The sequence below is a fragment of the Achromobacter sp. 2789STDY5608615 genome (assembly GCF_001298995.1).
Classification (GTDB): Bacteria; Pseudomonadota; Gammaproteobacteria; order Burkholderiales; family Burkholderiaceae_B; genus Achromobacter; species Achromobacter insuavis.
In genome coordinates this window covers 170,099-223,544 of record NZ_CYTY01000003.1, presented here as the reverse complement: position 1 = coordinate 223,544, position 53,446 = coordinate 170,099, and the positions used below count along the sequence as shown (strand labels likewise).

The 53,446-nt window shown below is 65.7% G+C and carries 67 protein-coding genes (1 of these 67 only partly in view); 43 read left to right on the top strand and 24 right to left on the bottom strand.

Annotated features, from left to right (window positions below; genetic code table 11):
* Together AOZ49_RS04075 and AOZ49_RS04070 are read left to right on the top strand one after the other, a co-directional pair.
* On the top strand, positions 1–167 hold the 3' end of the coding sequence (locus AOZ49_RS04075; protein ID WP_054474418.1) for a DUF2946 family protein. Its footprint begins 232 nt before the window's first position; the window shows 167 of its 399 coding nt (coding positions 233–399); its start codon lies off the left edge, out of view; the stop codon is at positions 165–167.
* An 88-nt stretch (positions 168–255) separates the two neighbouring features.
* Entirely contained in the window at positions 256–2,391 is a 2,136-nt protein-coding gene (locus AOZ49_RS04070; protein WP_054474417.1) for a TonB-dependent copper receptor, read from the top strand.
* Here AOZ49_RS04070 and AOZ49_RS04065 read toward each other — a convergent pair.
* Positions 2,381–3,295 (bottom strand): LysR substrate-binding domain-containing protein, encoded by a 915-nt coding sequence (locus AOZ49_RS04065; protein WP_054474416.1) that lies wholly within the window; start codon positions 3,293–3,295, stop codon positions 2,381–2,383. The genes AOZ49_RS04070 and AOZ49_RS04065 overlap by 11 nt on opposite strands.
* A gap of 108 nt (positions 3,296–3,403) precedes the next feature.
* On the opposite strand from AOZ49_RS04065, the gene metC reads away from it, so the two are divergent.
* The 6 genes from metC (at position 3,404) to AOZ49_RS04035 (ending at position 9,512) form a co-directional block, all read left to right on the top strand.
* The gene (gene metC, locus AOZ49_RS04060; RefSeq protein WP_054430467.1) at positions 3,404–4,552 is read left to right on the top strand and encodes a cystathionine beta-lyase; all 1,149 of its coding nucleotides are present in this window, start codon (positions 3,404–3,406) and stop codon (positions 4,550–4,552) included.
* Positions 4,553–4,705: 153 nt separating this feature from the next.
* Positions 4,706–5,845, top strand: coding sequence for an amino acid ABC transporter substrate-binding protein (locus AOZ49_RS04055; RefSeq protein WP_082380307.1), 1,140 nt, complete (start codon positions 4,706–4,708; stop codon positions 5,843–5,845).
* Positions 5,846–5,864: 19 nt separating this feature from the next.
* Entirely contained in the window at positions 5,865–7,013 is a 1,149-nt protein-coding gene (locus tag AOZ49_RS04050) for an amino acid ABC transporter permease (RefSeq protein ID WP_054474415.1), read from the top strand.
* A complete protein-coding gene (locus tag AOZ49_RS04045; protein WP_054474414.1) occupies positions 7,010–8,107 on the top strand; it encodes an amino acid ABC transporter permease in 1,098 nt (365 codons plus the stop codon). Before AOZ49_RS04050 ends, AOZ49_RS04045 begins: the two co-directional genes overlap by 4 nt.
* On the top strand, positions 8,104–8,859 hold the full coding sequence (locus AOZ49_RS04040; RefSeq protein ID WP_054474413.1) for an amino acid ABC transporter ATP-binding protein: 756 nt from the start codon (positions 8,104–8,106) through the stop codon (positions 8,857–8,859). Before AOZ49_RS04045 ends, AOZ49_RS04040 begins: the two co-directional genes overlap by 4 nt.
* A gap of 113 nt (positions 8,860–8,972) precedes the next feature.
* Positions 8,973–9,512, top strand: a complete 540-nt coding sequence (locus AOZ49_RS04035; RefSeq protein ID WP_054430462.1) for a sigma-70 family RNA polymerase sigma factor — start codon at positions 8,973–8,975, stop codon at positions 9,510–9,512.
* A 42-nt stretch (positions 9,513–9,554) separates the two neighbouring features.
* Here AOZ49_RS04035 and AOZ49_RS04030 read toward each other — a convergent pair whose 3' ends face one another.
* The 22 genes from AOZ49_RS04030 to AOZ49_RS03930 form a co-directional block, all read right to left on the bottom strand.
* Positions 9,555–11,969 carry a TonB-dependent receptor gene (locus AOZ49_RS04030; RefSeq protein WP_231690236.1) on the bottom strand — a complete coding sequence of 805 codons (2,415 nt, stop codon included), beginning with the start codon at positions 11,967–11,969 and terminating at the stop codon, positions 9,555–9,557.
* 117 nt (positions 11,970–12,086) lie between these two features.
* A complete protein-coding gene (locus AOZ49_RS04025; protein WP_255353675.1) occupies positions 12,087–13,031 on the bottom strand; it encodes a FecR domain-containing protein in 945 nt (314 codons plus the stop codon).
* Positions 13,032–13,176: 145 nt separating this feature from the next.
* Entirely contained in the window at positions 13,177–13,551 is a 375-nt protein-coding gene (locus tag AOZ49_RS04020) for a hypothetical protein (protein ID WP_054474411.1), read from the bottom strand.
* Between the two features lie 301 nt (positions 13,552–13,852).
* Positions 13,853–14,068 carry a hypothetical protein gene (locus tag AOZ49_RS04015; protein WP_054474410.1) on the bottom strand — a complete coding sequence of 72 codons (216 nt, stop codon included), beginning with the start codon at positions 14,066–14,068 and terminating at the stop codon, positions 13,853–13,855.
* 235 nt (positions 14,069–14,303) lie between these two features.
* Positions 14,304–14,915 (bottom strand): gp16 family protein, encoded by a 612-nt coding sequence (locus tag AOZ49_RS04010; protein WP_082380306.1) that lies wholly within the window; start codon positions 14,913–14,915, stop codon positions 14,304–14,306.
* A 6-nt stretch (positions 14,916–14,921) separates the two neighbouring features.
* Positions 14,922–15,392: a hypothetical protein gene (locus tag AOZ49_RS04005; protein ID WP_054474409.1), complete on the bottom strand. Its 471-nt coding sequence runs from the start codon at positions 15,390–15,392 to the stop codon at positions 14,922–14,924.
* Positions 15,393–15,464: 72 nt separating this feature from the next.
* Positions 15,465–16,145 (bottom strand): DUF7168 domain-containing protein, encoded by a 681-nt coding sequence (locus AOZ49_RS04000; RefSeq protein WP_054474408.1) that lies wholly within the window; start codon positions 16,143–16,145, stop codon positions 15,465–15,467.
* On the bottom strand, positions 16,138–16,533 hold the full coding sequence (locus AOZ49_RS32885; RefSeq protein ID WP_054474407.1) for a hypothetical protein: 396 nt from the start codon (positions 16,531–16,533) through the stop codon (positions 16,138–16,140). The genes AOZ49_RS04000 and AOZ49_RS32885 overlap by 8 nt, the downstream gene beginning before the upstream one ends.
* Before the next feature lie 42 nt (positions 16,534–16,575).
* The gene (locus AOZ49_RS03990; RefSeq protein ID WP_054474406.1) at positions 16,576–16,968 is read right to left on the bottom strand and encodes a Mor transcription activator family protein; all 393 of its coding nucleotides are present in this window, start codon (positions 16,966–16,968) and stop codon (positions 16,576–16,578) included.
* Positions 16,969–17,136: 168 nt separating this feature from the next.
* Positions 17,137–17,352 (bottom strand): hypothetical protein, encoded by a 216-nt coding sequence (locus AOZ49_RS03985; RefSeq protein WP_156333346.1) that lies wholly within the window; start codon positions 17,350–17,352, stop codon positions 17,137–17,139.
* A gap of 2 nt (positions 17,353–17,354) precedes the next feature.
* A complete protein-coding gene (locus tag AOZ49_RS03980) occupies positions 17,355–17,987 on the bottom strand; it encodes a DUF3164 family protein (protein WP_054474404.1) in 633 nt (210 codons plus the stop codon).
* Positions 17,984–18,172 (bottom strand): hypothetical protein, encoded by a 189-nt coding sequence (locus AOZ49_RS03975; RefSeq protein ID WP_054474403.1) that lies wholly within the window; start codon positions 18,170–18,172, stop codon positions 17,984–17,986. The genes AOZ49_RS03980 and AOZ49_RS03975 overlap by 4 nt, the downstream gene beginning before the upstream one ends.
* Positions 18,169–18,543: a hypothetical protein gene (locus AOZ49_RS03970; protein WP_054474402.1), complete on the bottom strand. Its 375-nt coding sequence runs from the start codon at positions 18,541–18,543 to the stop codon at positions 18,169–18,171. Before AOZ49_RS03970 ends, AOZ49_RS03975 begins: the two co-directional genes overlap by 4 nt.
* A 1-nt stretch (position 18,544) precedes the next feature.
* The gene (locus tag AOZ49_RS03965) at positions 18,545–18,826 is read right to left on the bottom strand and encodes a hypothetical protein (protein ID WP_054474401.1); all 282 of its coding nucleotides are present in this window, start codon (positions 18,824–18,826) and stop codon (positions 18,545–18,547) included.
* On the bottom strand, positions 18,816–19,118 hold the full coding sequence (locus AOZ49_RS03960; RefSeq protein ID WP_054474400.1) for a hypothetical protein: 303 nt from the start codon (positions 19,116–19,118) through the stop codon (positions 18,816–18,818). Before AOZ49_RS03960 ends, AOZ49_RS03965 begins: the two co-directional genes overlap by 11 nt.
* Positions 19,109–20,296, bottom strand: a complete 1,188-nt coding sequence (locus AOZ49_RS03955; RefSeq protein ID WP_054474399.1) for an ExeA family protein — start codon at positions 20,294–20,296, stop codon at positions 19,109–19,111. The genes AOZ49_RS03960 and AOZ49_RS03955 overlap by 10 nt, the downstream gene beginning before the upstream one ends.
* Positions 20,297–20,304: 8 nt before the next feature.
* Positions 20,305–21,990 (bottom strand): DDE-type integrase/transposase/recombinase, encoded by a 1,686-nt coding sequence (locus AOZ49_RS03950; RefSeq protein WP_231690235.1) that lies wholly within the window; start codon positions 21,988–21,990, stop codon positions 20,305–20,307.
* Positions 21,991–22,121: 131 nt separating this feature from the next.
* The gene (locus tag AOZ49_RS03945; protein ID WP_054474397.1) at positions 22,122–23,003 is read right to left on the bottom strand and encodes a hypothetical protein; all 882 of its coding nucleotides are present in this window, start codon (positions 23,001–23,003) and stop codon (positions 22,122–22,124) included.
* Between the two features lie 5 nt (positions 23,004–23,008).
* Entirely contained in the window at positions 23,009–23,209 is a 201-nt protein-coding gene (locus AOZ49_RS03940; RefSeq protein ID WP_054474396.1) for a hypothetical protein, read from the bottom strand.
* Positions 23,210–23,235: 26 nt separating this feature from the next.
* The gene (locus AOZ49_RS03935; protein ID WP_054474395.1) at positions 23,236–23,541 is read right to left on the bottom strand and encodes a helix-turn-helix domain-containing protein; all 306 of its coding nucleotides are present in this window, start codon (positions 23,539–23,541) and stop codon (positions 23,236–23,238) included.
* Positions 23,538–23,744: a hypothetical protein gene (locus AOZ49_RS32335; protein WP_156355582.1), complete on the bottom strand. Its 207-nt coding sequence runs from the start codon at positions 23,742–23,744 to the stop codon at positions 23,538–23,540. The genes AOZ49_RS03935 and AOZ49_RS32335 overlap by 4 nt, the downstream gene beginning before the upstream one ends.
* Positions 23,741–23,992, bottom strand: a complete 252-nt coding sequence (locus tag AOZ49_RS03930; RefSeq protein WP_054474394.1) for a helix-turn-helix domain-containing protein — start codon at positions 23,990–23,992, stop codon at positions 23,741–23,743. Before AOZ49_RS03930 ends, AOZ49_RS32335 begins: the two co-directional genes overlap by 4 nt.
* 96 nt (positions 23,993–24,088) lie before the next feature.
* Between AOZ49_RS03930 and AOZ49_RS31610 the strand changes: the two genes are divergently transcribed.
* From AOZ49_RS31610 to AOZ49_RS03770, 33 genes are all read left to right on the top strand, one after another.
* Complete coding sequence (locus tag AOZ49_RS31610; protein WP_156355581.1) at positions 24,089–24,553, top strand: helix-turn-helix domain-containing protein; 465 nt, start codon at positions 24,089–24,091, stop codon at positions 24,551–24,553.
* Between the two features lie 151 nt (positions 24,554–24,704).
* On the top strand, positions 24,705–25,103 hold the full coding sequence (locus tag AOZ49_RS32330; RefSeq protein WP_156355580.1) for a hypothetical protein: 399 nt from the start codon (positions 24,705–24,707) through the stop codon (positions 25,101–25,103).
* Positions 25,104–25,765: 662 nt separating this feature from the next.
* On the top strand, positions 25,766–26,137 hold the full coding sequence (locus tag AOZ49_RS03920; protein WP_231690234.1) for a putative holin: 372 nt from the start codon (positions 25,766–25,768) through the stop codon (positions 26,135–26,137).
* Positions 26,137–26,769, top strand: coding sequence for a transglycosylase SLT domain-containing protein (locus tag AOZ49_RS03915; protein ID WP_054474392.1), 633 nt, complete (start codon positions 26,137–26,139; stop codon positions 26,767–26,769). Before AOZ49_RS03920 ends, AOZ49_RS03915 begins: the two co-directional genes overlap by 1 nt.
* Complete coding sequence (locus tag AOZ49_RS03910) at positions 26,766–27,200, top strand: hypothetical protein (RefSeq protein WP_156355579.1); 435 nt, start codon at positions 26,766–26,768, stop codon at positions 27,198–27,200. The genes AOZ49_RS03915 and AOZ49_RS03910 overlap by 4 nt, the downstream gene beginning before the upstream one ends.
* A 111-nt stretch (positions 27,201–27,311) precedes the next feature.
* Positions 27,312–27,704, top strand: coding sequence for a hypothetical protein (locus tag AOZ49_RS03905; protein ID WP_054474390.1), 393 nt, complete (start codon positions 27,312–27,314; stop codon positions 27,702–27,704).
* A complete protein-coding gene (locus AOZ49_RS03900; protein ID WP_033454018.1) occupies positions 27,694–28,002 on the top strand; it encodes a hypothetical protein in 309 nt (102 codons plus the stop codon). Before AOZ49_RS03905 ends, AOZ49_RS03900 begins: the two co-directional genes overlap by 11 nt.
* Before the next feature lie 3 nt (positions 28,003–28,005).
* A complete protein-coding gene (locus AOZ49_RS03895) occupies positions 28,006–28,584 on the top strand; it encodes a DUF3486 family protein (protein ID WP_054474389.1) in 579 nt (192 codons plus the stop codon).
* A complete protein-coding gene (locus tag AOZ49_RS03890; protein WP_054474388.1) occupies positions 28,581–28,859 on the top strand; it encodes a hypothetical protein in 279 nt (92 codons plus the stop codon). Before AOZ49_RS03895 ends, AOZ49_RS03890 begins: the two co-directional genes overlap by 4 nt.
* On the top strand, positions 28,859–30,661 hold the full coding sequence (locus AOZ49_RS03885) for a hypothetical protein (protein ID WP_197286695.1): 1,803 nt from the start codon (positions 28,859–28,861) through the stop codon (positions 30,659–30,661). Before AOZ49_RS03890 ends, AOZ49_RS03885 begins: the two co-directional genes overlap by 1 nt.
* Positions 30,662–30,681: 20 nt before the next feature.
* On the top strand, positions 30,682–32,307 hold the full coding sequence (locus tag AOZ49_RS03880; protein WP_054474387.1) for a DUF935 domain-containing protein: 1,626 nt from the start codon (positions 30,682–30,684) through the stop codon (positions 32,305–32,307).
* 18 nt (positions 32,308–32,325) lie between these two features.
* The gene (locus tag AOZ49_RS03875; RefSeq protein WP_054474386.1) at positions 32,326–33,600 is read left to right on the top strand and encodes a phage head morphogenesis protein; all 1,275 of its coding nucleotides are present in this window, start codon (positions 32,326–32,328) and stop codon (positions 33,598–33,600) included.
* A gap of 111 nt (positions 33,601–33,711) precedes the next feature.
* Positions 33,712–34,815 (top strand): phage protease, encoded by a 1,104-nt coding sequence (locus AOZ49_RS03870; protein WP_054474385.1) that lies wholly within the window; start codon positions 33,712–33,714, stop codon positions 34,813–34,815.
* A 38-nt stretch (positions 34,816–34,853) separates the two neighbouring features.
* On the top strand, positions 34,854–35,267 hold the full coding sequence (locus AOZ49_RS03865) for a hypothetical protein (protein ID WP_054474384.1): 414 nt from the start codon (positions 34,854–34,856) through the stop codon (positions 35,265–35,267).
* A gap of 36 nt (positions 35,268–35,303) precedes the next feature.
* The gene (locus AOZ49_RS03860) at positions 35,304–36,194 is read left to right on the top strand and encodes a Mu-like prophage major head subunit gpT family protein (RefSeq protein ID WP_054474383.1); all 891 of its coding nucleotides are present in this window, start codon (positions 35,304–35,306) and stop codon (positions 36,192–36,194) included.
* A gap of 56 nt (positions 36,195–36,250) precedes the next feature.
* Positions 36,251–36,514 (top strand): HI1506-related protein, encoded by a 264-nt coding sequence (locus AOZ49_RS03855; protein WP_054474382.1) that lies wholly within the window; start codon positions 36,251–36,253, stop codon positions 36,512–36,514.
* A gap of 144 nt (positions 36,515–36,658) precedes the next feature.
* The gene (locus tag AOZ49_RS03850; RefSeq protein ID WP_054474381.1) at positions 36,659–37,165 is read left to right on the top strand and encodes a gp436 family protein; all 507 of its coding nucleotides are present in this window, start codon (positions 36,659–36,661) and stop codon (positions 37,163–37,165) included.
* Positions 37,165–37,755: a phage virion morphogenesis protein gene (locus AOZ49_RS03845; protein WP_054474380.1), complete on the top strand. Its 591-nt coding sequence runs from the start codon at positions 37,165–37,167 to the stop codon at positions 37,753–37,755. The genes AOZ49_RS03850 and AOZ49_RS03845 overlap by 1 nt, the downstream gene beginning before the upstream one ends.
* The gene (locus AOZ49_RS03840; RefSeq protein WP_156333341.1) at positions 37,745–38,368 is read left to right on the top strand and encodes a hypothetical protein; all 624 of its coding nucleotides are present in this window, start codon (positions 37,745–37,747) and stop codon (positions 38,366–38,368) included. The genes AOZ49_RS03845 and AOZ49_RS03840 overlap by 11 nt, the downstream gene beginning before the upstream one ends.
* A 16-nt stretch (positions 38,369–38,384) precedes the next feature.
* Positions 38,385–38,630, top strand: a complete 246-nt coding sequence (locus AOZ49_RS03835; RefSeq protein WP_054474378.1) for a DUF2635 domain-containing protein — start codon at positions 38,385–38,387, stop codon at positions 38,628–38,630.
* Positions 38,631–38,647: 17 nt separating this feature from the next.
* On the top strand, positions 38,648–40,120 hold the full coding sequence (locus AOZ49_RS03830; protein WP_054474377.1) for a phage tail sheath subtilisin-like domain-containing protein: 1,473 nt from the start codon (positions 38,648–38,650) through the stop codon (positions 40,118–40,120).
* A gap of 12 nt (positions 40,121–40,132) precedes the next feature.
* Complete coding sequence (locus AOZ49_RS03825) at positions 40,133–40,486, top strand: phage tail tube protein (RefSeq protein ID WP_054474376.1); 354 nt, start codon at positions 40,133–40,135, stop codon at positions 40,484–40,486.
* A 32-nt stretch (positions 40,487–40,518) separates the two neighbouring features.
* A complete protein-coding gene (locus AOZ49_RS03820; protein WP_054474375.1) occupies positions 40,519–40,818 on the top strand; it encodes a hypothetical protein in 300 nt (99 codons plus the stop codon).
* 139 nt (positions 40,819–40,957) lie between these two features.
* Positions 40,958–43,135 carry a phage tail tape measure protein gene (locus AOZ49_RS03815; RefSeq protein WP_054474374.1) on the top strand — a complete coding sequence of 726 codons (2,178 nt, stop codon included), beginning with the start codon at positions 40,958–40,960 and terminating at the stop codon, positions 43,133–43,135.
* A gap of 1 nt (position 43,136) precedes the next feature.
* Positions 43,137–44,387, top strand: coding sequence for a DNA circularization protein (locus AOZ49_RS03810; RefSeq protein ID WP_054474373.1), 1,251 nt, complete (start codon positions 43,137–43,139; stop codon positions 44,385–44,387).
* On the top strand, positions 44,387–45,514 hold the full coding sequence (locus AOZ49_RS03805) for a phage baseplate assembly protein (protein WP_054474372.1): 1,128 nt from the start codon (positions 44,387–44,389) through the stop codon (positions 45,512–45,514). Before AOZ49_RS03810 ends, AOZ49_RS03805 begins: the two co-directional genes overlap by 1 nt.
* Positions 45,511–46,056, top strand: coding sequence for a phage baseplate assembly protein V (locus AOZ49_RS03800; RefSeq protein WP_054474371.1), 546 nt, complete (start codon positions 45,511–45,513; stop codon positions 46,054–46,056). Before AOZ49_RS03805 ends, AOZ49_RS03800 begins: the two co-directional genes overlap by 4 nt.
* A gap of 53 nt (positions 46,057–46,109) precedes the next feature.
* On the top strand, positions 46,110–46,592 hold the full coding sequence (locus tag AOZ49_RS03795; protein ID WP_054474370.1) for a phage GP46 family protein: 483 nt from the start codon (positions 46,110–46,112) through the stop codon (positions 46,590–46,592).
* A 1-nt stretch (position 46,593) separates the two neighbouring features.
* Complete coding sequence (locus AOZ49_RS03790; protein WP_054474369.1) at positions 46,594–47,646, top strand: baseplate J/gp47 family protein; 1,053 nt, start codon at positions 46,594–46,596, stop codon at positions 47,644–47,646.
* Entirely contained in the window at positions 47,643–48,236 is a 594-nt protein-coding gene (locus tag AOZ49_RS03785) for a YmfQ family protein (protein WP_156333340.1), read from the top strand. The genes AOZ49_RS03790 and AOZ49_RS03785 overlap by 4 nt, the downstream gene beginning before the upstream one ends.
* A gap of 21 nt (positions 48,237–48,257) precedes the next feature.
* The gene (locus tag AOZ49_RS03780; RefSeq protein WP_054474367.1) at positions 48,258–49,130 is read left to right on the top strand and encodes a hypothetical protein; all 873 of its coding nucleotides are present in this window, start codon (positions 48,258–48,260) and stop codon (positions 49,128–49,130) included.
* Positions 49,131–49,924: 794 nt separating this feature from the next.
* A complete protein-coding gene (locus AOZ49_RS03775; RefSeq protein WP_054474366.1) occupies positions 49,925–50,296 on the top strand; it encodes a hypothetical protein in 372 nt (123 codons plus the stop codon).
* Between the two features lie 134 nt (positions 50,297–50,430).
* Positions 50,431–51,222 (top strand): DNA adenine methylase, encoded by a 792-nt coding sequence (locus AOZ49_RS03770; protein WP_054474365.1) that lies wholly within the window; start codon positions 50,431–50,433, stop codon positions 51,220–51,222.
* On the opposite strand, the gene AOZ49_RS33815 is transcribed toward AOZ49_RS03770, so the two are convergent.
* On the bottom strand, positions 51,182–52,204 hold the full coding sequence (locus AOZ49_RS33815; RefSeq protein ID WP_082380301.1) for a tyrosine-type recombinase/integrase: 1,023 nt from the start codon (positions 52,202–52,204) through the stop codon (positions 51,182–51,184). The two genes, AOZ49_RS03770 and AOZ49_RS33815, sit on opposite strands and share 41 nt — an antisense overlap.
* A gap of 210 nt (positions 52,205–52,414) precedes the next feature.
* Here AOZ49_RS33815 and AOZ49_RS03760 point away from each other — a divergent pair, with 210 nt between their 5' ends.
* Both AOZ49_RS03760 and AOZ49_RS03755 read left to right on the top strand, forming a co-directional pair.
* Positions 52,415–52,918 (top strand): sigma-70 family RNA polymerase sigma factor, encoded by a 504-nt coding sequence (locus tag AOZ49_RS03760; protein ID WP_054474457.1) that lies wholly within the window; start codon positions 52,415–52,417, stop codon positions 52,916–52,918.
* Positions 52,905–53,446 (top strand): FecR domain-containing protein (locus AOZ49_RS03755; protein ID WP_156355585.1); only part of this gene is annotated, 542 nt, incomplete at its 3' end. The genes AOZ49_RS03760 and AOZ49_RS03755, both read left to right, overlap by 14 nt.

Below are 53,446 nucleotides of genomic sequence, written 5' to 3'. Positions count from 1 at the left end.
CCGGCTGTGCCATGCTCGGCGCCGCCGCGTTGTTAGGGCTGCCGCCGCTGGCCTGGCGCCTGCCCCTGGTGCGGCAGGCGCTGCCGGCGCCCACCGTCGACATCCACTTCTCCAGCGCGCAGGCGCGATTGCCACGGCAGTCGCGCGCGCCGCCCGTCCTGGCCTGAACCCCACCCGTTTCCGTTGTTGCTGGCGCGCCTTGCTTGCGGCCCGCGCGGTCGCGCGCGTCCAGCCCGTTCAGATCCAGAGACTCTCATGCACAAGAACAAGGACATCCTGCGGGCGACCTGCCTGGCCACCGCCCTGGCCGCGTCGTTCCCCGCCTGGCCGCAGGCCACCGGCGCCGACGCCATCACCACCACCGATCCGGTGGTGATCACCGGCGTCGCCCCGAGCGCGCCGCTGACCTTCACGACCGACCCGAAGATCCCGCGCCAGCCGCTGCCGGCCAGCGATGGCACCGACTACCTCAAGACCATTCCCGGCTTTTCGGCCATCCGCAACGGCGGCACCAACGGCGATCCGGTGCTGCGCGGCATGTTCGGCTCGCGCCTGAACATCCTGACCAACGGCACCTCGATGCCCGGCGCCTGCCCGGCGCGCATGGACGCGCCCAGCTCGTACATCTCGCCCGAGAACTTCGACAAGCTGACCGTCATCAAGGGCCCGCAGACGGTGCTGTGGGGACCAGGCGCGTCCGCCGGCACCATCCGCTTCGACCGCGACACGCCGCGTTTCACCGAGCCTGGCGTGCGCTTCGACGGCAGCCTCGTGGGCGGATCAAACGGCCGCAACGACCAGGCCGCCGACCTGACCGTGGGCAACGACAAGGTCTACACCCGCATCACCGCCAACCATTCGCACGCCCAGGACTACAAGGACGGCGACGGCAACAAGGTGCCGTCGCGCTGGGACAAGTGGAACGCCGACCTGGCGCTGGGTTTCACGCCCGACGCCGACACGCTGTACGAGCTGACCGCCGGCACCGGCGATGGCAACGCGCGCTACGCCGGGCGCGGCATGGACGGCTCGCAGTTCAAGCGCGAGAGCTTCGGCCTGCGCTTCGAGAAGCGCAACCTGGGCGGCGTGCTGGACAAGCTGGAGGCGCAGCTCTACTACAACTACGCCGATCACGTGATGGACAACTACACGCTGCGCAAGCCGGACATGACCAGCTCGATGCCGATGGCGATGGCGGCGGACGTGGACCGCGCCACCTGGGGCGGCCGCATCGCCGGCACCTGGAACCTGGCGCCGGACCTGAGCCTGGTGACCGGGCTGGATTTCCAGCAAAGCCGGCACCGCTCGCGCAGCGGCACGGACACGGTCTCGTACCGCTCGCAGAGCTGGGTCAAGGATGCCAGCTTCGCCAATACCGGCCTGTTCGGCGAACTGACCTGGCACGCCACGCAGGACAGCCGGATCATCGGCGGCGCGCGGGTGGACTGGGCCTCGGCCAAGGACTTCCGGCGCGACAATGGCTCGATGATGATGCCGATGCCCAACCCCACGGCCGGCGAACGCCGCAACGAGACGCTGCCCAGCGGGTTCCTGCGCTACGAGCGGGACCTGGCGGACCTGCCGGCCACGGTGTACGTCGGCCTGGGCCACGCGGAACGCTTCCCGGACTACTGGGAGCTGTTCTCGCCGAAGCAGGGGCCCGACGGCTCGATCAACGCGTTCCGCGGCGTCAAGCCCGAGAAGACGACGCAGATCGATTTCGGCGCGCAGTACAAGACCGAGACCCTGGATGCGTGGCTGTCCGGCTACGCCGGCTATGTCGACGACTTCATCCTGTTCGACTACGCCAAGAGCCACATGGGTGGCATGGGTGGCATGGGTGGCATGGGCGGCATGCATGGCGGCCATGGCGGGCACGGCGGGCACGGCGGACACGGCGGCTCGACGCAGGCCGCCAACATCGACGCCCGCATCGCCGGCGGCGAGCTGGGGCTGTCCTACCAGGCGGCGCCGCGCTGGAAGCTGGGCGCGACGCTGGCCTACGCCTGGGGCCAGAACCGCAGCGACGGCCGCGCCTTGCCGCAGATGCCGCCGCTGGAAGCCAAGCTCAGCGCGGCCTATGACGACGGCACCTGGTCGGCCGGCGCGCTGTGGCGGCTGGTGGCGGCGCAGCGCCGCTATGCCCTGAACCAGGGCAACGTGGTCGGCAAGGACTTCGGCCCCAGCGCCGGCTTCGGCGTGTTCTCGCTGAACGGCGGCTACGCGGTCAGCAAGCAGGTCAAGCTGTCGCTGGGCGTGGACAACCTGTTCAACAAGACCTACGCCGAGCACCTGAACCTGGCGGGCGACGCCGGCTTCGGCTTTGCCGCCAACACGGCCTTCAACGAACCCGGGCGCACCTTCTGGGCGCGCCTGAGCTTCAAGTATTGAGCGCCGTCCGGATCCGCTTGAGATCCCGTTCCAGCTCGATGCGCATCGCTTTCAGCAACGCCCGCGCGTTTTCCGAAAGCGGTGTGCCGGGCCGGAACACCAGCAGGCAGGCAAAGCCGATGTCCAGTTCCAGCGGCTTGATGGTCAGCCCGCGCGCCAGGTAGTCCAGCGCCATGACCGGATGCACCAGGCCGATGCCGACGCCATGCAGGGCGAACTCGCAGACGGAATTGGAATAGGGCGTCTCCAGCACCGGCCGCAATGCCAGGCCCTGGTCGTGCAGCGCCGTCTCCAGGCGCCGGCGGCTGGCGTCCTCGGGGTTGAGCGCGATGAAGGCGTGCTCGGTCAGGTCGCGCAGCGTGATGCGTGGCCGCGCCGCCAGCGGATGGCGGCTGTGCATGGCGATCACGCCCGGCAGCCGCAGGAATTCCGAGTGTTCCAGGCCCGCCACCGACAGCTCGTCGGCCATCAGGCCGAAGTCGAGTTGCCCGGCCGTGACCTGCTGCAGCACCTCGCGCGAACTCATGATCTGGAACGACATCTGGATGCGGCGGTCCTGCAGGCCGAAGGCGGCAATGGCGCGCGGCATGAAGCCGGTGCCCAGCGCCGGCAGCGAACCGACCGCCAGGCGCCCGACGCCGAACGATTTCAGGCTGCGGATGCGGTGCTCGATCAACTCGAAACCGGCGAAGCAACGGTCCACTTCCTCCATCAGCGCGCCGGCCTCCTGGGTCGGCACCAGCCGGCCGCGCACGCGCTCGAACAGGCGCAGTTCCGACGAGGTTTCCAGCTTGCGGATGGCCTGGCTCACCGCCGGCTGCGAAATGCCCAGCAGGGTGGCGGCCTTGCTGGTGGTGCCGGCCTGCATCACGGCCCGGAAGACCTGGATCTCGCGCATGTCCATCTATAAGTCCCGCTTATTGACTAAGTTTTTTCGATTGTTGAGGCAATGGGGAGAAAGGCAGACACTGGCGCTGTTCCCGATCACTCCTAAGCTCAGCAAATAGATTAGATGAAAGCTATCAATCAGACTAATAGAGATTTCGCCAGTCTCTCGCCCTCGGTGCAGCGCGCCTCCACCGTGGTGTTCGACTCGCTGGACGCCTTCGTCAACCGCAAGCACCGCCAGCCCGACGGCTTCAGCTACGGCGTCACCGGCACGCCCACCGCGCGCCTGCTGGAAGACCGCATCGCCGCGCTGGAAGGCGGCCGCCACTGCGTCATCACGCCGTCCGGGGCGGCGGCGCTGATGACGGTGGTGATGGGCTTCGTGCGCGGCGGCGACCACCTGCTGCTGTCGGCGGCCTGCTATGGCGCGCTCAAGACTTTCGGCGAGAAATGGCTGGCGCACATGGGCGTGGACGTGGAGCTGTACGACCCGTCCATCGGCGCCGGCATCGAGGCGCTGATCCGCCCGGCCACCCGCATGATCTGCATCGAGGCGCCCGGCACCGTCACCATGGAAATGGCCGACGTGCCCGCCATCGCCGCCGCCGCTCGGCGCCACGGCGTGCTGACCATGATGGACAACACCTGGGCCAGCCCGCTGGGCTTCCAGCCGCTGGCGCACGGCGTCGATTTCAGCGTCGAGGCCGCCACCAAGTTCTTCGGCGGCCACTCCGACGTGCTGATGGGCAGCATCAGCATGAACGACGCCGGCCACTACGCCGTGCTGCGCGAGACCCAGAGCATCCTGGGCCAGCAGGTCAGCCCGGACGATTGCTTTCTGGTGCTGCGCGGCCTGGAGACGCTGGCGCTGCGGCTGCGCGCGCAGAGCGACGCGACGCTGCGCGTGGCCGAGTGGCTGCAAAGCCAGCCGCAGGTCGAGCGCCTGCTGTACCCGCCGCTGCCGTCGGACCCGGGCCACGCCCTGTGGCGGCGCGACTTCCGCACCAACGGCTGCCTGTTCTCGATGGTGCTGGCGCCGGCGCCCGAGGCGGCCTTCAACGGTTTCTTCGATTCGTTGCGCCATTTCGCCATCGGCGCCAGCTGGGGCGGGGTGCACAGCCTGGCGGCCTATTACCCGGCGGGGCTGCAGGCCGGCCGCGCCTTTCCGGCCACCGACCGGCCCATCGTGCGGCTGTCGATCGGCCTGGAGGACGTGGACACGCTCAAGGATGATTTGCGCACCGCGCTGGCGGCCTATCAGGCGCAACGCTGAGCGCGCGGCCGGGCGGGGCCGGGCGCGAGCCCGGCGCCCGGCCCACCCGGACGGCGCTTTGCGCCGAATCCAGTTCAACACACCGGCCGGCCGCGCATGGCCGACCGGCACGAAGCGCCCCGAGGCGCTCACCACATAGCAAGGGGAATTGCCATGTTCAGCTTCAAGCAGACTTACCGTTGTCTCGCCCTGGCCATCGCGGCCTGCGTCCCGGCCGCCGTGCCGGCCCAGGCCGCCGCCCAGTCCGCGGCGCAACCCGAGGCACAAACCGCGACACAAACCGCGACACAAACGCCCGCCGCCGGCGCCTCGCCGGTGGCGGCGGCCGTCACCCAGACCAACAGCCCCACGGTGGACCAGATCCGCGCCCGCGGCTATGTCATCTGCGGCTCCGGCCACGGCACCACCGGCTTCTCGGCGCCCGACAAGGACGGCAACTGGAAGGGCCTGGACGTCGACACCTGCCGCGCCATCGCCATCGCGGTGCTGGGCGACGCCAGCAAGACGCGCTTCGTGCCGCTGACCGGCCAGCAGCGCCTGACGGCCCTGCAGACCGGCCAGATCGACGTATTGCCGCGCACCACCTCGTGGACCCTGCGGCGCGACGCCAACGGCATCAACTTCACCTATCCGAACTACTACGAGTACGACGCCTTCATGGTACGCAAGGACCTGGGCATCACGCAGACCAAGGACATGAACGGCGCCACCATCTGCGTGCAGACCGGCTCCACCAACGAGGTCACGGTGGCCGACCTGTCGCGCAAGTTCAAGCTGGGCCTGAAAACCGTGCTGTTCGACAACGTCGCGGCTTCGCGCCAGGCGTTCTTCTCGGGCCGCTGCGACGGCCTGATCACCGACGCCTCGGCGCTGGCGGCGGTGCGCGCGACCCAGGCGCAGAACCCCGACGACTACGTGATCTTCCCGGCCAGCGGCCACAGCGAGGCGCTGACGCCGTCGGTGCGCCATGGCGACGACCGCTGGTTCGACATCGTCAAATGGGTCATCCAGGTGCCGATCGCCGCCGAGGACATGGGCATCACCCAGGCCAACGTCGACGACATGCTCAAGTCCGACGATCCGCGCATCGCCCGCTTCCTGGGCACCGAGCCGGGCAACGGCAAGGCGCTGGGGCTGGACGAGCGCTGGGCCTACAACATCGTCAAGCAGCTGGGCAACTACGGCGAGATCTTCGAGCGCAACGTCGGCAAGAACAGTCCGATGAAGCTCGAGCGCGGCATGAACCGCCTGTATCGCGACGGCGGCCTGATGTACCCGTACGTTTTCAACTGAGCGGCGGGCGAGTCTCATCATGTTCAAGCGACTCTGGTTCGACGGCCGGGCCCGGGCCGTCCTGGCGCAGCTGCTGATCGCCGGCGCCTTCGTCGGCGCGGTGGGCTGGCTGGCCTGGAACGCCCACGCCAACCTGACCCAGCGCGGCATCGCCATGGGCTTCGACTACCTCGGCGAGGCGGCCCGTTTCCCCATCGCCGAAAGCCTGCTGGCCTACCAGCCCACCGACAGCTACGGCCGCGCCTTCCTGGTGGGGCTGGTCAACACGCTGTACATCTCGGCGCTGGTGATCGCGGCCTCGACGCTGCTGGGCTTCGGCCTGGCGCTGGCGCGCCGCAGCCGCCATCCGCTGGTGACGGGCGTGGCCACGGTCTACCTGGAAGCCGTGCGCAACACGCCGCTGGTGGTGCAACTGCTGTTCTGGTACAGCCTGGTGACGATCAACCTGCCGCCGGCGCGGCAGGCGCTGCAGCCGCTGCCGGGCGTGTTCCTGTCGGTGCGCGGGCTGTTCTTTCCCAGCCTGTCGCTGCAGGGCGACACGCGGCCGCTGTGGTGGGCGCTGGGCGCGGCGGCGTTGCTGCTTTGGGGCGCGTGGCGCCTGGCGCGACGGTCGGTCGCTTCGCGCGTGCCATGGCGCGGCCTGGGCCTGCTCGCGGCGGTCGCGCTGGTGGCGGCCGCGGCGGGGTGGGGCGGGGCCTCGCTGCATACCGACGTGCCGGCGCTGCGCGGCCTGAACTTCGCCGGCGGCAGCGCCTTCACGCCGGAATTCACCGCCTTGCTGGTCGGGCTGACGATCTATTCGGCCGCGTTCTCCGGCGAGATCATCCGCGGCGGCATCGACGCGGTGCCCGCCGGCCAGTGGGAAGCGGCCCATTCGCTGGGCCTGAAACCCGGCGCCGCGCTGCGCTGGATCGTGGTGCCGCAGGCGCTGCGCGTGATCATCCCGCCGATGACCAGCCAGTACCTGTCCATCATCAAGAACACCACGCTGGCGCTGGCGGTGGGCTACCCGGACCTGTCCTTCGTCATCACCACCACCATCAACCAGACCGGCCAGGCCATCGAGGGCGTGGCGGTGCTGATGGCGGTGTACCTGAGCATCAGCCTGAGCGTGTCGCTGTTCATGAATCTGTACAACCGCCGCATCCTGAGGACGCAACGCGCATGAGCCTGTCCCATCCTTCCTCCCTGCCGCCGCAGGCCCTGCGGCCGCCGCGCGAGCGCCGCGACAGCGTCTGGCACCGCCTGTTCGGCAGCGCCGTCAGCGCGGTCGCCAGCGTGGCCACGCTGGCGCTGGTCCTGGCCGCGGCCGGCAAGCTGCTGAACTGGGCGGTGCTGGACGCCGTCTGGCCGGGCGCCACGGGCGCTGTCTGCCGCCAGGCCAGCGGCGCCTGCTGGGCCTTCCTGGGCGAAAAGATGCGCCAGATCCTGTTCGGCATCTATCCGCCCGGCGAGCAATGGCGGCCCACCGTGGTCTGCCTGTTCATCCTGGCGATGACGGTGTTTTCGCTCAGCCCGCGCCAATGGCGCGCGCGCACGGCGGTCCTCTGGATCGCCGGCCTGGCGGCCGGGCTGATGCTGATGCAGGGCGGCGTGTTCGGCCTGGCGCGGGTGCCCACCTCGTCATGGGGCGGCCTGCCCATCACGCTGCTGCTGGCGGTGTGCGCGCTGGGCGCCGGCCTGCCGCTGGGCGTGCTGCTGGCGCTGGGGCGCCGCGGCAGCCTGCCGACGGCGCGCTTCATCAGCATCGGCGTGATCGAGCTGATCCGGGGACTGCCGCTGGTCAGCCTGCTGTTCATGGCCTCGATCGTGTTGCCCATCATGCTGCCGGCCGGCATGACCATCGACAGCCTGCTGCGCGCCGGCATCGCGCTGACGGTGTTCTCGGCCGCCTACCTGGCCGAGGTGATCCGCGGCGGCCTGCAGGCGATCCCGCCCGGGCAGGCCGAGGCCTCGCGCGCGCTGGGCCTGTCGTGGTGGCAGATGACGCGGCTGGTGGTGCTGCCGCAAGCCCTGCGCAAGGTGATCGCGCCGCTCACCAATACCGCCATCGTGATGATCAAGAACACCAGCCTGGTGCTGATCGTGGGCCTGTTCGACCTGCTCAGCTCGGGGCGCGCGGCGCTGACCGACCCGGCCTGGCCCACGCCTTACGTCGAGACCTATCTCTTCATCGCATCGATCTATTTCTGCATCTGCTTCGGCCTGTCGCGCTACTCGATGTGGCTGGAGCACCGCTACAAAAAAGGGGAACTCCGATGACCACGCCTTCCGCCGCCACGCCGCCCGCCATCGCCATCGCCGGCATGCACAAGTGGTATGGCGACTTCCATGTGCTGCAGGACATCAACCTGCAGGTCCGCGCAGGCGAGCGCCTGGTGATCTGCGGGCCGTCCGGCTCGGGCAAGTCCACCATGATCCGCTGCATCAACCGGCTCGAACGCCACCAGCAGGGCTCCATCGTGGTCAACGGCGTCGAGCTGAGCGACGACCTGCGCGCCGTGGACGGCGTGCGCACCGACGCCGGCATGGTGTTCCAGCACTTCAACCTGTTCCCGCACCTGACGGCGCTGGAGAACTGCATCCTGGCGCCGACCCAGGTGCGGCGCATGCCGCGCGCGCAGGCGGTGGAGCTGGCCATGCGCTACCTGGAGCGGGTGCGCATTCCCGACCAGGCCGGCAAGTATCCCGGCCAGTTGTCGGGCGGCCAGCAGCAGCGCGTGGCCATTGCCCGTTCGCTCTGCATGCAGCCGCGCATCATGCTGTTCGACGAGCCGACCTCGGCGCTGGATCCGGAGATGGTCAAGGAAGTGCTGGACACCATGACCTCGCTGGCCGAGGACGGCATGACGATGCTGTGCGTGACGCACGAGATGGGCTTTGCCCGCAACGTCGCCGACCGGGTGGTGTTCATGGACGGCGGACGCATCATCGAGATGGGCGAGCCCGGCGCGTTCTTCGACAACCCCAGGCATGAACGCACCCGGGCGTTCCTGGAGCGCATCCTGCATTGAGGGCAGGGCGGCGCGAAAGATCGGGGCGGGGCGGCGATTTAGCGAGGTTTCAATTTATAATGAAACTCGTTCGTAATTGAAAATCACGCGGCCCGCGAGGCGGCGTACCCGCCATGGCCACTCAGGACCTGGATTACTCCGCCCCGATCGCCGTCGACGCCGTTGCCCGCACGCAGCTGCAACGCTTCTATGTCGACCACCATCCCTGGCTGCTGGGCTGGCTGCGGCGCCGCGTCGGCAACAGCAGCGACGCCGCCGACCTGTCGCACGACACCTTCCTGTGCCTGCTGGGCGAGGGCCGGCGCGACGCCATCCGCGAAGCCCGGCCGTTCCTGGCCACCATCGCCCGCCGCCTGATCGCGCGCCGGCGCCACAAGGCGGCGCTGGAAGCCGCCTACCTCGAAGCGCTGGCCTGCCTGCCGGTCCCGACCGCGCCGTCGCCGGAAAGCGTGGCGCTGGCGGTGGAAACGCTGCAGCAGCTCGACCAGGCGCTGGAAGGCCTGCCGCAAGCGGCGCGCAGCGCTTTCATCATGGCGCACATCGAGGAACTGACCTACGCGCAGATCGCCGAGCGCCTGCGCATCTCGCCCAGCACCGTCAAGAAATACCTGATCCGCGCCAACGCCCACTGCCTGTTCGCGCTGGCGGCGTGAGGGCCGGGCCGGACCGCCGGCGGGCGGCCCGGAGCGTCGTCGTCAAAACTCCGTCGCCACCGACAGCCACAGCGTGCGCGGCATGCCGCTGATCAGGTAGCCGGTCGGATTGGCCTCCCAATAGTGCTTGTCGAGCAGGTTGGTCACGGTCGCGCGCAGCGTCACGTCCTTGCCCGCCACGCGGGTCTTGTAGCGGCCGCCGAAGTCGTAGCGCGTCCAAGCCGGCACGCGCTGGCTGTTGTCGGCGCTGAGATAGGCCTGGCTGGTGTGGATGGCCCGGCCCATCAGGGTCAGCCCCGGCGCGAACGGCGTATCCCATTCCAGCGTCAGGTTGGCCTGCAGCTCGGGCGCGCCGACGGCGTGGCGGCCGTCATTCAAGCCGCCCTGGGTCTTGCGCTGTTTCGCATCCAGCCAGGTGACGCCGCCCAGCAGGCGCACGCCGCGCGCCAGTTCGCCAAAGCCGTTCAGCTCGACGCCCTGGTTGCGCTGCTCGCCATTCAGGCTGTAGACCTTGGACACCGGATCGACGATGCCGCCCGGCACGCGGATCTGGAACAGCGCCAGCGACGCCCCGAAGGCGCCGAAGTCGAGCTTGCTGCCGATCTCGTACTGCTTGGACTTGTAGGGCGCGAACACCTGGTCGGCGTTGGCGGCGTCGGCCGGCGGCGAGGCGCCGGCCGTCAGCGCCTCGATGTAGCTGGCGTACAGCGAGACCTGTTCCGTCGGCCGCACCACCAGCGCGGCCGAGGGCGTCGTGGCGCTCTGGTCGTAGCGGTTGGTGGCGTCGCCGGCCGGCGAGTACGAACGCGTGTTGACGTTCTGGCGGCGCGCGCCCAGGGTCAGTTGCACCAGGCCGTCCTTGACCGACAGGGTATCGGCCACGGCCACGCTTTGCAGGATGCTCAGGCTGGTCCTGGTTTCCGGCGAGTAGGCGATCGGCGCGCCCGGATCGGCCAGGCGCGCGGGGTGATAGATGTTGGTGGCGTAGTCCGCGTAGCGCGTCTGGCCCTGCCAGGTGCGCGATTCCAGCCGGTTGCCGCTCAGCACCAGCTGGTGCGTGACGGGGCCGGTCTCGATGCGACCGCGGATGCCGATCTCGCCCGAAGTGGCCTCGGTCTTGCCTTTCTGGTGGGTCGAGGTGGACAGCGCGTCGCCGTTGTCGCCGACGATGGTGGCGCCCGGCGCCTCGCGCTTGTTGTAGTCGAAGCGGTTGGCCCCGAACGCGCCGAACAGCGAGACCCGGTCGCTCAGGTCGTACTCGGCGCGCACCAGCCCGGTCAGGCTCTGCGCGCTGGACGTGTCGAAGCGCTGCGCCAGGTTGATCTTGGGATCGGGCGCGCCCGGCACCTTGACGCCCGGAGCGACCGTGTAGCCGCGCGCGGCGGCGCGCATCCAGTCGTCCTGGTAGACGATGTCGGCCGACAGCCGCAGCCGGTCGCCGCGATAGTCCAGGCCCAGCGAGCCCGAACCGTTCTGCGTCGACTGGCCGTCGATGCGCGGCTGGCCGCCGCGGAACGCGCCGTTCACGCGCAGGCCGTACTGGTTCTGGTCGCCGAAGCGGCGCCCCAGGTCCAGGTGGCCGCCCCAGCGCGAGTCGGACGCGTATTCCGTGGTGAAGCGCGTCAGCGGCGCGTCGTCGGCGCGCTTGGTCACGATGTTGACGCTGCCGCCCACGCTGCCCCACGGCAGCATGCCGTTGAGGAAGGCGCCGGCGCCGCGCAGCACTTCGATGCGCTCCACCGGGTCGGGGTTGATGCGATAGGCCGGCACCAGGCCATACAGGCCGTTGAGCGCGATCTCGTCGTTGTCGACGCGAAAGCCGCGGATGGTCAGCGCGTCATAGCGGTTGCCGCTGCCGATCGAGGCGCGCACCGACGAATCGCTGGTGGTCAGCACGTCGGCGATGCTGCCGGCCTGCTGGTCCTGGATGGTCTGGGCGGTGTAGCTGGCGATGCTGAAGGGCGTGTCCATGTAGTCGGTGTTGCCCAGCAGGCCGAGGTGCCCGCCGCGCGCCACCTGGCCGCCGGCGTAGGCCTCGGGCAGCTCGTAGACCGAACGGGCGGTGACGGTCACGGGCGCCAGCGCGGTGACGGGCGCGTCGACGGCGGGCGTCAGCACGTAGCCCTGGTTGGCGCGCTGCACGGCCTGCAGGCCGGTGCCGGCCAGCAATGCCTCGAACGCCTGCGCCGGGCGGTAGGCGCCCTTGAGGCCGGCGGTGGTCTTGCCCTGGACCTGGTCGGCCGTGAAGGTCAGCGCGATGCCGGCGGTGCTGGCCAGGCTGCGCAGGGCCGGCGCCAGCGGGCCGGCCGGAATGTCGTAGGACGCCGCCGCCTGCTGTGCCGGCCGGGAAGCCGTGGCGCCCGGCGCCGCGCCCTGGGCTGCCGCCGCGGCGCTGGCGCCCAGCATCAGCGTGGCGATGAATGTGCGGGTCAGCCCGCGCGGAGGGTTCGCTGCCATGTGATCTCTCGGATGAAGTGCTGAAGGAATGAATTGACGTCAGCAGGTAGGAGCAGCGGGCAGCCGGATCGGGCACGCGAAACGGGCGTCGAGATGAAACAGTGTGTATCTTGAAACTCAGCCGGCCCTGGGAACCACCGTGACCCAGTAGCGCGTGACCTGGCGGATGGCCACCGGCAGCGAGTTCGGCAGCAGGGCCAGGATGTGGTCGGTATCGGCGATCGGGAACACGCCCGAAAAGCGCAGGTCCGCCACCGCCGGATCGCAGCGCAGGATGCCGGGCCGAAAGCGCGACAGATTGACGATGAAGTCGCCCAGGCGTTCGTCGTCGGCGATCAGTTGTCCGCGCGTCCAGGCCAGGGCCTGCGCCGGCAGCGGCTCGGCGCGGGACGGCGCCCATTGCGTCAGGTAGGCCGATTCGCCGGCCGCGACGCGCAGCGCGAGGTCGGGCTGGCGCAGGGGCCGCAGTTCGACCGCGCCTTCCTCGACGCCGACCATGGTCCGGTCCGGATCGAGCCGCACGCTGAAGCGGGTGCCCAGCGGCCGCACCGAGCCCTGCGGCGTCCGGACGCTGAAAGGGCGCGGGTCGCCATGCGCGGTCGCCACGAAAATCTCGCCGGCGCGCAACGCGATGGCGCGTTGCGATGCGTCGAACTCGATATCCAGGGCGGTGCCGGTGCCCAGCAGCAGCCGGGAGCCGTCGTCCAGCGTGACCCAGCGCAATTCACCGGTGGCGGTGCGCAGGTCGGCGACCCAGGCGCGCCCGGTCGGCGTGCGGCTGGCCGCCAGGCCCGCCGCGCCGGCGCCGGCAGCCAGCCACAACGGCGCGAACACCAGTTTGCGGCGCGACGGCTTGCGCAGGCCGGCCAACGCGCGCGCGGCCGGCGCCTGTTCCAGGGCCTGGAAGCGGCCGAGCACCGCCTCGACGTGCAGCCAGGCGCGCTCGTGGTCCGGATGCGCGGCGCGCCATTGCCGCCAGCGCTCGCGTTGCGGGCCGTCCAGCTCGCCGGCCATCGCCTGGGTCAGCCAGGTGGCGGCCGCGGTGGCGACCGACTCGGGAATCGGCTCGCCCTGCGCGCGGGGGATCCGTCCGGGTGCGGCGGCGGAGGCTGAAGAGAAGAGAGATATTCAGAACGTCTGGGCGAGATAAATGTGGGACATCCCGATCCAACATGCGACATTCTGGTCCGCCTTTTGTAAGGCCTTTTCAAATATCCGAATGGACGTAGCGCTGTAAAACTGCCAGCACTGCATCGGGCGATAAGGCGAGCGGAAGGGTTGTGGACGAACCGGTTCTTGTGTCGATGATGACCGCGAGCGAGGTGGCACTGGCGGTCTTCTGAAGTGGATCTCGCACAGACTTGACGTATCGCCCCAGCGCCGACCGCTTGATCGGAATGCCCTCCGCCACCAAAGCATCGGTCATTTGAGTAATGGTGAGCCGGGGCTGCAGATTGATCATGCGATCAACCTTTTCCTGTTGCTCGGCAGTCAACCGAGTGAGGATCGACGAAACCGCTGACATCTTGACGGCTCTCCTGTTAACGGCGGGGAGGGTCCCGCCCTGCGCGACGAGAATCATGATAGTAGCTCTGACACGTCGGCGCCTAGCAGAGATCAGCATAACGGACGCTGGATTGGCGCCAAGGCTACGGACTTGAGGCCGGCATCCAGCAACGCGGGACCGCTGATGCAGACTGGAACATACACACGGAAAGACCGTCGGCCATGTTGAAGTGTGAGCCACACTCCACAATCAACCTTCTTCTGCTGGGTGATCGTCCAGACCCTAGCATTGGGCATCAAGCGAGCCACCTGGGCACCTAGCGCGACTTTCCGCATGTTCTCGGTGAACGTCATACGCATCTTCGTTGCTGCGTCCATCATTTTCCCCTGGCGCCCTGGGCTTGAAGCCGGGCGGCCGTAGTGGCATCGCTCGGCTTCGAGTCGATTTGGATGGTTGTCGTCGAAACTACGACACAGACAACTGCCAGAAACCAGCCCCAACCCGGGGCGCGCTTGTAGATCAAAAAGGCGGCCATACCGAATAGGCTACCCAGATACGTCAGGGCCAGAGCCCACCGAATGGTTTCACTCATCGGATTGCTCCTTGAACCTAATTCGCTTCGGCTCGGGCCGCGCGTTGCTTCTCGACCCACCGCCGCTTCCTTGCGACGATTGTGGGATGGGCCTGGTAGCACGCCTTGCACCAGGAATGGGGTGTTCCTTTCGAGAGAAAGAAGAAATCGCCATCAGCGGGCCAGAATTCCTTGCATTGCGCACATTGGATCTCCGTCCCCAACTCGGTTCGAATGGTCGCGCGCCGTACCCTGTTCATGGTGTTCCCGCCTCCGCCTTCAAGGCTGCTTGCAGGGCCTCAAAGGCCTCAAGCATGGGTTCGAACGTATTGCGTGTGAAGGCCAGGTTGAGCTTGGCCTGCAGCTTGCCGAGAACCGCGGGCTCGAGCCGCTGATCGCGCACCTGATCGACGAGATGCCGAACATGCTTAGGCAAGAGGCGCATCGCCCATTTCTTCATGGTCTCGATGGTGCGCTCGGCCTGACGCCCATCTATCCATTGCAGCGCTTCAACACCCGTGATCCGTTTGACGTATGCCGCCAAGGCCTCCTCGGACGGATTGCTCACCGCGCCCAGATCGCGTAACAGCAGCCACAGGGCACGGATCTTCTTGCTGGTCGCCTCGGTGTCCATCGGGCGGCTTGGCCGAGGCTTGAGGCGCACCTTGAAGCCGAATCGCTTGAAGTGATCCAGGGCCAGCTGCAGCTCTTCGGCGCTCATCGACGAGCAGGAGTCCTTCTTGCCGCCCGTGACCGCCAGCAAGGCCGCGCGATAGGTTTCCTTGTCCAGCTTCAGTTCCCGCTGAGCCATGTGCACAAGGCGAATTAGGCGTTGGCGCTCTTGAGCGCGCGCAGTTGTCGTCGCCATGACGGATCAGCCCTCTTTCATTGCCGTGAACGTGACACCATCGCGCCGCGCGCTGCGGCTTCCCGCGCACCAGGTCAGCCATTTTTCCAGCGCATCGCCAGCTTCCCGCTGGGAACCTGCCTCCGGGACGCCCGGCACCAGCAGAAGACCTTCGCCCTTGCCACGCCCATGCCGCGCGAAAACCTCCAGTTGGCTCCGCAGCGCGTACTTCGGCCCGCGGGCAATGACGATCGGCCCGCTGCCGTCGACCTGGTCGCCAGGCTCCTGATCGCCGACCTCGATGACACCGCTCGCCCAGCACCACGCTACTTGCGGCGTCATATCGTAGTACTCCTTGCCGCCACAACGCGGGCAGCAGCGGTCATACATCTGGATTTCCGAGGTGGAGCGGCGGGGTCTGGGCCGTTCGATACGCTCGGACTCCAAATGGACGTTGCGGCAGCGCGTGCACTTCGCTCGGCGGTCATCTTGTTTCATGGGAACTCTCTCTGGCAGGAAGGTTTCAGGTGTGGACGTTGGTGATCTCGACATTGCCTCTGCGCGGCAGTGCTACTCCAGCAGGAGCGGCGCTCCACTGGCGCCAACGCCTGGATGCAGTTGGACGCCGGCGCCTGCGCGGTGGCCTGCGACCTGGTCGGCCCAGCCACGAGCGCCGGCGTCACGGCTTCGCGGGGTGAACTTGCCCAGGCTCGGGTGATTCAGCTGCATGTGAGCCTCGATCGCAGTCTTCTGGTCTGCCGAGGGTTCCATCCGGGGAACGAGAGAAGCGACGGCCGCGACCCAACCCTGGCAGAAGGCATCGGCACGGGCCGTCTTGTTCTTAAGGCCGCAGCGCTTCAACGTGGCCTTGATATGGTCGGTGCGCGCCCGCGCCATCAGCCGCAGCAGCACCTGCAGGGTGTACTGTGCCACCTCGACACTGGGCGAGCAGCCGACCAGCAGCCACACCGCTCCACCGGAAAGGATTCCGCCGCTTGCGAGGATGAGCTCGCAGCCGAAAGCATCGGCCACAAGGCCGGCAAGGTGGGCTTCGTGCCTGCTCGGCGTGCGTGCGGTGGCCTTAACCGAGCACTCACGAGCGCCGATCGCCTGAGCTTCCAGTTGCGATACTCCGTGCTCACGCATCAGCGCTTGCGCCTGACGCAGCGCTGCCGCCGCCTCGGCCGGTTCGCTGGACTTCGCCAGCGCCAAGCACTTCTCGATCTTGCGAAGGATGTCGTCTTTATCCATGCTGGAGATCCTCGGCCAGGTTTCGAAGCGCCGGCACGACCGGAACGGCATAGATCGGCGTGTGGCCTGTGAAAACGCAGTCCTGGCTCTCGCCATCCGGGAAAACCTGCTTGAGCATGGTGACCGCATCCAACCGCGTAAATGCGATGCTCATGCGATCCGGCAGCAGCCGGCCGATGTTGACAATGCTGGCACGCAAGATATCCACCTTCAGCTTGTCGTCCACAGCCGTCAGGTGGTCGATGCGCTCGACATCGGCGACGATGGAGTCGATTTCAGCAAGGCAAGCCGCCTTGCTCAGCGGGCTGCCCGGTGTCTTGTAGGCATCCAGCACTGTGCGGATGCGTTGAATGGGATTCATGGCTTTCGTCATGGTGTTCTCGTTCATGAGGGGGGGGCTCTCTACGGTTGCGGAAATGGACCGCTGGCGCTACGCACCGTCGGTTTCGGAGGAGTCCATTCCAGGAAGCTGGGGTTGGGTGCGGCGACGAGACTCGGCCAGCATGACGCGGTACCGCTGGTAGACATACACGTAGCTCACACCCAGGTGGGCGGCGATCTCCGAGGCATTCCCGCGGCGAAGGTGCTGCCAGATGTAGGTGTCATGCTCCAGCCGGACATAGCCACGATCCTTGGGGAAGTACAGGCTCTGGCCGCTGTAATGACGGTGCACCAGGTCGACCAGCTCATCGCCGAGTGTGGCCGCGTCCTCGGCCGTGAGCTGAAGGCGCTCGACCAGGAAGATGCCGAACAGCTCGGCCATCTCCTGCAGGGTCTTGTGGCGGCGTCGCACGGACGGCGTATCGTCGGGGGGCATGGTCATTTCTGGCTCCTGGCGCTTACCGGAGCGCCCTACAAGGGCAAGGCGCTCAAGAAAGCGTGCATGTCGAAAAAATCCGGGGTCGATCTAAGCCCGCCCGGCCAGGCTGGGACGTCCCGCGCATTTAGCCGTGCGCGGCCCCCTTATCGCTTGGGGTGTGGAGCGGCGGGGTCATACATCGATCGGACCGATGCGGGTGCGCGTGTCGTACTTGCCGGCATCCCAATCGGGAACGCAGTCGGCGCAGCAGCTGCAGACTCCCTTGCCGAGGTTGCGATCCACACGCAACCAATGGCACAGCTTGCCGTGGTCCGAGCACTGCCGGCCTTCGGTGCATTCGCAGCCAACGCACAGCGACTTCGTGTCGTAGTTCGGGTAGCTCGGCATGATCAAACCGCCGCGATGTCCAGGCAGATCGGCGTGTACTCGTCCGAACCCTCGCGCCGCTCGTAGAACCGCACATAGGGTTTGCTGTTGGCCACGCTCACGCTGTCGCTGATCGCGGCCATGGCGCGCTGCCAGCGCTCATCCTTGATGGGAAGACGACGCAGGGCCAGCACACGAGCCGTGTTGATCTGGCCGGCCTTGTCCACGCGGAATGCGTCGTTCACCAGCACCTTGATCTCGTCGCGCGAGCTTTCCGACCAGGACGTGATGCATTCGTCGATCAGGGCCTTGGCCGCATGCAGGCGCTCGTCGAACACGAGGCGATCCTGGATCTGCAGCCGGACCATGTAGCGTCCGCTGAACGAGGTCAGCGTCAGGTTCCCCTTGACGCTACGCGACTTCACGCCGTACTGCTCGACGCTCGTCTCGACAAAGGCCTCGATATCGCGAAACGCGCGGATCTTGAAATCCGCCAGCAACGTGCTGATGATCTTGGCCTGGTCAATGAGCGTCTCGATGGTCTGGTCGCGCAGCTTGTCGATATCGGATACCAGGGCTTCGGGGACATACGAGCCGTCCGCCTTGAGGCGAAATCCCGGCGGAATGTCGGGGCGATTGGCGGTGGTGCTGGTCATGATGCTTCCTTCATGTTGAGCGAGGCGATGGAGTCGGCGATCTCGGCCGCGGCCTCGTCCACGAGGGCCGAGATCTGCACGATGGCGTCGTGCTTGCTGATCGTGCTGGCCGGCGCCTGGTGGCGGCGCAACACGGCCTTGATACGGATGAGCGCCACAACGGCGACATCGTCAGATTTGCTCATGGGGTCTCCTGAAAGGCGGCGAACGCCTCGATCCTGGAAAAAATGGCCGCGCACAACAGCCCGATCGCGCTGGCAGCGGTCTCATCGTCACGCGCACTCACGCCCTGCAGGTGATGGATGACGGCGTGGGACACCTCGTGGGGAACGATCTCGCGCAGGTTGCTGCCCGAGAGCGGCACAGCGACCGTCCCAATCACGCGGGCCCCCAGTGCCGCGGCCTGGAAATAGCCGTGAACGACCTTGCGATCACTGCGCCTGCGGCCCCCGCGATACTCCGCGTCCACGTCGGCCACACTCGGCAGCAGTCGCACGCGCAGCCGCATGCCTGCGACCGACACCTGAAAGACCATCAAGGCGCGAGCGCGGGCCATGTCAGTGCCTCGTTGCCGGCTTGTCGCTCAGCGCGAATCGCGTACGCTCAACCGCAGCAGCGATGTGTTTGCGCAGCGCGTCATCGTCGTTGCCGAGTTGGGCGCTCATGATGTCGCTGAGAAGCTGGCTCAGCTCGGCGAAGGAGCAGCGCAACGAGCAGTGCTCGAAGAACAGGTTGACCAGGTCCTTGTTGGCGCCGTGCAGCGCGTTGCGCAGCTGGTCGACCGAATCAAATGCGGCCGGGTTCGCGAGGGACGGGCCCGCCATGAATTCAACCGTCATGGCGCACCTCGTCTTGGTGGATCGCCAGGCGCACGCCCTGAAACAGCGCGGTGATGCGCCCGTCGGCCTGGCGCGTGGAGGCCTCGCACATCCCCCGCAGGTACTCGGCGGGCATCCCGCACAGGTCGAGCAGAAGGATGGGTGCGCCACCGTCGCCGGGGATCAGCTCCTCGCTGATCACGCGCAGGCCAAGCGCCCGCAGCGCCCGGCCCGCGGCGTTGGCCACCGCAATCTGCGCGATGCGCGCCGGGGTATAAACCCGCGGCGCCGTGGTGTTGGCGATCAGTTCCATTTCGTCTCCATGACGATGTCGGCGCTAACCGCCGGAGCGCCGTTCTCGGCGGCCAGGTTCATGGCGGCGGTCAGCAGGTTGTGCACCGCCAAGGGGTAGAGGAACGAGCGCTCGGTGTGCCCACGCGGCACCGGCGGCGACAGGCGCTCGCGCAGCGCCTGCAGGCCATCGGCGGTCACGATCTTGGAGAGGTCCACGCTGAAGCGCTTGAGCCGAAAGCGCAGGTAGTCCTCCAGGTACTCGCCCAGCGGCGGCAGCGTGATGATCTCGCAACGCTGGACCACTTCGCGCACCGAGGGATCGCGAGGATCGAGCTTCTCGGCGAGCTCATTTTGTCCGAGCAGGATCACGCTGAGCAGGCGCGAGAAACCATCCTCGAGCTCGACAAAGCGTTTCAGGTGGCGCAACGTGGCCTTGGGCATGGCGTGCGCCTCTTCGATCAGCACCGCGTGACGCACGCCGGCGCGGTGGCTCTCTTTCAGGCGGTTCTCCAGCTGGCGGTACCGCGCATCACTGCTCGCGCGCAGCGGTTCATGCGGGGCGATGGTGGCCATGATCGCGTCCAGGATCGCGCTGGCCTTGAGCGTCTTGCCCTTGGTGTCGTCGGCCTCCATGCCGACAACGTAGGGGCGGATGATCTGGATGGGCATGTCCGCGCGCTGCACGCGCTCCTGCAGGTCACGACGCAGCGTGGTTTTGCCCGAGCCCGACTCGCCTACCACCGCGACAAAGCCGCCGCGTTTGCAGGCATCCAGCAGCTGGGCACGCGTGTAGCGCAGCTGCTCGTTGGCATAGAACTCGTCGCTGCTGGCGACTTCGTCGAAGGGGTTGCCCGGCAGCTTGAAGTGGCGCAGGGTCTGAGGCTGTAGAATCTGCTTGCGAATCGACATGTGTTCGTCCTCGTTCATGGGGGAATGCTGTTGTTCGGGCGCCACCGCACTGACCTGCGGTGGCGTTTCTTTTTCAAAGGCCACGGCAAGCTGTTCCTCGGTGGCGCCGTGGACCTTCAAAAACTGGATCGTGGCCTCGCGCAGCTGGTGCTGCCGCACCCGAGGCCATAGAGCGTGGTTCACAAGTTGGGCGACCGTCGCCGGGCTGAGTTCGACCGCGATCGCAAGCTGGCTTTGCGACACACCGAGCGCCGGCAAGATCCGTTTGAGTTTCAGCTGCTGTCTCATCTGCTTTCCTAGGCGGCGCGCACGATGTGCACGATGGACGGTTGGATAGGAGCCGGCGCCATGGCGGCGCGCAACGCTTGCGCTGCTGCGTCAATGGCGTCGACCGGAACGCCCTCGGGGTACAGGGCCTGCAGGCGTGTGTAGTGTTCAGGCGACCAGTCGGAAAACGCGGGCTTGAGCTGCTTGGCGGCCTGGATGTGCGAAAGCGGCGGCAGGTGCACCGTCGGTGCGACCAGGTCGTGATCCCGGCCGCGGCGCGGCAGTGTGGCGGGCACATGCTCGAGCGCCTGGTCGATGTGGGCGAGGGGGTCAATCTGCCCGCCGAAGGCGACGGTGCCGGCCTTGCGTGCCGCCTTGGCTTCGGTCTCGGTGGAGGTGCCTGTCGCCATCAGTTCCAAGGCCTTGGCGTTGGTCTGCGCGGGCGTGTCGGCGTGACGGGCATAGCTCTCGCCGATCACGGGCGCATCGGCGACCATACCGAATTGGTCATAGGTGACACGTTGCACGACCTGGTAGGCCTCGTGGCCCTCGTCGTCGCTCATCACGACCTGGACGGTGTCCTGAGCCCAGGGGTTCTCGCAGACCAGCAGCTTCTCGCCAACGCAGACGCCAGGCACCGACGACACGTCGTAGTCGGAACCGCGGTAGCTGACGCGCAAGTGCGTGGAAACCACGCGCGACTCCGGCGCGCTGAGCGCGAGTGACCGCAGGAGCTCTGCTGCTGGCGGGGTCACCAACTGATCGGGCGTGATATGCAGCCAGGCGGAGTCGCGGGTTCGCCCCGTGCGCGTGTGGATCCGGGTGCCGTTGAAGTACCGGCGCCAACGTGCCACCAGCGCATTGATCTTCTCCAGGCTGTCGACCTTGTCTGACGGCAGCAGCCGCAGGGTGGATTCGAAATCGCGCTCGGTGATGTCCTGGCCCTTTTCGACCTGGCCCTTCGCGCGCGGGTTCTTCGGCTTGTTGATCTGGACGTGGATCCGCAACGCCTTGCACAGGTTCTTGAATATCGCGCTGGTGTTGGCCGATCCCGGGTCGAGCATCACCATGAGTGGAACGCCGAACATGGCCTCACCCTCTCGGCGATGCATGGCGTCGATGAGGACGTCAACCAGGTTGGTGGCGTTCTCACCGCCCGTGACGTACGTGGAATAGTTCCAACCGCTGGTGTGGTCGGTCACCACGTAGCGCCACAGCGACTCGTTGATGACCTTGATGACGTTGGCCGGCTTGTTCTTATAGAAGTCGGTGTGGTCCATGATGCGCAGACCGCTATCGCCCTTCGATGCGCGTGGCAGGTAGAACAGGACGCAACGCGATGCATCGATCTGCCATACATGGTTCGGGTGCAGGCTGCGCAGGCTCATTGCCGGCGCCGGCGCGAGCAGTTGCTCCGGGTGCAGACGATAGTTTCGCAGGGCCTTGCGGATGGTGGAGATCGACAGGGGCGAGACCTCGCCCGTCGCCGGGTTGATGCGCAGCGCTTCGATCATGTTGTTGGCGCGCAGCACCTCCACCGCGGCCTCGACGCTCTTGAGCATCTTGCCGTTCTTGCGCATGTGCTCGAGCAGCACGGCGGCGATCATCTGTGCTTCCTGCACCGGCAGTGCCGTCTTGCCGGCGTCCGACCGGCGCTTGCGGGTCGGTTTGGTGACCAGGTCGCCGAGCAGGCGATACAGCCTGGCCTGAGACATCTGTAGCCGCGCAGCCGCGCCAGCCAGGATCTCGCCCTTACGCCCGTGCGGCGCAACGCGCCAGGCACGCGCAACGTCGGCCAGCTCTTCCGCGATGACTGCGTTGGCGGGGGGCTCCCATCGCTCGCTCCTTACTCGTCCTGCGCCCAGGCCGGCAACTCGTCGCCGTCACCCTGGGGCAGGTTGAATTCGGTGAACAGGTCGCCGATCTGTTGCTGGACCGCACGCAGGCTGGCGGCCAGAAGTCGCGTGCGCTGCGCATCGCCCTTGCCGTTCTCGACATACGCTGCGCACAGTTTCTCCAGGCCTTCGCGCAGCTTGCCGCCAATGACCGCCTCCAGGCCCACCAACTCGGCCTCGACTTCGGTGTGCAGGCCGACCAGCTGCGCGTCGGGCTTCTCAGCCTTGATCCGGCGATTGGCAGCATCACGCTCTTTCTTGAGCGTGTCGATCTGGTCATTTTTCTCCGAGAGCAGTTTGTCGTTGGCCTCGGCTTCGGCGCGCGCTTCACGCAGTGTCTTGCGTAGGTCGGACACCGACATCGTGGCGACGTCGTCGAGCGTAATGCCGGCGACCGTGCCGCCCTCGTTCAGTTCGGCGACCTGGTCATCGTCGAGGACCAGGAGCTCAATGAGTTTCGACTTGTTACCGGCCGCCTCGATCAAATGCGTCGACGTCGACGCATTTGAGAACTTCAGCGCCGCCTGGCTCATGCGCTGCGCGAGGCGGGGTTCGAGGCCGAGGCGGGACAAGAAATCGCGCCAATCCCCGTGCGGCACGTGTTCACGAACCACCAGCAGCGCGCGGCCAGCGGCGAGCATTTCGTCGGCGCTACGTGCCAGGTGGGTGCGAATGACGTGTTCGTAGCGCGGCAGATCGAACGGCAAGCCGTCACCGAACTGCTTGAGGATCAAGGCCGAGCGCTCGGCGGCCTGGACCAGCGCTGCCTCGACATCGGCGGCGGGTTTGGCGGTGTCAGGTGCGGCGACGGGGGAATTCTTCGGACGAGCCATCGTGACTATCCTTTTGGTTGGCATTCGTGAATGGGGTCGACGTCGACCAGCTCCATGCGCAATGCGTGGGGCTGGCCGGCGTACTTGAGCAACTCGGCGAACACGTTGCGGGCCACCGCGAATGCCACGTCGGCTTCGGCCGTCGGGATGCGGTTCACGCGGACGCGATACTCCGACCTGCCCGCGATATAGATATCGACGGTCATGTGGTGATCGACAGGCGGGGCCTGGGTCACAGCTGGGCCCCAGCGGCGATGCGCTGGTTGGTTTCGGCGATGCGGGCGGTCATCCGCGCGCACTCTTCGGCATGGGCCTGGGCGATCTGCAGCAACGCGATGCCAGGTGCGTACAGACCGTTGTCGAACTTCACCGCGAAGTCCTCGGCCATGAGCGTGGCAAGCGCGCGCGTGACGTTCGTAGGGGATTCGCCCGTCATCGCGGCCAATTCCTGGTTGGAGATGCCATTCAGGCGCCGGCCACGCAGCGCCTTCATGATGCGCAAAGCACGCTGTGCGCTGTTGATGGTTTCCTTGCTCATGCCTGAATCTCCATGCGACCTGGCAGCCAGTGGCGACCCGTGCACGGACGCTTTTCGGCTGCCATGGCAATTGCTTCCAGCGCGGCGGCCAGGGCACGCAGCTGTTCTGGCGTGCGCTCGACGATGACGAAGGGGCCGCCGTCGAGTACTGCCAGCGGTTCATTGCGGTATGTGCGCGTGAGCGTGGCCTTGATCGTGCTCATGCCGCCACCCTGCGGGGAGCGGCGCTCTTGAGGCGGCGGTTGACCCCCTTGGGCTGGCTATGGCTCGGCCAGAGGACAGATACGGGTTGGCCGACCAGGTCGGCGATCGCGCGCTCAATGCGTGCAGACCGCGTGCGGCCGGAGATGACTTCGAAGACCGTCGTGGGTGCGACCTTCAATTTGGCGGCCAGCGCAGTGGGCGTGGTGCCCTTCATGCGAATCGAGGCCTTGATCAATTCAGGATGCATGGCGTCTGCTATCCTCGCGGGGTGTGGTTTTAAGGGTCGGGAACCAGGTAGGTTCTTGAGGGTTAATTATGGTGCGGATATCCGCACCATGTCAACATGAAATTAAGTGTGGATATTCACCCCATCGCGTCCAGACTGAAAGAAGAACGAGAGCGCCTAGGCCTGACGCAGCCGGTGTTTGCGGAAGCGGCTGCCGCTAAGAAGCGCACGCTGATCGATTGGGAAAAGGGCGTCTCCTCACCAACCGCTGTGCAGCTAGCCGCCCTGGCCGCAATTGGAGTGGACGTTGCTTACGTGCTAACCGGCTCTCGTTCGTTCAAGCCGGAACCGGCCATCACTCCAGAACAACGCATACTGGTTGCCGACTACGCGGCCTGTTCGCCGAGCGATCAGGCTGCTTTGCGCCGAACCGCTGCAGCGATGGCAATAGGTATGGCTGCTGGGGCAGCAGCCCATGGGAAATCTGGTCAGGTTTTCCATGGCGAAGTTGGCCAGGCCGTCTCAGGGAATATCACCAACAAGAAGGGTGTCACGTTCAATGTGGGAGGAAAGAAAAAATGACCTCCGTTGGCCAGCTCGCTGGGCACAACATCGTTAACCGCAAAGCGAAGTTCACAGTCGAGCGCGGAGGAGTGCTCGTGTTACTTCAACCCATCTTTTTAAAAAGCGTGAGGGTTGCAATGTTGAGGTCAGCCTTTGGGGGGAACGGGTGATGGGCGAGATGCAGAATTTCCACGGACATGTCGGCCAGGTGGCGGGCGGCGACATATTCAACGCCGGCCCCAGTCCCGACTCCCTTTGGCATGAAAGTTCGCCCGTGTTGCGTCATGAGCTCCGCAGGTGCAAGGCAAAGTTGTTTGATGCTCGTCGCCGTCATTTCTTCAACTGGCCACTAGGCCTGACGCTGTGTGCGTTATGCAGTGGTGTCTGGTTTTTACTCTCAGGAAATTTTGCCCACCCGAACGCGACTTTTTGGCTTATGGGGTGGGCTGCAGTTCTCCTAGTCGCTGCATACTGGCTGGACCGCAACCGTCGTCGCACTGCGATGCAGATAGCGTTCTACAAGCAAAGGATTGAGATCATTGACCTGATTCTTCAGGATAGGATCTGACGTGAAGGCCGATAACGGTCTCAAATGGCGCAGCAATAGCAAACAGTCAATCAGAAGCGATGTAAAAAAATGAGCCAGGCCCCCACTCGCATGTCACGACTCATAAGCATATTGATCGGTTGCGGTACTCTGGCGTTAAGTACTGCCTGCTCCAAACAAGAAGAGCGAAAACCTGCTCCACCCTTGCAAGCCCCCCAGTCGTTAGAGGACGCATCGAAAAGAATGGTGGGTACCTGGACCTACACGGAACCGGTCAGCGACGACTATCCATGGTGGGTAAAGTGGACGATTCGACCAGATGGCACCACCGTGCAGTGCGGAGCCCGTCCCTCCGATAACGATTGGGGAGCCTGCACGGAGGGGAAAGAATCCAGGTTCGTAACCGACAAGTATGCAGACACTGGAAAGCGCTGGTTCGGCGTCAGAGATGGAGCCATGGTTGCGATCTATATACCCGAGAGCGATACGATGGAGATTCGAATTGCACGGAATCCCTGGGTTGGAATTATGAAGCGTGGTGACAAGAATCCATTCAGCCAATAGGCATCACAGGCTTGAATATCGGATAGCAGTAAATCCATTTAATAGCGCTTCAGGCAAGCGGGCGGCACGATGCAGGTTCATTCTGCTCGCCGCCCTTTTTCTTGCTCTGGAGTGCTGCCTTGATCCGAATCGTAAATTCCACCATTCCCCTGCGGCGGCGCCTGCCGCGCCTGACCACCTGGCTCATCGTCGCCGCATTGCTGATCGTCGTGATCGGCATCGTTTCCCCCCAGCAAGTTCCCGTCGCGATCTATAAGCTGAGCCTGATCAGTCTGGCGGCCGTCGGCTCCTACTGGATCGACCGCGCCCTGTTCCCGTACGCACGTCCCGATGGCTACCTGGTGCGTGATTGGCGCTGCGGCTCCTGCGTCGGCACGCATCGCGTGGACCACCCGATCGCGGACGGCTACGAAATCCCCTTCATGGTCTCGACGATCCGCCGCACGGCGATCGCGGCCGCGGTCATTCTGGCTGTCGCGCTGGGGCTGTGATGGGCCAGCAGCTCATCCGTCTCGGCCGACACCTGGTCGTGCTGCTCGTGGCCAGCTGCACCGCGCTGCCGGCGCCAGCGGCCGACGTGCCGCGTGCAGCCCAGCAGTACCGGTCGGAGCTCATGCGCAACGCCCGTGTCGTTTGGGGCATGGACGCACCGGTCTCGACGTTCGCCGCACAGATCCATCAGGAGAGCGCCTGGCGCCCCGGCGCCGTCTCTGCCGTGGGCGCCCAAGGCATGGCCCAGTTCATGCCGGCGACCTCCAGCTGGATCGCTGGGCTTTACCCGGCGCTGGCGCAGAACGCTCCCTTCAATCCATCCTGGGCGCTGCGCGCCCTGGTGACCTACGACCGCTATCTCTACGAGCGTATCCGCGCGCGTGATGACTGCGAGCGCATGGCGATGACATTGTCGGCCTACAACGGCGGGCTGGGCTGGATCTCGCGTGACCAGAAACGAGCATCGAGTTCGGGGCTTGATCCGCTCATCTGGTGGGGATCGGTCGAGACGGTCAATGCGGGCCGATCGGCGGCCAACTGGCGCGAGAACCGGGCCTATCCCGACCGCATCATCCACCACCATCAGCCGACCTATGTTGCGGCATCCTGGGGGCCTGGCGTATGCCCGTGAATCTGAACATCGTGGGCTGGGCGATCGCGCTAGGCGCGCTCGCCGCCGGCCTGGGCTATTGGCGCGGCGAGGCCAATGGGCACGAGCGTGGCGTTCTCGAAACCCAGGCTGCGCACGATGCCAGCCAGGTCGACTCGCTCGCCAAGGGCCTCGATGCGCTACGCGCCGACGTCTCGGGCAGCACGGCGATGAACAAGGAACTGCGCACGGCAATGACCGGCCTGGAGCAGCAGAACAAGACGTCGAATACGGAGCTCAAGAATGCGATTGCGAAATCTCGCCCGGCTGGTGCTGTGCAGTGCCGTTTCGATGCTGACAGCATGCGGATCCTCGGCGCCGCGGCAGACCGAGCCGATGCCATGGCGGCCGGCGGTCTTGCTGCCAGCGGAACTGGCCGCGCGGTGTCAACCGGTCGTGCGCCCGATCGATGACTCGGACGCCGCGGCCGCGGTCGCCTTGGAGGCGATGTACGGCCTGTACGGCACCTGCGCAGGCAAGCACGTGGACACCGTGGACTACATCAACAAGCCGGGGAAGGATCGGTGAAGATCGAATTGGAAGTTTGGCAGCTCATCACGCTGCTGCTGGGATTTTTCGGGGCCTGCGCAGGCGCTGGGAGGCTGTTGCTCACGCAGATGCTGCGTCACATTGATCTGCGCTTCCGTGCCCAGGAAGATGCGCGATCGGCCAACCACGAGCAGGTTCAGCATCGACTGGACAAACTCGAGGAGTCAGCCAAGCTGGAGGCCGGCGAGTGGCAGCGTGTCGAACGCGAGTTCCTGCAGATGCAGCGTGACATGGCTCTGCAGTACGTTCGACGTGAGGACTACATCCGTGGTCAAAGCGTGGTCGAGGCGAAGCTGGATGGCTTGGCAGTGAAGATCGAGAACCTGCAGCTGCGGGGAGTATTGGATGGAAAGAAAAATGCAAATTGACCTGGCCCGCTCGCGCCGCGAATCGCTGCGCTGGCTGATTCTGTTGACCCTGAACAACGCACGCCCCATCGGCGCCTTCGAGGGCCCGATCCTGTCGGTTGCCCAATCGGAGTACCCGGATGCCACGCCGCTGGAATTGCGCCGCGAGCTCGACTACCTGTCGGACCGCGACCTGGTCAAACTGGAGAAGCGCCCGGACGGCAAGTGGTTCGCGGATCTCACGCGCTACGGCACCGACGTGGCCGAATACACGATCGACTGTGAGCCTGGCATCGCCCGGCCCGTCAAATACTGGTGACCCATGGCTGGCAAGAGCAGCATTCATCGCCTGCCCGAGGAGATCAAGGCCTACATCGAGGCGCAGCTGGCCACCGGCTGCCACACGCTCGATAGCCTGATCGAGGATCTGCGCGAGCGATTCCCGGTCGAAGCCAACGCCGGCAGCTTGCCCAGTCGCAGCGCCATCGGCCGGTACGGTCAGAAGCTCGAGCGCCGGCTGGCCGCCATTCGTGCAAGCACGGAAGCGGCCAAGCTCATACGAGCGCACGCCGGCGACGAGATCGATGCGCGCAGCGAGGCGTTGACGGCCCTGGTCCAGACCGAGCTCTTCGAAGCCATCATCGAACTGCAAGAAGCTGACGATGAGACGGACTCGGGCAAGCGAGTGGAGCTCCTGAGCAAAGCGGCCAAGAACATCGCCACGTTGGCACGCAGCTCGGTCAACCTGAAGAAGTTCCAGGCCGAGGCCGAGGAGCGTGCGCGGCGCGCGCTGCTCGCCCAGCAGGATGCCAAGCTGCAGGAGGTCGCCAAGGCCCAGGGCATGAGCGCCGAGCAGGTCGACTTCTGGCGCCGTGACTTCCTGGGTATCAACGCACCGTGAGCATCCTCTCTCAGATCCCGAGTACCGAGCTCGGCACGCGCTTCACGCACTACGGGTGGTTCTGCGGCGTCGTTCCCGTCTATCTCGGCAACCTCGAAGGCGAGGCCCCGTTGGTGGCCGAGCGCAACGGCATCCCCGAGTGGGTGCTGAGCCTGGCCACAGCGCTGTTCAGAACGTTCGTCCAGGTCGCAGCAACCGTCGCGCCCGACCGAGATATCCAGATCCCGCTGGTGGTGACGGGCCCGATCATCCCTCTGCCTGGTGGTGATCGTTGATGGCCGCCGTCATCAAGCCCCTGGCCTCAACCCTGCGCGTCCTGGAATGGGAAGACCTGCCCGCCAGCGTGCGTTCGATCTCGGACAACTTCAATCCGCTGGCCGACGGCATTCTGATGCTGCACCAGCGCCAGGTCGCCGCTCTCAAGGCGTCAATCATCGCCATCCCGAAGGGCCGGCGCACGGGCATCACCTTTGGCACGATGCTGAACAAGACGCTGGTGGCCGCGGCGCGCAAGTCCGCCGGCGGCGACAACGTCTATTACATCGGCGACACCAAGGAAAAGGGCCTGGAGGCGATCGGCTACTGCGCCAAGTTTGCACGGGTGATCGCGCGAGCCCAGGGCGAAGGCGTCACGGGCGTCGAGGAGTTCCTCTTCGAAGACCAGGACGAGGGCGGTAAGACCAAGCACATCACCGCGTATCGCATCCGGTTCGCCAGCGGCTTTCAGGTGTGCGCCCTGTCCAGTCGGCCAGCGAACATCCGCGGCCTGCAGGGGCACGTCGTCATCGACGAGGCGGCCTTCCACCCGGATGTGCAGGGCGTGCTGGATGCGGCCACCGCACTTCTGATCTGGGGTGGTCAGATCACCATCATCAGTTCGCATAACGGCAAGAACAACCCCTTCGCCCAGTTGTGCCGGGACATCGAAGCCGGCCGCTATGGCGCAGATGCAGCTGTGGTGACGGTCACGTTCGATGACGCGGTCACCAACGGCCTGTACGAGCGGGTGTGCTTCATGAATGGCACGCCGGCCACGGCCGAGGGCAAGAAAGAGTGGTACAGCAAGATCCGCAATGCCTATGGGGTGCGCAAGGCGGCCATGCGCGAGGAGCTCGATGCCATCCCGCGCGACGGCAGCGGCGTCAGCCTGCCTGGCGTCTGGATCGAGAACGCCATGGCCGAGGAGCGGCCGGTCGTGCGCCTGGCGCTTGACGATGACTTCGTGCGCAAGAGCGAGGCGGAACGCCGCTCATTCGTCGAGGACTGGATTCGCCGCCAGGTTGAACCTGCCCTGGCGCTGCTCGATCCGAAACTGCAAAGCGTTTTCGCCCAGGACTTCGCGCGCCACCGCGACTTCTCGGTGTTCGGTGTTGGGCAGATCGAGGCGAACCTGCGCCGGCGCGTGGTGTTCATCGTCGAGATGCACAAGGTGCCGACGCGCCAACAAGAACAGGTCATCTGGTACATCATCGAGCACATGCCGCGCCGTTGTGGCGGCGCCATGGATGCAACCGGTTCGGGCGAGACCCTGGCCGAATACACGGCCGACAAGTTCGGGCACGACCACGTCCACCAGATCAAGCTGAACCGCGCCTGGTACGGCGCCTGGATGTCCAAGCTGATCCAGGGCTTTGAAGACGGGATGATTGACCTGCCGCGTGACGCGAACGTGGCGGCCGACCTTCGCGCGATCGAGGATGTCGAGGGCATACCGATGGTGGTGAAGCTGCGGCGCAAGGATTTGAAGGACCCGGAGCTGACCCGCCACGGTGACTCGGCGGTGATGCTGGCGCTGCTGTGGTTCGCGTCGATGAACCTGGCCGCGCCCATCGACTACACGCCGGTACCGCGCCAAACGAGCCGTTGGGATGCGTTGCCCGGCGAGCACGACGATGACACGCCGTGGGCCGGCGACGGCGCGTGGCGTGAGGCACTTCAAATTTCCGGCCTTTTGGGGCGTTTTTTGGGGTGGGTGGCTACGCTGACCCCAATCGCACGTCTGAGGGCCTTTATAAACACGTGTAAACGGCTTGCCGGGGCTTCGCTCCACCGGGGAACCGTCGCAGGTTTGGGTTGAGACCCGAAAGAGAGAGATTCATGGCTCAAATCGTTGATCAATTCGGCCGCCCGATCACCAACATGCACCTGGAGGAGCCGCAGACGGCTCGGCTGGGACACCTGCAATCGGAATGGGAGAACCATCCCACGCGCGGTTTGACCCCGCCGCGGCTCGCGCAGATTCTGCAGCAGGCCGAGACGGGCGACATCACGGCGCAGCACGAGATGTTCGCCGACATGGAGGAAAAAGACGCGCACCTCTTCAGCGTCATGCAGACGCGCCGCCTGACCGTCAGCCAGCTCGACTGGTCGATCGAGCCGCCAGCGAACCCCACCAGTGCGGAACTGGACGAAGCGGCCTTCGTGACCGAGGTGCTGCAGAGCCTGGAAATGGAGGACATTCTCTTTGACATGACCGATGCAGTCGGTCACGGGTTTTCGCCGATCGAGCTCGGATGGGACACGATCGAGAAGATGCGCATGCCGGTCACGGCAACATTTCGCCCGCAAGGGTGGTTTCGTACGCCGATCGCCCCGGGCCTTGATCGCAACGAGCTGCGCCTGCGCGACAACAGCGCCGATGGAGAATCGCTCTGGCCGTTTGGCTGGATCATGCACACGCACCGCTCGCGCAGCGGCTACATCGCCCGCACGGGCCTGTTTCGGGTGCTCGCCTGGCCGTGGCTCTTCAAGAACTTTGCCGTGCGCGACCTGGCTGAGTTCCTGGAGATCTACGGGCTGCCGCTGCGTCTGGGCACGTACAACCCCAATACCTCCGACGACAAGGCACGGGCGACGCTCTTGCGCGCTGTGATCGGCATTGGCCACGATGCGGCCGCCATCGTGCCTGAGGGCATGAAGATCGAGTTCAAGGAAGCGGCCAAGGGCGAGTCCACGCCGTTTGACAGCATGATTGGCCTGATGGAACGCAGCACCAGCAAGGCGGTGCTGGGTGGCACGCTCACCAGCGGCGAAGGCGAGCACGGGACGCAGGCCCTGGGCAAGGTGCACAACGAACTGCGCCACGACCTGAAGAAATCCGACGCGCGCCAGCTCGCCACTACGCTGACGCGCCAGCTGGTGTACCCAATTCTGGCAGTCAACCGGGGCCGCACGTCGTTGCACCGGTGCCCGCGCCTGGTGCTCGACACGCAGCAGCCCGAAGACATCAAGTTGCTCGCCGATTCGCTACCCAAGCTGGTGAACATGGGCATGCGGATCAAAGCGGACTGGGCGCACAGCAAGCTCAAGATCCCGATGGCCGAAGAAAAGGATGCGATCCTGCAGCCCGCTGCGCCGTCGTTTGGCAACGGCAATGGCGATGGCGCGGGCGGGCTCGCGGGGTTGGCTGCTGGCGGTCGACGCCGGCCCGCTCCTGCGCAGCTGGCGCGGTTGAAGGCCGCGCCGGGAGATCTGACCAACACGGCGGCCGACGCGATCGACAGCCTGGTCGATGCCATGCTCGATGAGTGGCAGGCCAAGCCTGACCCGATCCAGAAGGCGATCCAGGAAGCGCTGGAGATCAGCACGTCGTTCGAGGACTTCCAGGTGGCCGTCGAGCAGCGCCTGGCAGCAATGGACGCCACGGCGCTGGCGGACCTGCTCAGCCGCGGCACGCTGGCGGCTCGCCTCTGGGGCAACCTGACAAATGGGGGTCGTACTTGAATGGCGGACGCACCTGACATGGCCGCCATCGAGCTGGAGCCGCTGCCGCCGCGTGAGGCTGTCGAGTTCTTTCGCCAGAAAGGCTACCGGATGGCGTTCTCCTGGCAGGACATGCCTGCCCAGGAACACGCCGCCGCGTTCACGGTGGCCAAGGCGATGCGGCTGGATGTGCTGAAAGACATCCGCGGCGCCACCGACCGCGCGATCGCCGAGGGCACCACGTTTCAGGACTTTCGGCGCACGCTCGGCCCGCAGTTGCAGGACAAGGGTTGGTGGGGCAAGCGCGAGATGGTCGATCCGGTCACCGGCGAGACGGTCAATGCGCAGCTCGGCAGCGATGCCAGGCTGCGCAAAATCTTTGACACCAACGTTTCCACCGCGTATTCCGAGGGGCAGTCCGAGCGGATCCAGCGCAACATCGAGCTGTTTCCCTACCTGCAGTACTTGCGCAGCTCAAGCGAGCACCCTCGCTTGTCGCACGCGGCTTTTGCTGGCCGGATCATGCGTGCAGACGATCCCTGGTGGCAATCGCACATGCCGGTCAAGGAATGGGGCTGCAAGTGCGGTGTGCTGCAGCTGACCGCGCGCCAGGTTAGCCAGATGGGCCTTGAGGTCAGCGAGGCACCGCCCGAGCGGTATGTCGAGTACACGAACACCCGCACGGGCGAAACCATGGATGTGCCGGTGGGCGTGCATTCTGCCTTCAACTACCGGCCGGGCCTGCGCCGCGAGAGCCTGGCCCGGGCACTGATGGACAAGGCCGATGCGGCCGAGCCACGCACGGCGGCGCGCATCCTGGCCGACGGCGCCGACCAGGTCGCGCCACTGGTGCAGGCCGAGTTCAACGACTTCGTCGGCCGCTACACCGGCGGCGAGCGCCGCACGGTTGGTCAGCGTCGCGTGGTCGGTGCATTCTCCAGCGACCAGGTCGACGCGCTGCAGGACGCCGGCCAGCTGCGCGGCGCGAGCGCCCGCGGCACGATTCACATTGACATGACACAGCTGCGAAGCATGCTGGGCGATGGTCAACATGCTGCCGGCCAAGCCACGGACGCCGGCGCCGCGCTTGTCGCGCAGCTGCCGACGCTGTTGCGCCAGGTCGGTGAGGCATGGCTGGACGGCGATCATGCGGTGCTGCTATGCACTTCCCCCTCCGATTCGCAACGCGTGGTGAAGGTTGTGGTGGACCTTTCCGGCCAGGCGCATGGCAAGGCCGGGGGCAATGGCGTGGTCTCGATGGAAGTGATCGACCCGGCAACGTTTGACCGCACGGGCCTATCCAAGCTGCAATAGGTGACGGCGCTGGGCGAGGTGCTGCTGCGCCGGCGGCAGCTGGTGGGCACCCGAAAACGCGGTAAACCCGTTTAATAGAGCGTTCCAAGGCATGGCGTCAGACTGGCGCCCATGCCTAAATCCACCGCCCCACTCCTGGCCGCGTTCGCCGTGCAGATCAAACGCACGGGTGACGATGATGCCGTCCCTGAGCTGCATCTGCTGCCTGATGGCGAATTCAAGCCGCAGGCGGCCGAGGATGCGCGCGAGATGCCCAAGTCGGGCACGTACCGCATGAACGCCCAGATCGCCGAGCGGGTCATCGCTCTGGCGCGGGCGAGCGTCAACGATCTGCCGATCGACTATGAGCACCAGACGCAGCAAGCGGCCAACAACGGTCAGCCCGCGCCGGCGGCCGGGTGGATGGCCGGCGCCAAGTTCGTCTTCCGCCCTGGCGAAGGCCTCTTTGCCCAGGGGGTGCAGTGGACTGCGCGCGCCAAGCAGATGCTGGACGACGACGAATACCGCTACCAGAGCGCCACATTCCTCTATCACCCCGAAACCGGTGACGTGCTGGCCATCGTTGGCGCTGCGCTCACCAACCGTCCTGCCCTGGACGGGTTGACCAGCGCTCAGCTGGCCGCGCTCAGCGCGCAGTTCGCGCGCCAATTCCTTCCCCCCACCTCCGAGGACGACATGAACCCTCTGCTCAAAGCCCTGCTCGAAGGCCTCGGCCTGCCCGAGACCGCCACCACCGAACAAGGCGTATCCGCCCTGGCCGCGCTGAAGTCCCAGGCCGCGCAGGCTGGCCAGATCGCTGGCCTGAACGCCCAGATCGCGACGCTCAAGTCGACGCCGCCCGATCCGACCAAGTTCGTGTCGGTGGAAGCCGTTGCTTCCTTGAACACCGAACTGGCGGCCCTGCGCGCGCAAGCCGTTCAGGGCGAGCTCGATCAGGTCATGGACCAGGCCAAGGCTGAAGGCAAGGTGGCCAGCGATGTCGTCGAGAAGACCTGGCGCGACATCGGCAAGGCCGACCTGGCGCAGCTCAAAGCGCTGGTAGCCGCCACGCCCGCCAACCCGGTCCTGGCTGGCAAGCGCCAGACCGATGGCAAGCAGCCGGGCCAGGGCGTAGGCGAACTGAACCAGGCCGAGCTCGCCGTGTGCGCTGCGATGGGCATGACGCCCGAGCAATTCAAGGCCGGCAAGCAAGCCCAGGGCCTGGCCAACGGCTGATCGCCGCTTCCCCCGTTTCTCACCTTCAGGACACTTCCATGACCGCGCTGACCCAGGATCGCAACACACTGCGCCGTGACGGCAACCAGATCGAATCGCCCGTGGCGGCCACCACCAAGATCTTTGGCGGCTCGATCGTGTGCATCAACACCGCCACGGGATACGCCGTGCCGGGATCGACCTCGACCACGCTCAAAGCCGCGGGCGTTGCCGAAGACCGCGCCGACAACAGCGCGGGCGCTGCGGGCGAGATCCGCGTGCGGCTGCGCAAAGGCCCGCACCGCTTCGCCAACAGCGCCTCGGCCGACCTCATCACCCTGGCCGATATCGGTGCCGACTGCTACATCGTCGACGACCAGACGGTGGCCAAGACCTCGGGCACCAACACCCGCAGTGTGGCTGGCAAGGTGTTCGATGTGGGCGCCGACGGCGTCTGGGTCGACTTCGCCTGATCGGCCACCAGCCCTTCGAATCCGGAGATTTCGAACATGATCATCAATCACGCCAACCTGGCGATCCTCAACCAGGCCTACAACGCGGCCTTCCAGTCGGGCCTGACCACCGCGGCTCCCATGTGGAACCAGCTGGCCATGATGGTGCCCAGCACCACCAGCACGGAGAAGTACGCCTGGCTGGGCTCCATCACCAAGTTCCGCGAGTGGCTGGGTGAACGGGTCTATCAGAACCTGAAGCAATCGGACTACTCGATCAAGAACAAGACCTGGGAAAACACCGTGTCGGTCGGCCGCGACGAGATCGAGGATGACCAATACGGCGTGTACAAGCCCGTCATCCAGCAGCTGGGCCAGGACGCGGCGACGCACCCCGATGAGCTCGTCTTCGAACTCCTGCAGGCGGGCTTCTCCACGCGTTGCTTTGACGGCCAGTACTTCTTCGACACGGATCACCCTGTCGGACAGCCCGGTAAGGAAGTCAGCGTGAGCAACTTCCAAGGCGGTACGGGCGCAGCCTGGTTCCTGGTGGACACGACCAAAGTGATCAAGCCGATCATCTACCAGCGTCGCCGCCCCTACGCCTTCCAGGCCAAGACGAGCCTGACCGACGACAACGTCTTCAACCGCAACGAGTTCGTCTGGGGTGCCGATGGCCGCAGCAACGTCGGCTATGGCCTGTGGCAACTGGCCTATGCGTCCAAGGAAGGCCTGGACCTGCAGGCGTACTCCGATGCCCGCGCCTCGATGCAGAGCCAGAAGGCCGACAACGGCAAGCCGCTGGTGATCCGCGCCGCCGAGCTCTGGGTGCCGCCCTCGCTGGAGCAGGCCGCGCTGGAAGTCATCCAGGCCGATCGCCTGGCTAACGGCGCGAGCAACGTGATGCGCGGTACCGCCAAGGTCGTGGTCTGCCCGTACCTGGGCTGATCGGTAAATCCCGCCCGCACCACTTGACCCAACCCGATATACCGGAGATTGCCCACATGGCTACCGCCAAACCCCGAGGCCGCCAGGCCACCGCAAAACCGCCCATCACCAAGCCCGAGGGCGCCAAGGCCCTGAAGGTCGTTCCGAAAGTGGACGGCTTTCGCCGCGCCGGCCGCGCCTTCGCCGGCGAGACGGTGATTCCGCTGTCCGAGCTGACCGATGAGCAGTTCGAACAGCTCACCACCGAGCCGCAGCTGGTGACGATGCTCGTCGACCTGCCCACCGAGCCGGACGACAGCAGCCAGGCCAACGCCACCTGACACCCCATGCGACGGGCGCTGAACCCCATCTGTTGCGTCTGACGGATGGGGGGAGCCTTGCAGACGCTACCGCCCAACCTCTGCCGGGGCTGGATAGAGCGGGAACCGGTTTGGTCTAGCCCCGGCATTTCTACGGTCTTTCCCATGTCCTACGCCACAGCCACCGAACTGCTGATCCGTTTCGATTCCGATGAGATCTCCCAGCGTGCCGACCGCATGGTGCCGCGCCTGGTCACCGACGAGATGCTGCGCATCGCGGCCGCTGGAGGCGATTTGAGTGGCTTTGCACCCGAAGAGCGTGCCGCGATCGCGCGGGCCATGGAAAAGGTCGACCGCGCGCTGGCCGATGCACGCAACACGATCGATAGCTACATCGCCGGGCGGTACACCTTGCCGCTTTCGTCTGTGCCGCAGGTCCTGATCCGGATCGCCTGCGAACTGGCCCGCTACTACCTCTACGACGATCAGTTCACCGAGACCGTCAAGCAGCGCTACGACGCCAACATCAAGTTCCTGGTCGGCGTGGCCTCGGGCGACGTGAAGCTGGGCGTGGATGCGGAATCGGGTGTCGAGCCGGCCGGCGGCGCCGGCGCCGAGCTGTACACCGCAGGCCGGATCTGGGATCGCCGCTCCTCGGGAGGGTTTCTCTGATGGTTCAGGCCACGATCCGCTACGAGGGGCAGCGCGGGCTGGATGCCGCGCTGTCTCGCCTGGCCGCGCTGGGGCGCTCGCCGCGGCCGATCTTCAAAGCGATCGCCAACTACGGCGAATCCTCGACCCGCCTGCGCTTTGAGCGCCAGCGGGGCCCTGATGGCTCGGCCTGGAAGCCCAGCCGTCGGGTCCAGAAGTCCGGCGGGCAGACGCTCGTCAACAGCCGGCGCTTGCTGCGCAGCATCACCAACGTCTATGGCGACACCTATGCAGCCTGGGGCAGCAACGTCGCCTATGCACGCATCCACCAGGCGGGCGGCGAGATCAATCGCGCCCCGTATTCGACCCGCATCCGCCTGCGCACCGATGCCCGCGGCAACCTGGCGCGCCAGCCTGGCAATCGCAATCTGGCGGTGTTCGCCCGCGATCGCCACAAGCGGGCCCGCACGAGCTGGCATGAGGTTCGTGCCTACAAGATCCGCATGCCCGCCCGGCCGTTCTTGGGCGTGAACCGTGAGGATCTGTGGGCAATGGGCCGCCTGACGGTGCAGGCCATCCAAGCGGCCGAGGGAGGTGGCGGTGCTCGGTAAGCATGAACTCGCCCTCATCGCGGCCTTGAAGGCGCGCCCGGGTATCCAGAAGACCACGCGCACGGTCGACAGCCTGCCCACCGTGCCTGATGACGCCAAGCTGCTGCAGCGCTACCAGGTGGACGCTCCTGCCCTGTACGTGACCGAAGGGGTGTACCGGATCGTCGACGACATGGGCGTACTGGCATTCACCGTCGGGATCGTCGTGCGCAACGTGGGCGGCAATACCCAGGCTCGCCTTGGCGATGGCCAATCCATCAGCGCGGACCAGCTTCTGACGTTGGTGATCCGGGCGCTGCATGGCCGGCGCATTGGCGACGCCAGCTGGAACATCCGCCGCGCCGAGTACCTGGAGCCCGTCGACGTGTTCGAGGCCGCCGGGCTGACCGTGGTCGGCGTATCCGTTGAAAGCACGCCGATGGCGCTGCCGGACGACCCCGAGGAGATCGACGGCCTGGGCGACCTGCGCCACGTGCACCTGGATATGGACATCGCCCCGCACGCAAGCCGCGAGGAACATGAAAAATGGCTCGTCGAGCCGCCCGATTACACCACCGACAGGCCTGACCTGCAGGCTGACATTCCGCTGGCTGGCGCCGGCACCGACAACTGACATCCGAGGATCCAGAATGCAGACCGTCACCCTCAAACCCGCCATCGTTGATGGCGAGCCGCTCAAGGTCCGCAAGCCCCAAGGCGGCTATCTGGCCGCGCAGGGCGAGCCCACCGTGCTGACCACCTACTGGCGCCGTCGCCGCGATGACGGCGACGTGACCGAGGTCAGCGCCGCCTCGCAGGCCATCGATCCGGCGGACACCCCGCCGGCACCCGCCAAGTCCGCCTCGGCCAAGGGCGCCAAGCCCGCCACCGAGTAACGCTCCAAGGAACCGCCATGCCGGACAACATTATCTTCAACACCATCCCGACCGACATCCGTACGCCGGGGCAATACGTCGAAATCGACAACTCCAAGGCGCTGCGCGGGCTGCCGTCGCTCAACCGCCGCATCCTGGTCGTGGGCAACAAGCTGCCCACCGGCATGGCGGCCCCGCTGACCCTCTATCGTGTGAACAGCGGTGACGAGGGCGCCACGCTCTTTGGCCGCGGCAGCGTGCTGCATGAAATGCTGCGCCTGGCACGCGCGGCCAACAAGACGAGCGACATCTGGGCGCTGAGCGTCGAAGACCTCGCGGCCGGTGTCGCCGCCACCAAGACCGTCACGGTCACCGGCCCCGCAGCCGGCGCCGGCACGATCGCCCTCTACATCAACGGCCAGAAGCTGTCGATCGGGGTGGCAGCTGGCGATGCCGCCGCAGCTGTCGCCACGGCGATCGCTGCGGTCGTCAATGGCTACCAGAATGGCCCGGTCACCGCTGCGGCCGCGGCCGGCGTGGTGACGCTGACGGCACGTCATAAGGGAGCCTTCACCCAAGGCATCGGCGTGCTGGTCAACTTCTACGACGACGAGACGCTGCCGGCCGGCCTGACGCTGGAGATCGCCAACGGCGTTGCCGGTGCCGGCAATCCGGATGCGGCGGACGTGGTGGCGGCAATCTCCGACGAATGGTTCTACACCATCATTTCGCCCTGGAGCGATTCGGCGAACATGGCGATCATCGAGGCCGAGCTCGCCAGCCGGTTCGGGGGGATGGACATGCGCACGGGGCACCTCTTTACGGGCATGGCCGGCACGCACGCCCAGCTCAGCACCTATGGCTCTGCCCGCAACAGCGAGAACAGCTCGTTCATCGGTGTGAAGAACCCGCCCCAGGCGCCGTACCTGTGGGCGGCGGTACACGGCGCGGTGGTCGAGTTCAACGGCGCCATCGACCCGGCGCGCCCCTTCCAGACGCTCGACCTCCCGGGTCTGCTGCCGCCGAGCCCGAAAGATCGCTTCCGTCGCGAAGAGCGCAACCTGCTGCTGCACGATGGCTGCAGCACCTTCACCGTCTCGCAGGACGGCATCGTGCAGATCGAGCGCGTGGTGACCACGTACCAAACCAACGCCTGGGGGATCGAGGATGTCTCGTACTTGGACGTGGAGACCGTGTGGACGGCGGACTACATGCGCTATGCCTTCCGCACGGCCGTGGCCACGAACTTCCCGCGGCACAAGCTCGCCGACGACGGTACCGACTTCGACCCCGCCCAGCCGATCGCGACGCCGTCGATGATCGCGGGTGTCCTGATCGCCACCGCCAAGTCCCTGGAGAAGGCGGGCCTCCTGGAGAACTTCGAGGACTTCAAGAAGAACCTCATCGTCCAGCGCAGCATGGTCGATCGCAACCGTGTCAACGCCGTCATCCCGCCTGACCTGGTGAACCAGTTCCGGGTGTTCGCGGGCAGCATCCAGTTCATCCTGTAAGGAATCACGACTATGTCTCAGGTTACCGGCCGAGTATTCATCAGCGTGGGCGGCCGCCGCCTGCGCAGCAAGCCCGGCGCCACGCTCGATATCGGTGGCGTGTCGCGCGCGCCCGTCATGAGCGATAGCGGCGTCGACGGCTACACCGAGTCCACCGCTGCACCGGCGGTGAACTGCACCATCAGCCACATGGCCGGCGTGAGCCTGGCCGACCTGGCGGCGATCCGTGACGAAACCATGCGGTTCCAGACCGACACCGGCATCGGCTACACGATCCGCGGCGCCTTCCTGGCGGCGCCGCCCGTGCTCGGCGGCGGTGGCGAGGTCACGCTCGCCTTCAACGGCGTCGAGTGCATCGAAGGCTAGAGCCGCTTTGTAAATCCATTTCAAGGAACATCATGAAAACTCCCCTGACCGTTATCAAGACGCTGCCTTCGCCCTGGGTGGTAGGCGGCAAGCCCGTCACCGAGATCGAAGTCCGAGAGGCGTCGTTGGGTGACTCGCTCGAGGCCGAGAAAGAAGCCAACCCGGCGCTGCAGCCGACGGCCTTTCAGGTCGCGCTGGCCTGCCAGGTGCTGGTGCGTGCGGGCGACGATACCGGCCCCTTCGTGCCGGGGCAGTTCAAGACCCTCAAGGGCAAGCAGTGGGCCGTCTTCCGTGAGGCCATGCAGGAGGCTGAAAAGCTGGGGGAAGACTGACGCGCGCCCGCGAGGGCGCGCTCCTGCAGATCATGCTCTTGGCATCCCGGCTGGGTTGGAGCCGGGCCGAGATCCTGGCGCTTCCCTTGGCGGAAGCGCAGTTTTATGTAGATCAGCTCACTAAGAAGAGGTCTGGGTAATGAGCGAATTCGTCGTTGGGGTTCGTGTCGACGGCACCGCGGCCGGCCTGAACAAGGCCGCGCTGGAAGCTAAGAAGGCCCTGGACAACATGGCCATCGCAGGGGCCAAAGACCTCACCGCGATCGGCCGTGCCACCAAGCAGACCGAAACCTCGCTCGTGAACATGGCGACGCGCACCCAGCGCGAGTTCGCCCGCATGGCCCAGGCGCGCGAAACCCTGGGCATTCGCTCCGAGCATCGAATCCAGCAGGAGATCCTGCGCACGCAGGCCGCTTACCAGCGCCTGGCCAACAGCGGCACCATGAGCTGGCGCGAGCAGCAGCGCGCCGCCGAACAGATGCGCCAGACGGTCGGACGGCTGAATGCCGAGATGGGCGTGTTCAGCGGGCGGCAGCGCCTGATCGCCGGCGCTCAGAAGGCTGGCCTGTTGGCTGCTGGGGTTATGGCGGGTGCCGCCGTGGTGGCGCCGAAGGTCAATCGGGCGTTCTCCTATGACGAGCAGCTCGCCCATATGGCGAACACCGCATACGGTGATCCGTCGCTGAACGCAGCCGAGGATCGAGCACGACGTATCGCTGGACGGACTGAAATGGACCGGGCTATCCGCGATGCGATCCGATATGGTGGCGGAACCCGGGAAAGCGCATCGGCAACGCTGAACTCGTTGCTATCGTCCGGCCGCTTCAATTCTGCGGACTCAATGACCATCTTTCGCGAGGCCCAGCGTGCCGCTACGGCGAACCAGGCGTCGGGAGATGAATTTGCCCAGATTGCGTTCGCTGCCAACGCGAGCATGGGGATCAAGCCGCAGGAAATGGCACGCGTCTTCGGGGCTGCTACGTTCGCCGGTCAAAGCGGTGCATTCGAGATCCGGGATCTGGCGGCCTCTCTTCCCAGCCAGTTTGCATCAGCTCGAAACGTTGGCTTGTCCGGCGTCACCGGAGTGGCCAAGCTTGCTGCTTTGAACCAAGCAACAAGGCTGACTGCTGGGACTTCTGCGGAGGCTGCAACAAATACCGAAAATCTCCTCACAAAGATGGGAGCGCAGGACACCCGGAACAACTTTGCAAAGCTGGGGATTCGATACGACAAGAGACTCGCAGAAGGCCGCATGGCTGGTCTCGACGCGCTTGACGTAACGGCAAACATCATTGAGGAGCAGCTTGCAAAGGACAAAAACTACCAAAATGCGCTCACGAAATACCGGAAGGCTCCCGAGGGAACTGAGCGGCAAGAAGCCCTCGCGTCAGTGATGAATATCGCCCAGGGCAGCGTCATATCCAAGCTGTTTCCAGACAAGGAGGCGATGAAGGCTCTAGTTGGATTCCTTGCAGACCGCGGCAATGTCAACAAGATTGCCAAGGATTCATTGCTATATGGCGCCGATGCTGTCAACCGGAACATGTGGACTGTCGAAGAATCCCCCAGTTACGCGCTCAACCAGGCAAAGCAAGCAGAAGAGTTCGCAAACTACGATGCAATGATCAAGCTTGCGCCGGTTACCAAGGCAGTCGCAGACAGTTTTGCTGACCTGGCCAAGAGCTCGCCGCAATTGGCGGCCGCGATTAGCGGCTCTATCACGATTCTTCAGGGCCTGGCGGTTGGAGCTGGGGTTGTCGGGTTAGGCGGGGCTGCGCTTGGCGTCGGAAAGGCCGCAAGCTCTATCGGCGCAGCACGGGCAGCGCGGGCCGCAGCAACGGCAGCCGCAGCTGCGGCCCCAGCTGGTGCCACGAGCGCGCTCGGCGGCGCCGGAGCAGGTGCGGCGGGAGGCATCAGTGCCGCCGGCGCACTGTCGGCCGGCTTTCTGGTTGCAGCCCCCATCGCTGGCGCTTTGGCGCAAGACAATATGTTCCGCACCGAGGAGGGACTGCGCAATCGCATCGCTCAGCGCGAAGAGAGGATCAAGATGTTCGACGAATTGATTGCAACGAAGCAGGAGGTTGGTGACACGCCGCTGTCTATCAGCAAGGTGCAGGCCGAGCGCGATGACGTGGTTGCTTCGCGCGACGAGATGATCCGTCGACTGCAGGAACTGCTGGCCAACGCCAAGGTCGGCGGCGAGGTCAATGTCAACATCACCGCAGCCCCGGGCATTCAGGCAAATGCAGACCTGCAGCCCAATGACGGCACCCGAATGACGGGCAATGTCGGGCGCACCAATGTGAACACGGACTGATATGGGCTGGCGTGAAGAACAGCGCAGGGTGGCGCATCCCGACGGGATGGCGGTCGGCGCAAGCTTTCGGGGCGTGCCCTTTCGCACGACCGAGTCGGATACCGGTGTCGGCCGGCGCAACGAGGTGCACGAATACCCCATGCGGGATCTGCCCTATGCCGATGACCTGGGGCGCCGCGCGCGCGAGTTCCAGGTCAATGGCTATGTGGTGGGCGAGAACTACCTGCAGGAGCGAGACGCGCTTATCGAGGCGCTTGAAGCGTATGGGTCTGGCGAGCTGATTCATCCCAAGTACGGCATGCTCAACGTGGTCGTACTGGGGCGGGTCAGCATCCGCGAGTCTCATACTGAGGGCGGCATCGCCCGGTTCGCGATCACGTTCGCCGAGGCCGGCGAGAACACGTTCCCGCAGGCGGCATCGAGCACTCAGGATGGCGTGCACGACGCGGCAGACGAATTGGGCACGGCTTCCGTGGATCGCTTTTCCTCTCTAATCGACGTCTCCGGCGCCGCCACCCTCGTTTCTGACCTGGTCGGACGCGTTACCTCCAGTCTGGACGCTCTGCAGCGGATGGTTGGACTGAACGGCCTGGTCGACCTTGCTGGAGACGTCGTACGCGGTGTTTCGTCAATTTCGGACCGTCTCTCCACGCTGATCCGTACGCCAGAGACGCTTGCCCTACAGCTCCAGTCGCTGTACCAGCAACTGGACGTGGCCATCAAGCGTCCGAAGTCAGCCATAGCTGACCTGCGCGCGGAGTACGGCGCCAACGACCCGGCGCCATGGACAAGTCCCGTCGGGTCGGCATCTCCGCCCCTGGGCGCCACCGCGGCCCGCCGGGTGGAGAACGCGGCCGCGATGGAGGAATTCACCCGCAGCCAGGTGATTGCGACCCAGGCCCGCATTCTGACCGACGCCATTGCCGCCAAGGAAGTGACGACGGGTCAAGACGCCCGCGACCAGGCCGACGTGGTGCTGGAGGAGATCGATCACGAGCTCGAGGCCTATGACCCGCCGGCGCAGATGGCGGCCGCGCTCATTGCGCTTCGAGTTGCCATCGTTCGGGACGTGGCCGAGCAAGCCGACCGCCTGCAGCAGCGAGCGACCTATACCACCCAGGCCATGCTGCCGGCGCTGGTTATCGCCCAGCGTGTGTACCAGGATGGATCGCGGGCCGATGAGCTCGTCGCTCGCAACCAGGTGCGCAACCCGCTCTTCGTGCCGGCCGGCGACTTGGAGGTGCTGCGCTAATGGCTCAGCTTGACGAAAACCTGATCACGCTGGTGGTGGGCGGCCAGGCCTATGGTGGCTGGAAGAGCCTGGAGGTCGAGCGCGGCATCGAACAGCTCGCGGGTGAGTTTCAGCTGACGCTGACTCACCGCTGGCCAGGCGAGGAGGCCCCGATCGGCCTGCGCGAGGGCCTACCGTGCGAGGTGAAGTTCGGCCAGGACGTGCTCATCACGGGTTACATCGACACGATCGATATCGACCTGACCGACAAGTCCTGCAGGCTCAACGTCAGCGGGCGCGACAAGACGGGCGACCTGGTGGACAGCTCTGCCATCCATGGCAGCGGTCAGTGGAAGCGCGCGCGTCTGGAGCAAATCGTACGAGACATCTGCAAGCCGTTCGGCATCGAGGTGCTGGTGCAAACGGACACGGGTGACGCGATCGACAGCTTCTCCCTGGATGACGGCGAAAAGGCGTTCGATGCGATCGACCGTGCGGCTCGGGCCAAGGCGATCCTGGTGACCAGCTCGCCGACCGGCCAATTGGTGCTGACCCGCGCCAGCGAGACGCTGATCGAAACCAAACTGGTCGAGGGCCTGAACATCCGGAGAATCAGCGCGCGACACACCTGGGCGCGGCGCCATTCCGAGATCCGCATGAAGGCGCAGGTCGCGGGCAATGACAACCAGTTTGGCGCGACGGCCGCCCACATCCAGGCCAAGGCAACGGATCCGGAGATTGATCGATACCGGCCGCTGATCATCCATTCCGAGCAAGGCCTGAGCAACGCCGAGGCCAAGGAACGCGCCCAGTGGGAGGTTTCCACCCGGATGGGGCGTGGTAAGCGTGCGCAGATCATCGTCGTTGGGTGGCGCACAGGGCAAGATGGCCAGGTCGGCGATCTGTGGCTCCCCAACACCCTGGTCAGGGTTACCAGCCCCCGCATGTTCCTGGATCTGGATTTGCTGATTACCTCCTGCCGGTACACGCTGGACGAGACCAATGCCCGTCGCACGGCGCTCACCGTGTGCCGGCCGGAGGCGTTTGATCTGGAGGGCGCATCGCCGCGCCGCCGGCGCAAGCGCCGCAAGCAACACCTGGATGACTCCCCCTGGGATCTGTCCGGCACGGGGAGACGCGAAGAATGAGCATCTCCTCGGCCCTGAATCGGATCCGGCTGGCCATTGCCCGCGCCCTCGTTGGCCAGGTCAACGACGGTGGCGGCCTGCAGACCGTCCAAATCGGCATCCAGGCCGATGTCGGCCGCGACCAGGCAGAACGGTTTCAACAGTACGGCATGACGTCGGTGCCGCACGCGGGCGCTGAATGCGTCACCCTGTCCGTGGGCGGGAATACCGATCACCAGGTGGTAATCAACGTCGATGATCGCCGTTACCGGATGCGCGGCTTGGAGACCGGCGAAGTCGCCATGTACGACGACCAGGGCATTTCGATACATCTGACCCGCGCCGGCATCGTAATACGCGGCGCCGGAAAGCCGATTCGCATGACGGATGCCAGCGAGATCGAGCTGGACTCTTTCGTGCGCGTGACGCGCGGCCTGCGCGTCGACGGTGACGTGGACCTGCGAGGTGGTAAGGCTACCCACAACGGCACGGACATCGGCCATCAGCACAAGCATGACGGCGTGCAAGAAGGCGACGACATCTCCGGCACGCCCGTCGCCTAGCCGGTAAACCTGTTTAATGGCACTGCCGGCCATGTTCCGCGAGACTGCGGAGCATGGACTTCTCTCTCACCCTTGACCCCGAAACCGGCCTGCTCGACATGAGCCTGGCCGGTGCGGATTTCGCCGGCGACGATACGCTGGTGACGGCGGTGCTGCTCAGCTTGTGCACGGACCGCCTGGCGCAGCCGCACGAGGTGGCGGCTGGTGAAGACCGCCGTGGCTGGTGGGCCGACGCCTACGCCTCGTCCCCCCAGGACAAGTTCGGTTGCCGCTGGTGGCTGCTCGCCCGAGAAAAGCAGTTGCAGTCCACGGTCCAGCGCGCCCGCGATTACGCCCTCGAAGCTCTGAAGTGGATGCAGGAGGACGGCCTGGTCACCTCGGTGGGGGTGAGCGCCTTCGTTCCGCGGATGGGCTGGCTCGTCCTGCTTATCACGCTCTCCCTGAACGGCGTAGACCGCCGTTATCGATTCGAATGGAACGCCGCGACCCAGGCCTGGCGCCTGGCTGGCGAGTCGTTCGTGCCCTCTGAGGTTTGACATGCCGGTTCCCCGTCCAACCCTTCCCAAGCTGATCGAGCAGCTGGCCTCCGAGATGGAGAGCCGCCTGCCTGGCATTCTTCCTCGAGCCCGTCGCAGCTTGGCTGGTGTCCTGGTGCGTGTGTTCTCGGGCGGCTTGGATGCGCTCTACAAGTTCCTCGAGCGGGTATTCAAGCAGGCCTGGCCCGACCAATGCGACGAAGAAGAACTGTCCGCTCACGGCGCGCGATGGGGCGTCCAGCAAAAGACCGCGGCGCCGGCGACTGGGTCGCTGTTGATTGGCGGGGAAAACGGGGCGGCGCTGATGGCGGGCTCCGTGTTCCAACGTGCGGACGGGGCGCAGTTCACGGTCGACGTGGGAGTGATCATCGTGGGCGGCAGCGCGACGGCCGCCATTACCGCAGTGGGAACTGGCCAGGCGGGCAACACTGCGGCCGGCATTCAATTCAATCTGGCCAGCCCCGTGCTGGGCATCAACAGCACTGCCGTCGCGTCGACCGAGATCTCCGGCGGCGCCGATGTCGAGCGACCGGAATTGTTCCGGGCCCGGATCCTGGAGCGGATCCGCCGGCCACCCCACGGTGGCGATAACGATGACTACGTGGCCTGGGCCAAGGAAGTCGCTGGGGTGAGCCGCGCCTGGTGCACGCCCAACGGAATGGGCGCCGGCACGGTCGTCGTACGCTTCGTCCGGGATGACGATGATGATCCGATCCCAGACGCGGGGGAGATCGAAGCCGTTCGGATGCATATCGAGGCGCAACGGCCGGCGACAGCTGAGCTGTTCGTGCTGCCGGTGGTGGCCAAGCCTGTCGCATACGTGATCTCGGACCTGCAACCAGACTCGGCCGAGATCCGCGCCGCGATCATCGCTGAGCTCAAGGACATGCACGTGCGTGATGCAATCCCCGGTGGCACGCTGCTGATCACTCACATGAGGGAGGCAATCTCGATCGCCGCTGGCGAGAACGACCACGTGCTGGTGTCTCCGGCCGGCAACGTGACCTGCCTGCCCGGCGAGCTGGCCACGTTCGGGGGAGTCACGTGGGCGTGAGAAGCATAGAAGCCTGGCGCGAGGCGCTCCTGGCGCTGTTGCCGCCTGGCGGCATGCTCAACCGCCAGCCTGGCGGTGTACTGGTTCGCCTCATGGAAGCCTGCGGCGCCTCGATGCGCGCGGTCGAGCGGTTGGCGGTATCGCTGGTGGCCCAGTTCGATCCGTTGCTGGCCGACGAGTTGCTAGAGGACTGGGAACGGCTCTACGACCTCCCCGATGAATGCCTGGATGCCCCTGTGGGCAAGGAACAGCGGCGCCAGCGCGTGAACATGCGCCGACTCATGCTCGGCGACGCCAGGCCCGAATACTTCCGGCAGATGGTCATCGGCCTGGGCTATCCCGACGCGCGGATCGACGAATTCCGCCCGTTCCGGGCCACCAGCAAGTGCACGGCGGCAATCAACCAGGGCGGCTGGCGCTTTGCCTTCCGAGTGAACGTGGTCGCCTCTGCCAACGTTGTCCAGGCCACCGCCAACAGCAAATGTACGGCGCCGCTGCGTGCCTGGGGCGATCCCGGGTTGCTGTGTCTCCTATCACGCTACAAGCCCGCGCACACAGTCGTGCTGGTCGGGTATGTCGATTCCCTTTGATTTTCACTTTCCAGGTGCGCCATGCGACGAATAGCCACTCCCACCCGACATCTGAACAAGTTTGGCCCCGGCCGCGACGGCTTTACCAATGGCGATCCGATCGCTGGCATACCGTCGACGGACCTGCAGGCTGAGTGGTTCGACGCCCTGCAGGAAGAGGTGGCCGCGGTCGCCGAGACCGGTGGCGTGGCGCTCGACCCCAACAACAACGCTCAGCTCCTGCAGGGAATCCAACGCCTCATCGCTGCGGCGCTGACCAACCGTCCGCTGATCCGCTCGATCCTGGATCTGCCTACGGCCGATGCGGGCCCGATCATCGTGAGGGAATGCAGCGAGGTGTGGACGTGGGTCAGCACGGCATTTTTCACAGGCTACCGCTCCCTGTTGTGCGGACGCCCCTTGGATGGTCACACCGCGGCACCGCTGGCCAGCGAGGTCGACGCGGTGGGTGGCCTACTGCCGAAGGTCGGAGCCTACGCAGGCCTGTGGGGCTACGCGCAGGAGGAAAGCCTGGTTCGCACGGAAGCTGTGTGGCAGGCCAATCGCGGCGCGCATTGGTTCTCGGACTACTCGGCCACGCAGTTCCGGGTGCCCGACCTGCGCGACATGTTCCGCCGCTTTACGGGGACTGACCTCGACACTGCAAATGCGCGCGAGGCCGGCAGCAGGCAGGGCGACGCATTCCAAGGCCACTGGCACGCCCTGCACTACTTCCCTGCGGTGCGTGGCCGCGTGGAGCCGGATGGGACCACCGATGCCTACGAGTCCCCGGTCGGGGCGGTATCGACAAACCGGGTACGCGATCCGATCTCTGACGGCGCCCGAGGCGCGCCCCGGGTGTCGAAAGAGACCCGGTCCCTGAACGTTGCTTACTACCCTCGGATCCATGCTTGACGTCCGCCTCACTGCAAATGCAAGAGCTATGGGCAGCCGTCAGAACGATGCGTTGCGCCTGCACGGCCACAGGGTGCGCGGCACGAACACAGCAACCCCGTTCTCGTCGCTCTACGCTGTGGGAGGTGCTGCCAACACGCTTGCTGGCGGCCAGGCTGGCGGGGACAACTTCTACGAGAAAGGTCCCGCAGGTGGTTCGTTCCCATACATCGAACAGACTGGGGGGGCCGAAACCCGGGGGCCGAACGTCGCCTATTACCCTCGGATCCACGCGTAGCCTAGACATGAATTCGTGGGTGATAGGCGGTGTTCGATGACCTGGTTTCCGGCCCCATGTTTGCCGACACCAGGCCGGACTTCGGGAACCCGGCTTTGTTCGACGTGCCTGCGGGCATGAACCACCCTGGTCCCGAAGTCTGCTGGGCAGCCGAGGATTCAAGCAAAAAGGTGAGCGGTCCCACCTGGTCAGCTTGTCTCGACGCCATAGCTCTTGCATTTGCAGTGAGGCGGACGTCAAGCATGGATGCGAGGGTGATAAGCAGTGTTCGTCGGGCGCACCCTCGCTACGTTGCCCGACGTGGGCGTTCCGGCAGTGCCTGGCGTGCTGCTGATCTTCATGCCCGGGGTCGGGCTGGCCACTTGCTCCAGCCCCCATACGGCGGCGGCCGCGGCCGAAAAGTCGGCGATCGACGTCAGGCCGGTGGGGCCACCGTTCACGGCGATCGCGCTTCCCGACTGCCGGGATGCCAACGCCCGTGCATTTGCAGTGTTATTTCCAACCCAAGGAGAGCCGAATGGCTACCAAGACTGTCTATCAAACCGACCCCGTCAGCGGGATCTATCTCTTCGCGACACAGGCTAATGAGCTGGCCCTGGTCCCCGGGGTTTTCAATATTCCCTTCGGCTCTTACGAAGAGGCCCCGCCAGCAGTAGCGGCGGGCGAGGTCGCTCGATGGAATCAGGCCACGTCAGTTTGGGACGTGGAGGAGGATCACCGTGGCGAGGTGTTCTACCTGGTCAAGGACGGGTCCACGTACGAGATAGGAAGCAGCGTCGAAATCGATGGCAACCCGGCTAGCTACCCGGGTTGGGGAAATGTGCCCGCCTGGCTGACTCTGGACGCGCCTGATCCCGTGACTGGCGAAGCTAGCCCCACGGGCGAATAAAGACGCGGCGACGTGCTCGGCGCTGGAACGCCGTGCACGCCCCGCACCAGCAGAATGAGGCTGCCAATGTGGCCAAGGCCGCGTCACCTGTGCACAGGCGCGCCAAGGCTACCATTTTGAAACGAATTTACAAAATGGCATCTCCTATCATTCCGTGGCTCGGTGGCAAGCGCCGCTTGGCCGACCGTCTGCTTCCGTACTTCCCGCCTCACCAGTGCTATGTCGAACCGTTCGCTGGCGGGGCGGCCATGTTCTTCCTGCGGCCCATGGCGGCCGACGTTGAAGTGCTCAACGACGTCAATGGCGAGCTGATAAACCTGTACCGGGTCGTGAAGCACCACCTGGAGGAGTTCGTCCGCCAGTTCAAGTGGGCGCTGTCGAGTCGCCAGGTGTTCAAGTGGCTTCAGATAACGCCCGAGGAGACATTGACCGACATCCAGCGGGCGGCCAGGTTCTTCTACTTACAGCATTCGGCTTTCGGCGGCCGCGTCGATGGCCAGTCGTACGGCACTGCCACCACCGCGCCGCCTGGGCTCAATCTGTTGCGCATTGAGGAAAACCTGTCGTCCGCCCACTTGCGTTTGGCCAGCGCCTATGTCGAGAACTTGCCGTGGATGGAGTGCATCCGCCGCTATGACCGGCCGCACACCTTTTTCTTCATGGACCCTCCCTATTGGGAGACCGAGGGCTACGGGGTGGAATTCGGCTGGGAGCAGTACGAGCTCCTCGCGGCAGTGTTGGGAAAGCTCAAGGGGAAGGCGATGGTGACCTTGAACGATCACCCCGCCATCCGCGATCTATTCTCCAGCTTTCCGATTGAGTCCACCGACATCACGTACACCGTGGGTGGTGGCGCTGGCGCCCACCGGCGTGAGCTGGTGATATTCAGCTGGGACGTGCACGCTGAGCCAGCAGGGCTGGTGTGAGGCCTGCCGCCAAGCGTGCCCGCTGTCGGCGACCAAGATCGCTGCGGGCTAGCTCCTTGGCCAGGTCTCGCCCCGACGGGTGGTAGTAGCGCAGCAGCATCCGAGTATCTCGGTGCCCAGTCACTTTGGCCAGCTTGTGCATGTCATATACCTCGGCAAGGCGGGTTGTGGCCTCGTGGCGTAGATCGTGCAGCCGGAGATCGGCGAAGTACTCTGGCCTTGGCGTACGCCCGTACCGCGCACAAAGGGCCTCATAGTCCCTTCGTGCACGCTTTCGGGCCCGGGCAAATGCCCGGGTGGCTGACGAGGGCGAGATTGAGAAAATCCGCCCTCTGGAAGGCCTCCCGACGAGGTAGTGTTTCAACCAGGCTAGAGCCCAGGGAGTCAATGGGACAGCGCGGCGCTGACCATTCTTGGTGTCGTCGAGGTAGATCACACCGTGGGCAAGGTCAATTCGCTCTCGCTTTGCGGTGACGACCAGCTCGGAGCGGCGCATGCCGGACTCTGCGGCCAGGACCATGATGGTTGGCAGCTCGGCCGAGGTGGTAGACCGGATGAGCCATTCGATCTCGCTCCTGGGGCACTCGGTCTCCGGGACGCCTCTAAGACGGATGTTGTCGTAAAGGCGACGTTCCCGGGCATCGTTGACGGCTGGACGGTCTACAAACTGGAGAGGGTTGACCAGGGTCCGGTGCTTCCACGTCTTCCTGGCCACTGTATACAGATGGGACACAAGGGCGAGGCGGCGCACGACCGTCGCTGGTGCCAGGTCTTTCAGCCAAGCGTTGGCAATGTCGCTGATGTCGGTGTCCGTTATTGATGCCAGCCGGCGATTGGCCAGCCTGGTCTCGAGCCAACGTGCGGCGATCGAAGCGTCGGTCGCTGTTCCTTTCTTTCGAGGGGATATCTCAGCCAGGTATCGTGCCAGAGAGTCGGAGAGAGTGGGGGTGAGGTTTTGGGGTCTGTGTTTCCAGCGGCTCATAATCGAAAGCCGTCAGATTCCCCAATTTGTAATTATTTTTCCGCTGGCGTAACTCAGCGAGCGGGCATTTATCTCACATCAGACGCCCCAAATTTCGCGCGCCGCTTCAGGAGGCGTCGTCAGCGGCCATGGTGGCGTCCTTGCATGGAATGCGGGTTTGTTTATGAAAATGGAAACCATTATCATGCCTGACTCTATCGATTGCGCGCCATGTCATTGCGTTCGTCCCGCCCATCCGGCTTCCTGGCCTATTACGAAGAACTGCTCGCGGTCTGGGCCCGGAAGCTGGGCTGCCGCGACGCCGCGCGCGATCTGGCCCACGACGCGCTGGTCAAGTGCCTGGAAACGGACCCGGCGCAGGTGGCGCAGCCGCGCGCCTATCTGCACCAGGCCGCGCGCAACGCGGCCGTCGACCAGTTCCGCCGCGACGGCGGGCAGGAATGGGTGCCGCTTGATACCATTGCCGACCACGCCAGCCCGCTGGGCGACCCGATGGCCCAGGCGCGCACCGGCCAGCTGGGCCAGGCGCTGGAAGCGGCGCTGGCGGAACTGCCGCTCAAGTGCCGCCAGGTGTTCGTCTGGCAGCGGCTGGAAGGCCTGACGCAGGCCGAGATCGCCGAACGCATGGGATTGAGCAAGAACATGGTCGAGAAATACATGATTCGCACCGCGTTGCATCTGCGCGAGCGGCTGGGGGCTTATGCGCCCAACTGACGCCGCATCGCCCGGGCAGGCCGGCCGCGAGGCCGGCGCCGACGCCATCCGCGCCGAGGCGGCGCGGTGGTTCGCGCGCGCCCATTCCGGCGAGTGGGACGCCGCGCAGGAACAGGCGCGCGCCGACTGGCTGGCGGCCGATCCGCGCCACGCCTATGAGTACCGCCTGCTGGAATCGATCTGGCAGGCCGCGGACGCCGTCGCGCCCGAGCGCCTGCGGGCCCTGGCCGAAGCGCCGGGCCGCGCGTCCCATTCCGGACGGCGAGCCGCGCTGGCCTTGAGCCTGGGCGCCGCGATCCTCGCCGTCGGCGGCTGGGCGCTGTGGCCGCGCGGCGCGGGCTGGACCGAATACCAGACACAGGTTGGCGAACTGCGCAGCGTGGCGCTGCCCGATGGTTCCCGCGCCGAATTGAATAGCAACAGCCATATCCGCGTGCGCTTCGACGACGCCGAGCGGCGCGTGCTGCTGGTGGCGGGCGAGGCGCTGTTCTCGGTCGAGAAGAACGCCGGCCGTCCGTTCGTGGTGGA

Bases quoted from the DNA above. Each gene is read 5' to 3' on its own strand.
- AOZ49_RS03865 (WP_054474384.1), top strand. From the start codon at position 34,854: ATGACCGCGCTGACCCAGGATCGCAACACACTGCGCCGTGACGGCAAC.
- AOZ49_RS03805 (WP_054474372.1), top strand. From the start codon at position 44,387: ATGGCTCAGCTTGACGAAAACCTGATCACGCTGGTGGTGGGCGGCCAG.
- AOZ49_RS04005 (WP_054474409.1), bottom strand. From the start codon at position 15,392: ATGAAACAAGATGACCGCCGAGCGAAGTGCACGCGCTGCCGCAACGTC.
- AOZ49_RS03940 (WP_054474396.1), bottom strand. From the start codon at position 23,209: ATGACCGTCGATATCTATATCGCGGGCAGGTCGGAGTATCGCGTCCGC.
- AOZ49_RS32335 (WP_156355582.1), bottom strand. From the start codon at position 23,744: ATGAGCACGATCAAGGCCACGCTCACGCGCACATACCGCAATGAACCG.
- AOZ49_RS03850 (WP_054474381.1), top strand. From the start codon at position 36,659: ATGTCCTACGCCACAGCCACCGAACTGCTGATCCGTTTCGATTCCGAT.
- AOZ49_RS03915 (WP_054474392.1), top strand. From the start codon at position 26,137: ATGGGCCAGCAGCTCATCCGTCTCGGCCGACACCTGGTCGTGCTGCTC.
- AOZ49_RS04065 (WP_054474416.1), bottom strand. From the start codon at position 3,295: ATGGACATGCGCGAGATCCAGGTCTTCCGGGCCGTGATGCAGGCCGGC.
- AOZ49_RS03895 (WP_054474389.1), top strand. From the start codon at position 28,006: ATGGCTGGCAAGAGCAGCATTCATCGCCTGCCCGAGGAGATCAAGGCC.
- AOZ49_RS03960 (WP_054474400.1), bottom strand. From the start codon at position 19,118: ATGGAACTGATCGCCAACACCACGGCGCCGCGGGTTTATACCCCGGCG.
- AOZ49_RS03970 (WP_054474402.1), bottom strand. From the start codon at position 18,543: ATGGCCCGCGCTCGCGCCTTGATGGTCTTTCAGGTGTCGGTCGCAGGC.
- AOZ49_RS03860 (WP_054474383.1), top strand. From the start codon at position 35,304: ATGATCATCAATCACGCCAACCTGGCGATCCTCAACCAGGCCTACAAC.
- AOZ49_RS04045 (WP_054474414.1), top strand. From the start codon at position 7,010: ATGAGCCTGTCCCATCCTTCCTCCCTGCCGCCGCAGGCCCTGCGGCCG.
- AOZ49_RS04055 (WP_082380307.1), top strand. From the start codon at position 4,706: ATGTTCAGCTTCAAGCAGACTTACCGTTGTCTCGCCCTGGCCATCGCG.
- AOZ49_RS03975 (WP_054474403.1), bottom strand. From the start codon at position 18,172: ATGAGCAAATCTGACGATGTCGCCGTTGTGGCGCTCATCCGTATCAAG.
- AOZ49_RS03885 (WP_197286695.1), top strand. From the start codon at position 28,859: ATGGCCGCCGTCATCAAGCCCCTGGCCTCAACCCTGCGCGTCCTGGAA.
- AOZ49_RS03810 (WP_054474373.1), top strand. From the start codon at position 43,137: ATGGGCTGGCGTGAAGAACAGCGCAGGGTGGCGCATCCCGACGGGATG.
- AOZ49_RS03880 (WP_054474387.1), top strand. From the start codon at position 30,682: ATGGCTCAAATCGTTGATCAATTCGGCCGCCCGATCACCAACATGCAC.
- AOZ49_RS03930 (WP_054474394.1), bottom strand. From the start codon at position 23,992: ATGCATCCTGAATTGATCAAGGCCTCGATTCGCATGAAGGGCACCACG.
- AOZ49_RS31610 (WP_156355581.1), top strand. From the start codon at position 24,089: ATGAAATTAAGTGTGGATATTCACCCCATCGCGTCCAGACTGAAAGAA.
- AOZ49_RS04015 (WP_054474410.1), bottom strand. From the start codon at position 14,068: ATGAGTGAAACCATTCGGTGGGCTCTGGCCCTGACGTATCTGGGTAGC.
- AOZ49_RS04020 (WP_054474411.1), bottom strand. From the start codon at position 13,551: ATGATTCTCGTCGCGCAGGGCGGGACCCTCCCCGCCGTTAACAGGAGA.
- AOZ49_RS03800 (WP_054474371.1), top strand. From the start codon at position 45,511: ATGAGCATCTCCTCGGCCCTGAATCGGATCCGGCTGGCCATTGCCCGC.
- AOZ49_RS03835 (WP_054474378.1), top strand. From the start codon at position 38,385: ATGCAGACCGTCACCCTCAAACCCGCCATCGTTGATGGCGAGCCGCTC.
- metC (WP_054430467.1), top strand. From the start codon at position 3,404: ATGAAAGCTATCAATCAGACTAATAGAGATTTCGCCAGTCTCTCGCCC.
- AOZ49_RS03830 (WP_054474377.1), top strand. From the start codon at position 38,648: ATGCCGGACAACATTATCTTCAACACCATCCCGACCGACATCCGTACG.
- AOZ49_RS03855 (WP_054474382.1), top strand. From the start codon at position 36,251: ATGGCTACCGCCAAACCCCGAGGCCGCCAGGCCACCGCAAAACCGCCC.
- AOZ49_RS04035 (WP_054430462.1), top strand. From the start codon at position 8,973: ATGGCCACTCAGGACCTGGATTACTCCGCCCCGATCGCCGTCGACGCC.
- AOZ49_RS03780 (WP_054474367.1), top strand. From the start codon at position 48,258: ATGCGACGAATAGCCACTCCCACCCGACATCTGAACAAGTTTGGCCCC.
- AOZ49_RS03775 (WP_054474366.1), top strand. From the start codon at position 49,925: ATGGCTACCAAGACTGTCTATCAAACCGACCCCGTCAGCGGGATCTAT.
- AOZ49_RS33815 (WP_082380301.1), bottom strand. From the start codon at position 52,204: ATGAGCCGCTGGAAACACAGACCCCAAAACCTCACCCCCACTCTCTCC.
- AOZ49_RS04040 (WP_054474413.1), top strand. From the start codon at position 8,104: ATGACCACGCCTTCCGCCGCCACGCCGCCCGCCATCGCCATCGCCGGC.
- AOZ49_RS03965 (WP_054474401.1), bottom strand. From the start codon at position 18,826: ATGACGGTTGAATTCATGGCGGGCCCGTCCCTCGCGAACCCGGCCGCA.
- AOZ49_RS03760 (WP_054474457.1), top strand. From the start codon at position 52,415: ATGTCATTGCGTTCGTCCCGCCCATCCGGCTTCCTGGCCTATTACGAA.
- AOZ49_RS03820 (WP_054474375.1), top strand. From the start codon at position 40,519: ATGAAAACTCCCCTGACCGTTATCAAGACGCTGCCTTCGCCCTGGGTG.
- AOZ49_RS03815 (WP_054474374.1), top strand. From the start codon at position 40,958: ATGAGCGAATTCGTCGTTGGGGTTCGTGTCGACGGCACCGCGGCCGGC.
- AOZ49_RS03875 (WP_054474386.1), top strand. From the start codon at position 32,326: ATGGCCGCCATCGAGCTGGAGCCGCTGCCGCCGCGTGAGGCTGTCGAG.
- AOZ49_RS03950 (WP_231690235.1), bottom strand. From the start codon at position 21,990: ATGTCTCAGGCCAGGCTGTATCGCCTGCTCGGCGACCTGGTCACCAAA.
- AOZ49_RS03935 (WP_054474395.1), bottom strand. From the start codon at position 23,541: ATGAGCAAGGAAACCATCAACAGCGCACAGCGTGCTTTGCGCATCATG.
- AOZ49_RS03770 (WP_054474365.1), top strand. From the start codon at position 50,431: ATGGCATCTCCTATCATTCCGTGGCTCGGTGGCAAGCGCCGCTTGGCC.
- AOZ49_RS03870 (WP_054474385.1), top strand. From the start codon at position 33,712: ATGCCTAAATCCACCGCCCCACTCCTGGCCGCGTTCGCCGTGCAGATC.
- AOZ49_RS04050 (WP_054474415.1), top strand. From the start codon at position 5,865: ATGTTCAAGCGACTCTGGTTCGACGGCCGGGCCCGGGCCGTCCTGGCG.
- AOZ49_RS03845 (WP_054474380.1), top strand. From the start codon at position 37,165: ATGGTTCAGGCCACGATCCGCTACGAGGGGCAGCGCGGGCTGGATGCC.
- AOZ49_RS04070 (WP_054474417.1), top strand. From the start codon at position 256: ATGCACAAGAACAAGGACATCCTGCGGGCGACCTGCCTGGCCACCGCC.
- AOZ49_RS32885 (WP_054474407.1), bottom strand. From the start codon at position 16,533: ATGAACGAGAACACCATGACGAAAGCCATGAATCCCATTCAACGCATC.
- AOZ49_RS03985 (WP_156333346.1), bottom strand. From the start codon at position 17,352: ATGCCGAGCTACCCGAACTACGACACGAAGTCGCTGTGCGTTGGCTGC.
- AOZ49_RS03980 (WP_054474404.1), bottom strand. From the start codon at position 17,987: ATGACCAGCACCACCGCCAATCGCCCCGACATTCCGCCGGGATTTCGC.
- AOZ49_RS03990 (WP_054474406.1), bottom strand. From the start codon at position 16,968: ATGACCATGCCCCCCGACGATACGCCGTCCGTGCGACGCCGCCACAAG.
- AOZ49_RS32330 (WP_156355580.1), top strand. From the start codon at position 24,705: ATGGGCGAGATGCAGAATTTCCACGGACATGTCGGCCAGGTGGCGGGC.
- AOZ49_RS03795 (WP_054474370.1), top strand. From the start codon at position 46,110: ATGGACTTCTCTCTCACCCTTGACCCCGAAACCGGCCTGCTCGACATG.
- AOZ49_RS03790 (WP_054474369.1), top strand. From the start codon at position 46,594: ATGCCGGTTCCCCGTCCAACCCTTCCCAAGCTGATCGAGCAGCTGGCC.
- AOZ49_RS03955 (WP_054474399.1), bottom strand. From the start codon at position 20,296: ATGAGACAGCAGCTGAAACTCAAACGGATCTTGCCGGCGCTCGGTGTG.
- AOZ49_RS04000 (WP_054474408.1), bottom strand. From the start codon at position 16,145: ATGGATAAAGACGACATCCTTCGCAAGATCGAGAAGTGCTTGGCGCTG.
- AOZ49_RS03825 (WP_054474376.1), top strand. From the start codon at position 40,133: ATGTCTCAGGTTACCGGCCGAGTATTCATCAGCGTGGGCGGCCGCCGC.
- AOZ49_RS03945 (WP_054474397.1), bottom strand. From the start codon at position 23,003: ATGGCTCGTCCGAAGAATTCCCCCGTCGCCGCACCTGACACCGCCAAA.
- AOZ49_RS04030 (WP_231690236.1), bottom strand. From the start codon at position 11,969: ATGGCAGCGAACCCTCCGCGCGGGCTGACCCGCACATTCATCGCCACG.
- AOZ49_RS03900 (WP_033454018.1), top strand. From the start codon at position 27,694: ATGCAAATTGACCTGGCCCGCTCGCGCCGCGAATCGCTGCGCTGGCTG.
- AOZ49_RS04010 (WP_082380306.1), bottom strand. From the start codon at position 14,915: ATGGCGACGACAACTGCGCGCGCTCAAGAGCGCCAACGCCTAATTCGC.